Origin of the sequence: Hydrosulfovibrio ferrireducens, assembly GCF_046883345.1 — a bacterium.
Classification (GTDB): domain Bacteria; phylum Desulfobacterota; class Desulfobulbia; order Desulfobulbales; family Desulfurivibrionaceae; genus Thiovibrio; species Thiovibrio ferrireducens.
Map to the genome: position 1 here is coordinate 55,504 of NZ_JALKCW010000008.1, position 56,857 is coordinate 112,360.

51 protein-coding genes, 1 other RNA gene and 2 pseudogenes (2 of these 54 running past the window's edge) are annotated in these 56,857 nt (G+C 57.1%); 26 read left to right on the top strand and 28 right to left on the bottom strand.

What is annotated here, in order from left to right; all coding sequences use genetic code 11:
• The 16 genes and pseudogenes from MWR57_RS02635 to MWR57_RS02705 form a co-directional block, all read left to right on the top strand.
• Positions 1-322, top strand: partial view of a DUF6339 family protein gene (locus tag MWR57_RS02635; protein ID WP_423123232.1) — the end only. 410 nt of this gene lie to the left of the window's left edge; the window shows 322 of its 732 coding nt (coding positions 411-732); its start codon lies beyond the left edge, outside the window; the stop codon is at positions 320-322.
• A 4-nt stretch (positions 323-326) separates the two neighbouring features.
• On the top strand, positions 327-461 hold the full coding sequence (locus MWR57_RS02640) for a hypothetical protein (RefSeq protein ID WP_423123233.1): 135 nt from the start codon (positions 327-329) through the stop codon (positions 459-461).
• Positions 462-471: 10 nt separating this feature from the next.
• Positions 472-627: a hypothetical protein gene (locus MWR57_RS02645; protein WP_423123234.1), complete on the top strand. Its 156-nt coding sequence runs from the start codon at positions 472-474 to the stop codon at positions 625-627.
• Positions 624-1,652: a PDDEXK nuclease domain-containing protein gene (locus MWR57_RS02650; RefSeq protein ID WP_423123235.1), complete on the top strand. Its 1,029-nt coding sequence runs from the start codon at positions 624-626 to the stop codon at positions 1,650-1,652. Before MWR57_RS02645 ends, MWR57_RS02650 begins: the two co-directional genes overlap by 4 nt.
• Positions 1,653-1,730: 78 nt before the next feature.
• A complete protein-coding gene (locus tag MWR57_RS02655) occupies positions 1,731-2,780 on the top strand; it encodes a virulence RhuM family protein (protein ID WP_423123236.1) in 1,050 nt (349 codons plus the stop codon).
• 65 nt (positions 2,781-2,845) lie between these two features.
• A pseudogene (gene rhuM, locus MWR57_RS14430) lies at positions 2,846-2,979 on the top strand (RhuM family protein); the annotation flags it as partial.
• A 124-nt stretch (positions 2,980-3,103) separates the two neighbouring features.
• Positions 3,104-4,396 (top strand): CinA family nicotinamide mononucleotide deamidase-related protein, encoded by a 1,293-nt coding sequence (locus MWR57_RS02660; RefSeq protein WP_423123237.1) that lies wholly within the window; start codon positions 3,104-3,106, stop codon positions 4,394-4,396.
• A gap of 27 nt (positions 4,397-4,423) precedes the next feature.
• Complete coding sequence (gene recA / locus MWR57_RS02665; RefSeq protein ID WP_423123238.1) at positions 4,424-5,464, top strand: recombinase RecA; 1,041 nt, start codon at positions 4,424-4,426, stop codon at positions 5,462-5,464.
• An 81-nt stretch (positions 5,465-5,545) separates the two neighbouring features.
• The gene (alaS, locus tag MWR57_RS02670) at positions 5,546-8,203 is read left to right on the top strand and encodes an alanine--tRNA ligase (protein ID WP_423123239.1); all 2,658 of its coding nucleotides are present in this window, start codon (positions 5,546-5,548) and stop codon (positions 8,201-8,203) included.
• Positions 8,204-8,412: 209 nt separating this feature from the next.
• Positions 8,413-8,838, top strand: a complete 426-nt coding sequence (locus MWR57_RS02675) for an ATP synthase F0 subunit B (protein WP_423123240.1) — start codon at positions 8,413-8,415, stop codon at positions 8,836-8,838.
• Positions 8,839-9,426, top strand: a complete 588-nt coding sequence (gene atpF, locus MWR57_RS02680; RefSeq protein WP_423123241.1) for a F0F1 ATP synthase subunit B — start codon at positions 8,839-8,841, stop codon at positions 9,424-9,426.
• A complete protein-coding gene (locus tag MWR57_RS02685) occupies positions 9,423-9,965 on the top strand; it encodes a F0F1 ATP synthase subunit delta (protein ID WP_423123242.1) in 543 nt (180 codons plus the stop codon). Before atpF ends, MWR57_RS02685 begins: the two co-directional genes overlap by 4 nt.
• Before the next feature lie 8 nt (positions 9,966-9,973).
• On the top strand, positions 9,974-11,497 hold the full coding sequence (gene atpA, locus MWR57_RS02690; protein WP_423123243.1) for a F0F1 ATP synthase subunit alpha: 1,524 nt from the start codon (positions 9,974-9,976) through the stop codon (positions 11,495-11,497).
• Between the two features lie 15 nt (positions 11,498-11,512).
• Positions 11,513-12,385, top strand: coding sequence for an ATP synthase F1 subunit gamma (gene atpG / locus MWR57_RS02695; RefSeq protein ID WP_423123244.1), 873 nt, complete (start codon positions 11,513-11,515; stop codon positions 12,383-12,385).
• 73 nt (positions 12,386-12,458) lie between these two features.
• Positions 12,459-13,880 carry a F0F1 ATP synthase subunit beta gene (gene atpD / locus MWR57_RS02700; RefSeq protein WP_423123245.1) on the top strand — a complete coding sequence of 474 codons (1,422 nt, stop codon included), beginning with the start codon at positions 12,459-12,461 and terminating at the stop codon, positions 13,878-13,880.
• A gap of 67 nt (positions 13,881-13,947) precedes the next feature.
• Complete coding sequence (locus tag MWR57_RS02705) at positions 13,948-14,370, top strand: F0F1 ATP synthase subunit epsilon (protein ID WP_423123246.1); 423 nt, start codon at positions 13,948-13,950, stop codon at positions 14,368-14,370.
• Positions 14,371-14,449: 79 nt separating this feature from the next.
• On the opposite strand, the gene MWR57_RS02710 is transcribed toward MWR57_RS02705, so the two are convergent.
• Positions 14,450-14,923: a chemotaxis protein CheX gene (locus MWR57_RS02710; RefSeq protein ID WP_423123247.1), complete on the bottom strand. Its 474-nt coding sequence runs from the start codon at positions 14,921-14,923 to the stop codon at positions 14,450-14,452.
• 299 nt (positions 14,924-15,222) lie between these two features.
• On the opposite strand from MWR57_RS02710, the gene MWR57_RS02715 reads away from it, so the two are divergent.
• Positions 15,223-16,629 (top strand): NAD(P)-dependent oxidoreductase, encoded by a 1,407-nt coding sequence (locus tag MWR57_RS02715; protein WP_423123248.1) that lies wholly within the window; start codon positions 15,223-15,225, stop codon positions 16,627-16,629.
• Between the two features lie 174 nt (positions 16,630-16,803).
• Entirely contained in the window at positions 16,804-17,880 is a 1,077-nt protein-coding gene (locus tag MWR57_RS02720; protein ID WP_423123249.1) for an HD-GYP domain-containing protein, read from the top strand.
• Positions 17,881-17,902: 22 nt separating this feature from the next.
• Here the strand turns inward: MWR57_RS02720 and MWR57_RS02725 are convergent, their stop codons facing one another.
• Both MWR57_RS02725 and mutS read right to left on the bottom strand, forming a co-directional pair.
• Positions 17,903-19,717, bottom strand: coding sequence for an N-acetylmuramoyl-L-alanine amidase (locus tag MWR57_RS02725; RefSeq protein WP_423123250.1), 1,815 nt, complete (start codon positions 19,715-19,717; stop codon positions 17,903-17,905).
• A complete protein-coding gene (gene mutS, locus MWR57_RS02730; RefSeq protein ID WP_423123251.1) occupies positions 19,707-22,346 on the bottom strand; it encodes a DNA mismatch repair protein MutS in 2,640 nt (879 codons plus the stop codon). The genes MWR57_RS02725 and mutS overlap by 11 nt, the downstream gene beginning before the upstream one ends.
• Positions 22,347-22,891: 545 nt before the next feature.
• Between mutS and MWR57_RS02735 the strand changes: the two genes are divergently transcribed.
• Positions 22,892-23,371 carry a hypothetical protein gene (locus MWR57_RS02735; protein ID WP_423123252.1) on the top strand — a complete coding sequence of 160 codons (480 nt, stop codon included), beginning with the start codon at positions 22,892-22,894 and terminating at the stop codon, positions 23,369-23,371.
• 35 nt (positions 23,372-23,406) lie between these two features.
• On the opposite strand, the gene MWR57_RS02740 is transcribed toward MWR57_RS02735, so the two are convergent.
• From MWR57_RS02740 to holB, 10 genes are all read right to left on the bottom strand, one after another.
• Complete coding sequence (locus MWR57_RS02740) at positions 23,407-23,895, bottom strand: HIT family protein (protein WP_423123253.1); 489 nt, start codon at positions 23,893-23,895, stop codon at positions 23,407-23,409.
• Positions 23,892-24,392: a metallophosphoesterase family protein gene (locus MWR57_RS02745; protein ID WP_423123254.1), complete on the bottom strand. Its 501-nt coding sequence runs from the start codon at positions 24,390-24,392 to the stop codon at positions 23,892-23,894. Before MWR57_RS02745 ends, MWR57_RS02740 begins: the two co-directional genes overlap by 4 nt.
• 14 nt (positions 24,393-24,406) lie before the next feature.
• Complete coding sequence (locus MWR57_RS02750) at positions 24,407-24,712, bottom strand: DUF167 domain-containing protein (protein ID WP_423123255.1); 306 nt, start codon at positions 24,710-24,712, stop codon at positions 24,407-24,409.
• Positions 24,709-25,611, bottom strand: coding sequence for a DivIVA domain-containing protein (locus MWR57_RS02755; protein ID WP_423123256.1), 903 nt, complete (start codon positions 25,609-25,611; stop codon positions 24,709-24,711). The genes MWR57_RS02750 and MWR57_RS02755 overlap by 4 nt, the downstream gene beginning before the upstream one ends.
• Before the next feature lie 37 nt (positions 25,612-25,648).
• Positions 25,649-25,948: a YggT family protein gene (locus MWR57_RS02760; RefSeq protein ID WP_423123257.1), complete on the bottom strand. Its 300-nt coding sequence runs from the start codon at positions 25,946-25,948 to the stop codon at positions 25,649-25,651.
• 66 nt (positions 25,949-26,014) lie between these two features.
• Positions 26,015-26,773, bottom strand: a complete 759-nt coding sequence (locus MWR57_RS02765; RefSeq protein ID WP_423123258.1) for a MinD/ParA family protein — start codon at positions 26,771-26,773, stop codon at positions 26,015-26,017.
• 196 nt (positions 26,774-26,969) lie between these two features.
• A complete protein-coding gene (locus tag MWR57_RS02770; RefSeq protein ID WP_423123259.1) occupies positions 26,970-27,716 on the bottom strand; it encodes a hypothetical protein in 747 nt (248 codons plus the stop codon).
• Entirely contained in the window at positions 27,713-29,650 is a 1,938-nt protein-coding gene (metG, locus tag MWR57_RS02775) for a methionine--tRNA ligase (protein ID WP_423123260.1), read from the bottom strand. The genes MWR57_RS02770 and metG overlap by 4 nt, the downstream gene beginning before the upstream one ends.
• Positions 29,647-30,636, bottom strand: a complete 990-nt coding sequence (locus tag MWR57_RS02780) for a PSP1 domain-containing protein (RefSeq protein ID WP_423123261.1) — start codon at positions 30,634-30,636, stop codon at positions 29,647-29,649. The genes metG and MWR57_RS02780 overlap by 4 nt, the downstream gene beginning before the upstream one ends.
• A 222-nt stretch (positions 30,637-30,858) precedes the next feature.
• Positions 30,859-31,866: a DNA polymerase III subunit delta' gene (gene holB / locus MWR57_RS02785; protein WP_423123262.1), complete on the bottom strand. Its 1,008-nt coding sequence runs from the start codon at positions 31,864-31,866 to the stop codon at positions 30,859-30,861.
• Positions 31,867-32,083: 217 nt separating this feature from the next.
• Between holB and purL the strand changes: the two genes are divergently transcribed.
• Complete coding sequence (purL, locus tag MWR57_RS02790; RefSeq protein ID WP_423123263.1) at positions 32,084-35,884, top strand: phosphoribosylformylglycinamidine synthase; 3,801 nt, start codon at positions 32,084-32,086, stop codon at positions 35,882-35,884.
• Positions 35,885-35,895: 11 nt separating this feature from the next.
• Here purL and MWR57_RS02795 read toward each other — a convergent pair whose 3' ends face one another.
• The 9 genes and pseudogenes from MWR57_RS02795 to MWR57_RS02835 form a co-directional block, all read right to left on the bottom strand.
• On the bottom strand, positions 35,896-36,942 hold the full coding sequence (locus MWR57_RS02795; RefSeq protein ID WP_423123264.1) for a 3'-5' exoribonuclease YhaM family protein: 1,047 nt from the start codon (positions 36,940-36,942) through the stop codon (positions 35,896-35,898).
• 58 nt (positions 36,943-37,000) lie between these two features.
• On the bottom strand, positions 37,001-37,402 hold the full coding sequence (gene vapC, locus MWR57_RS02800) for a type II toxin-antitoxin system tRNA(fMet)-specific endonuclease VapC (protein ID WP_423123265.1): 402 nt from the start codon (positions 37,400-37,402) through the stop codon (positions 37,001-37,003).
• A complete protein-coding gene (gene vapB / locus MWR57_RS02805) occupies positions 37,402-37,632 on the bottom strand; it encodes a type II toxin-antitoxin system antitoxin VapB (RefSeq protein WP_423123266.1) in 231 nt (76 codons plus the stop codon). Before vapB ends, vapC begins: the two co-directional genes overlap by 1 nt.
• Before the next feature lie 245 nt (positions 37,633-37,877).
• Complete coding sequence (locus MWR57_RS02810; protein WP_423123267.1) at positions 37,878-38,168, bottom strand: Txe/YoeB family addiction module toxin; 291 nt, start codon at positions 38,166-38,168, stop codon at positions 37,878-37,880.
• A complete protein-coding gene (locus MWR57_RS02815) occupies positions 38,165-38,443 on the bottom strand; it encodes a type II toxin-antitoxin system Phd/YefM family antitoxin (protein ID WP_423123268.1) in 279 nt (92 codons plus the stop codon). The genes MWR57_RS02810 and MWR57_RS02815 overlap by 4 nt, the downstream gene beginning before the upstream one ends.
• 112 nt (positions 38,444-38,555) lie before the next feature.
• Complete coding sequence (locus MWR57_RS02820; protein WP_423123269.1) at positions 38,556-39,224, bottom strand: hypothetical protein; 669 nt, start codon at positions 39,222-39,224, stop codon at positions 38,556-38,558.
• Between the two features lie 161 nt (positions 39,225-39,385).
• Entirely contained in the window at positions 39,386-40,213 is an 828-nt protein-coding gene (locus tag MWR57_RS02825) for a hypothetical protein (RefSeq protein ID WP_423123270.1), read from the bottom strand.
• Complete coding sequence (locus MWR57_RS02830) at positions 40,206-40,949, bottom strand: ABC transporter ATP-binding protein (RefSeq protein WP_423123271.1); 744 nt, start codon at positions 40,947-40,949, stop codon at positions 40,206-40,208. Before MWR57_RS02830 ends, MWR57_RS02825 begins: the two co-directional genes overlap by 8 nt.
• A 1,006-nt stretch (positions 40,950-41,955) precedes the next feature.
• Positions 41,956-42,049, bottom strand: a pseudogene (locus MWR57_RS02835) (prepilin-type N-terminal cleavage/methylation domain-containing protein); the annotation flags it as partial.
• A 346-nt stretch (positions 42,050-42,395) separates the two neighbouring features.
• Between MWR57_RS02835 and MWR57_RS02840 the strand changes: the two are divergent.
• Together MWR57_RS02840 and MWR57_RS02845 are read left to right on the top strand one after the other, a co-directional pair.
• Positions 42,396-43,949: a sensor histidine kinase gene (locus MWR57_RS02840; RefSeq protein WP_423123272.1), complete on the top strand. Its 1,554-nt coding sequence runs from the start codon at positions 42,396-42,398 to the stop codon at positions 43,947-43,949.
• A 12-nt stretch (positions 43,950-43,961) separates the two neighbouring features.
• Positions 43,962-45,347 carry a sigma-54-dependent transcriptional regulator gene (locus MWR57_RS02845; RefSeq protein ID WP_423123273.1) on the top strand — a complete coding sequence of 462 codons (1,386 nt, stop codon included), beginning with the start codon at positions 43,962-43,964 and terminating at the stop codon, positions 45,345-45,347.
• 60 nt (positions 45,348-45,407) lie between these two features.
• Here MWR57_RS02845 and MWR57_RS02850 read toward each other — a convergent pair whose 3' ends face one another.
• From MWR57_RS02850 to MWR57_RS02870, 5 genes are all read right to left on the bottom strand, one after another.
• Positions 45,408-46,112: a hypothetical protein gene (locus MWR57_RS02850; protein WP_423123274.1), complete on the bottom strand. Its 705-nt coding sequence runs from the start codon at positions 46,110-46,112 to the stop codon at positions 45,408-45,410.
• The gene (locus tag MWR57_RS02855) at positions 46,109-47,284 is read right to left on the bottom strand and encodes a prepilin-type N-terminal cleavage/methylation domain-containing protein (protein WP_423123275.1); all 1,176 of its coding nucleotides are present in this window, start codon (positions 47,282-47,284) and stop codon (positions 46,109-46,111) included. Before MWR57_RS02855 ends, MWR57_RS02850 begins: the two co-directional genes overlap by 4 nt.
• Positions 47,285-47,378: 94 nt before the next feature.
• Complete coding sequence (locus MWR57_RS02860; RefSeq protein WP_423123276.1) at positions 47,379-47,849, bottom strand: type IV pilus modification PilV family protein; 471 nt, start codon at positions 47,847-47,849, stop codon at positions 47,379-47,381.
• The gene (locus MWR57_RS02865) at positions 47,836-48,351 is read right to left on the bottom strand and encodes a pilus assembly FimT family protein (RefSeq protein ID WP_423123277.1); all 516 of its coding nucleotides are present in this window, start codon (positions 48,349-48,351) and stop codon (positions 47,836-47,838) included. The genes MWR57_RS02860 and MWR57_RS02865 overlap by 14 nt, the downstream gene beginning before the upstream one ends.
• 80 nt (positions 48,352-48,431) lie before the next feature.
• Positions 48,432-52,577 carry a pilus assembly protein gene (locus MWR57_RS02870; protein ID WP_423123278.1) on the bottom strand — a complete coding sequence of 1,382 codons (4,146 nt, stop codon included), beginning with the start codon at positions 52,575-52,577 and terminating at the stop codon, positions 48,432-48,434.
• On the opposite strand from MWR57_RS02870, the gene MWR57_RS02875 reads away from it, so the two are divergent.
• From MWR57_RS02875 to ssrA, 4 genes are all read left to right on the top strand, one after another.
• A complete protein-coding gene (locus MWR57_RS02875; protein ID WP_423123279.1) occupies positions 52,576-52,863 on the top strand; it encodes a hypothetical protein in 288 nt (95 codons plus the stop codon). The two genes, MWR57_RS02870 and MWR57_RS02875, sit on opposite strands and share 2 nt — an antisense overlap.
• 378 nt (positions 52,864-53,241) lie before the next feature.
• Complete coding sequence (locus MWR57_RS02880; RefSeq protein WP_423123280.1) at positions 53,242-55,047, top strand: GspE/PulE family protein; 1,806 nt, start codon at positions 53,242-53,244, stop codon at positions 55,045-55,047.
• Positions 55,048-55,171: 124 nt separating this feature from the next.
• On the top strand, positions 55,172-55,627 hold the full coding sequence (gene smpB, locus MWR57_RS02885; RefSeq protein ID WP_423123281.1) for an SsrA-binding protein SmpB: 456 nt from the start codon (positions 55,172-55,174) through the stop codon (positions 55,625-55,627).
• Positions 55,628-55,679: 52 nt separating this feature from the next.
• Positions 55,680-56,034, top strand: a transfer-messenger RNA (tmRNA) gene (gene ssrA, locus MWR57_RS02890).
• Positions 56,035-56,132: 98 nt separating this feature from the next.
• Here ssrA and MWR57_RS02895 read toward each other — a convergent pair.
• On the bottom strand, positions 56,133-56,857 hold the 3' portion of the coding sequence (locus tag MWR57_RS02895) for a transporter (RefSeq protein ID WP_423123282.1). 61 nt of this gene lie beyond the right edge of the window; 725 of the gene's 786 nt are visible here — the last part of the coding sequence; its start codon lies beyond the right edge, outside the window — the gene reads right to left on this strand; the stop codon is at positions 56,133-56,135.

Sequence of the window (56,857 nt, forward strand, 5' to 3'; positions counted from 1 at the left end):
CCGTTTATGGTGGATGGCCTCACTGTGCAACCGGACGACAGACATGACACTCGAAGATGCATTGACCTGCTTTCTACATCAGTCCGATGTTCGTGCGAATATTGTTGAACGTCCGACAACATCACAAAATGTGCGTGTATTTTCGGCGGTATTGAGCAAACTCAACGAATCATACAAGTCGGACAAAACCTTATTCAATCGGGAGAGGTTTCGCTCGGTTATGAAAGGGCTTAATCTCAGGGGGGGAGTTAAACTCCTGGGAGCCCTTTCCGAAAAAAGAATCATGCACATTCTGGAGGAATGTATAGCACAGGCGAGCTGAAGTTGTGGGACGACTCACAAACACGGTCGATTCCATTTTCAAACGCCAGAATGTGCTGGAGCAGAAAAACCAACAACTCGTCCATCTCCGCGACTGGCTCCTGCCTATGCTGATGAACGGCCAGGTCACGGTGGCGTAAGGGGGATTCGATGAAATTCGAAGAATTTGTCTCCGGCAGCTACAAACAACAGTATCAGTACAAGAGCTTCCAGCCCGCTCCCATCTCAGCCGCCGTCACCGGCAAGATAGCCGTCCGCAACTGGCAACCCACCCAAGCCGAAATCCCCAGGGAGGCCAGCGCATGAGTGCCAAGATTCCGAAACCTCTCCCCTTGTTCCATGAGATCAAAACCCTCATCGACTCCGCCCGCCAGAGGGCGGCGGTAGCGGTCAATGCCGAATTGACCCTGCTTTACTGGCAGGTGGGGCAACGCATACATGCCGAGGTTCTCAAGGGTGAACGCGCCGAGTACGGCAAAGAGATCATCCCTCACCTGGCCAGACAGCTCACCACCTTGTATGGCAAAGGTTGGACGGAGCGGAACTTGGCGAACATGGTGCTTTTCTCCGAGTCTTTCAGCGACCTTAACATTTTGCACGCACTGAGTGCAAAATTGAGCTGGACTCATTTTCGCACCCTGATCGCCATCGACGATCCCCTCAAACGTGAGTTCTATACCCAGATGGCACAGCTCGAAGGTTGGTCCACCCGCGTCTTGGGTGAGCGTATCGACGCCATGCTGTTCGAGCGCACCGCTCTGTCGAAAAAGCCGGAAGAGACCATCCGCCTGGAACTGCAAGCCCTGGCCGCCAAGGGCGATCTGACTCCGGCCATGGTGCTGAAAGATCCCTATGTGCTCGATTTCCTGGAGCTGAACGACCACTATGTGGAAAAGGATCTGGAAGACGCTATCCTGCGGGAGTTGGAGCAGTTCTTGCTGGAGTTGGGCGCGGGTTTCACCTTTGTTGCCCGGCAAAAGCGGCTGCAGATCGACAACGATGATTTCTATATCGACCTGCTGTTATACAACCGGCGCCTGCGACGACTGGTGGCCATCGACTTGAAGCTGGGCAACTTCAAGGCCGAATACAAGGGGCAGATGGAACTGTATCTGCGCTGGCTGGCCAAGTACGAGCAGGAACCGGGCGAGAAGCCGCCCTTGGGCATCATCCTCTGTGCCGGGAAAAAGGCCGAACAGATCAAGCTGCTGGAGCTGGATCAAGCCTCCATCCATGTGGCCGATTACCTCACCGAACTGCCGCCGAAAGAGGTGTTTGAGGCGAAACTGCACAGCGCCATCGCCTCGGCGCGCAAACGCTTGGGATCGTGATGCGATGCGGTTCGTTCCTCACCGGGCATTTTACAAATATCATTTCCAGCGGTGAATTGGAAAAGCAGGTGTACTAGGATGAGCGAGAAAAAAAACCCTCAAGTTCCCATGAGAAGAGAGACCTCCATGGTCCGCTCATCGGCGGCGGAATACCTGACCTTTGTCGCCGCCAGTGGCAAGGGAGGCGTCGAAGCGGTGTATGCCGATGAAAACATCTGGCTGACCCAGAAAATGCTGGGCACTCTCTATGATGTTGATGTGAGAACCATCAACTATCACCTGAAAAAAATCTTTAGTGACAGTGAGTTGCAAGAAAATTCAGTTATCCGAAATTTTCGGATAACTGCCGCTGACGGTAAAAGTTACAACACCAAGCACTACAACCTCGCCGCCATCATCGCCGTCGGCTATAAGGTCAACTCCGAACGCGCCGTGCAGTTCCGCAAATGGGCGACCGCCATTATCCGGGAGTTCACCATCAAGGGCTATGCGATGGATGACGAGCGTCTGAAGAATGACGGCTCCATCCTCACCGCGAAGTATTTTGAAGAACAGTTGCAGCGCATTCGGGAGATCCGCCTCTCAGAGCGCAAGTTCTATCAGAAAATCACTGACATCTACTCGACCGCCGTCGACTATGACGTGACGGCCCAAGCCACCAAGCGTTTTTTCTCTACCGTGCAAAACAAACTCCACTGGGCCATCCACGGCCAGACGGCGGCGGAAGTCATATACCACCGTGCCGATGCCGAAAAGGACAACATGGGGCTGACCACCTGGAAGGACGCACCGAGAGGAAAAATTCAGAAATTCGACGTCACTGTCGCTAAGAACTACCTGACCGAAAACGAAATGGCGCAATTGCAGCGGCTGGTTTCGGCCTATCTGGATCTAGCGGAAGACATGGCGCTGCGCCAGATCCCACTGACCATGCAGGATTGGGAAACACGCCTGAACCGCTTCATCGAAGCTACCGACCGGGAAATTCTGCAGGATGCGGGCAAAGTAACAGCGGAAATCGCCAAAGCCCATGCCGAAACCGAGTTCGAAAAATATCGCATAGTCCAGGACCGTCTGTTTGAGAGCGATTTTGACCATATCATTAAACGGATCAAAGACGAAAAATGATCTGATTGTCTCCGCGTTGCGGAGACAATAGAGTTTGCTAGGATTGAGGAAAACAAATGGGGACGGAAGATGCAGTTATTCGGAATTTCCGAACAACTGCCGCCGACGAGAAAAGTTACGATGTGCGCTATTACAACCTGGACGTCATCATCTCCGTCGGCTACCCCGGGTCAAATCCCACCAGGGCACTCAGTTTCGCGCTAATGGTGGCCATGGTTTGCTTGGCCGGCAGTTAGCTCCTCCGCATACCCTTGTAGCAAGCTCTCGCGCGAAGCGTTCATTCCGTGTTATATTGGGCAAAAATCTTTTCTTATGAGGCGGGGATGCTTGGAGAAATAATTGCCATCGGCGATGAGCTCACCTCCGGGAGGGTGCTGAACACCACCAGCTACTTCGCGGCAAGCCATCTTTTTGCCGCAGGGCACGAGATTCTGGCCATGACCACCATCGGGGATGAACCGGAACTCATCGGCCGCACCCTGCAACGGGCTTTGCAGCGGGCGGATTTTATTATTGTCACCGGGGGGTTGGGTCCGACCACCGATGATCTGACCAATGCCGCGGTTTCCTCGGCCCTTGACCGTCCCGCCACCTTGTATCCGGAAATACTGAAAAAGATCCAGGCCTACGGTAAAAGTCTGCCGGCCGGTCAGCGGGTTTCCCTGGAAAAACTCGCCTGGTTGCCGGCGGGCGCCCACGCCCTGCACACCGAAGCAAAGACGGCCGGATATTTTCTGGTCCAGGACGGCAAGCCCATCTTTTTTCTGCCGGGGGTGCCGCAGGAGATGGAGGATCTGCTCCTGGAAACGGTTATCACCCGGCTTGCTGTCTGGGAAGGCGAGGAGGTCCGGCAGGTGCGCCAGAAGGTATATAAGGTGGTGGGCTTGGCCGAGTCCGAGATCAACCGGCGGCTTGCCCATCTGGAAGGCCGCGATCCCAGAGTCCGGATCGGCTATTATCCCGTGTTTCCCGAGGTGCATGTCAGCCTCACCGTTACCGGCGCGACAGGCAACGAGGCCGAGGCGGCGATGCAAAAATACGATGGCAAGATGGTCGAGTCGCTTGGCGACTGTTGTTACGGCTCCGGTGGCGACACCCTGGAGTCCGTGGTGGGGAGGTTGCTTGGAGACCGCGGTCAAAGCGTGGCCGTGGCGGAATCCTGCACCGGCGGGCTCATCGGCCATGCCTTGACCAGTATCGCCGGGAGTTCCGGGTATTTCGTCGGCGGGGTGGTGGCTTACAGCGATGCCCTGAAGGAGCGGTTGCTCGGGGTCAACCGGGAGATCCTCCTGCGTTCCGGCGCGGTCAGCGCCGAGTGTGCCCGGGCCATGGCCGAGGGGATGCGGCGGGTGACCCCCGTTGACCATGCCCTTTCCGTAACGGGTATTGCCGGACCGGGCGGCGGCAGCGAAGACAAGCCGGTGGGCACGGTCTATTTCGGCCTGGCCAGTCCGGAAAAAACCCAGACCTTTCTTTTTCGTTTTTCCGGGGACCGCGGCCAGGTGCAGGCCCAGGCCAGCCAGACGGCGCTTGACCTTTTGCGCCGGCATCTGCTTGGGCTGAATAGCTTGGTCTTGATAATGGATGCAGGACAGAGTAAAAAGAACCGACGATAATTCATCCTACAGAGGGAGACATACACCATGGCAGTTGCCGACGAAAAGAACAAAACCCTTGATACCGCGATTTTCCAGATCCAGAAGCAGTTCGGCAAGGGCTCGATCATGCGGCTCGGCACGGACGAGCGGGAGGCGGTATCGGTCATCTCCACCGGCACCCTGAGTATCGATATCGCCACCGGGGTCGGCGGCGTGGCCCGAGGGAGGATCACGGAGATCTACGGGCCGGAATCTTCCGGCAAGACCACCTTGGCCCTGCATATCATCGCCGAGGCCCAGAAGGCCGGGGGCAGCGCCGCCTTCATCGATGCCGAGCATGCCCTGGACATCGGCTATGCCGAGCGTCTCGGGGTCAAGGTGGACGATCTTTTGGTCTCCCAGCCGGATTACGGCGAGCAGGCCCTGGAGATCGTCGAGATCCTTATCCGCAGCGGGGCGGTGGATGTCATTGTCGTGGACTCGGTGGCAGCCCTGGTGCCCAAGGCGGAGATCGACGGCAACGCCGGGGACTCCCATGTCGGCCTTCAGGCTCGGCTCATGTCCCAGGCCATGCGCAAGCTCACCGGGGTGCTCAAGCGCACCAACACCGCGATCATCTTCATCAACCAGATCCGGATGAAGATCGGGGTCATGTTCGGCAACCCGGAAACCACCACCGGCGGCAACGCCCTCAAGTTTTACAGCTCGCTCAGGCTCGATATCCGGCGCCAGGCTGCGATTAAAGACGGAGTGGAGGTGATCGGCAACCGGACCAAGGTCAAGGTGGTGAAAAACAAGATGGCGCCGCCTTTCAAGGAAGCGGAGTTCGATATCATCTATGGCGAAGGCGCCTCCAAGGTTGGGGATCTGCTCGACCTGGCCACGGCCCAGGATATTGTCGAGAAAAGCGGAGCCTGGTACTCCTACAACGGCGAACGCATCGGCCAGGGCAGGGAGAACTCCAAGCTCTTTTTGAAGGAGCATCCGGAGATGTGCGATGACCTTGAAAGAAAGGTGCGCCTCGGGTATGGTTTGCCCGCAGTCGGAGAAAAAGCACCGGTTGCAAAGGCTGCGGTCGCCGACTGATCCGTTTTACCCAGGAAAAGATTGTTATCAAGAAGCGGGATGCGAAGGCGTCCCGCTTCTGTACTTTGAAGGAATGTCCCAATGACCGGAAACGACATACGCAAGCGATTTTTGACCTACTTTGCCGCCAAGGGCCATACCGTGGTGGAAAGCTCGCCCCTGGTGCCCCACGACGACCCGACCCTGCTGTTCGTCAATGCCGGGATGGTTCAGTTCAAGCGGGTGTTCATGGGCGAGGACAAGCGGGATTACGTAAGGGCGGCCACCAGCCAGCGCTGCGTGCGGGCCGGGGGCAAGCACAACGACTTGGAAAACGTGGGCTACACCGCGCGGCATCATACCTTTTTCGAGATGCTCGGCAATTTTTCCTTTGGCGATTATTTCAAAAAAGACGCCATCCACTATGCCTGGGATTTTCTCACCAAGGAGATCGGCCTGGACCCCCAGAAGCTCTGGGTTTCGGTGTTTGAAGACGACGACGAGGCCTTCGGCCTCTGGGAAAAGGTCAAGGAGCTGCCCCAGGGCCGCATTGTCCGGATGGGGGAAAAGGACAACTTCTGGGCCATGGGCGATACCGGCCCCTGCGGCCCTTGCTCCGAGATCCATATCGACCAGGGGGTGGAGGCGGGCTGCGGCAGGCCCGATTGCAAGCTCGGCTGCGACTGCGACCGCTTTCTGGAGATCTGGAACCTGGTGTTCATGCAGTTTAACCGGAGCGAGGACGGCACTATGACCCCGCTGCCCAAGCCGAGCATCGACACCGGCATGGGCTTGGAGCGCATTGCCGCCGTTACCCAGGGGAAATTCACCAACTACGACTCCGATCTGTTTGCCGGGATCATCGCGGCCATTGCCAAAGCCGCCGGAGTGCAATACGGCGAGGATGCTGCGGTCAATACGGCTCTGCGGGTTATTGCCGACCACAGCCGGGCCACCACCTTTCTGGTGGCCGACGGGGTGCTGCCCTCCAATGAGGGCAGGGGCTATGTGCTTCGCCGCATCATGCGGCGGGCCATCCGCTTTGGCCGCTCGCTGGGTCTGAAAAAGCCTTTTTTGACCGGGGTGACCGAGGCGGTCATCGGAGAGATGGGCGAGGCCTATCCCCATCTCCACGGGGCGCGGGAACTCCTGGCCAAGGTGGTGCACAACGAGGAGGTGCGCTTTCTGGAAACCCTGGACAACGGCCTGGCCATGCTCCACCAGGAGATGAAGCGGCTGCAGGAGGTGGGGGAAAAGGCGGTGGCCGGGGAGTTCATCTTCAAGCTCTACGATACCTTTGGTTTCCCCGTGGATATCGTCAAGGATATCGCCATTGAAAAGGGCATGCTGGCCGATGAAGCCGGATTCAACGCGGCCATGGAGGTGCAGCGCAACCAGTCCAAGAAATCCTGGAAAGCCACCTCGCTGGCCGAAATGGGGTCAGGAGTGCGCGCCCTGCTCGACGCGGGGTTGCGGACCCATTTTGTCGGGTATGAAACGCGCCATCACCGTGGAGTAATAAGCGGGTTGTTGAGCGCTGGCGGTGACAGTCTTGAGCAGGCCGGCACCGGCGAGCAGATCTCCGTCGTTTGCCCGGAAACCCCGTTTTATGCCGAATCCGGCGGGCAGAGCGGCGACCGGGGCATGATCATCGGACCGCAGGGCAAGGCCAGGGTGGAAAATACCGTGGCCGCGGGGGAGGGGCTTGTCCTCCATCGGGCCGAAGTTGTCGAGGGCAGCCTATCCCTCGGCGAGGGTGTCGAGCTCAAGGTGGCGGAAGGCAAGCGCCAGCGCACGGCCAACAACCACACCGCCACCCATCTTTTGCAGGCCGCCCTGCGCGAGGTGCTGGGCGAGCATGTCAAGCAGTCCGGCTCCCTGGTCAACCCGGACCGGCTGCGCTTCGATTTCACCCATTTTTCCCCCCTCAGCCGCGAAGAGCTTGGCCGGGTGGAAAAGATCGTTAATGAGGGAATCCGGGGGAATGGACAGGTGTCCACCGCGGTGCTTGACCGGGAAGAGGCGATTAAGGACGGGGCCACGGCCCTGTTCGGCGAGAAATACGAAGCAAAAGTCCGGGTTGTTTCCGTGGGGCAGATCAGCAAGGAGCTGTGCGGCGGCACCCATGTGTCCGCGACCGGAGAGATCGGGCTGTTCAAGATTCTGAGTGAAACCGGCATCGCCGCCGGGGTGCGCCGTATCGAGGCGGTCACCGGCCCAGGGGCCATGGAACGGTTCCAGCAGGTCGAGGCGCAGTTGGGAGTGCTGGCGGCCAAACTCAAGACCACGCCTGAGGAACTACCCGGAAAGATAGAAAAAATGCTGGGCCGGCAAAAGGAGCTGGAACGGGAAGTCAGCCGGCTCACCGCGGATCTTTCCGTCAATGATCTGGACTCCATGCTCGGCAACGCCCAGGAGATCGGAGGGGTGAAGGTGGTTGTCGCCCAGATCGCCATGGATTCGCCGAAAACCATGCGCGAGGTCGGCGACAGGGTGCGGGACGGGCTGGGCAGCGGCATCGCTGTTTTGGGCGGCGTTTTTGAGGGAAAAGTCAGTCTGCTGGCCATGGTGACCAAGGATCTGTCCAGCCGCTTTCATGCCGGGCAGATTGTCAAAGAGGTGGCCACCATGGTGGGCGGCAGCGGGGGCGGGCGCCCGGATATGGCTCAGGCCGGGGGGACCATGGCGGATAAATTGCCCGAGGCGCTCGCGGCAGTGCCAGGCATCATCACCGCCCAGGGTGCGAAAGCTTCTTCTTAAGAACCGGGACCGTTGAAAAAATAACCGGTTGGGGTGTGAATCTGTAGAAATACCCAGGGGAAAACGGGAAAAAAAGCAACGGGAAAATGTATTGACAGGCAAAATAAATTCGATTAGAACCGTTCAATTGTTAATGAACAGGCATTCATTTCAAGTGCACATACCAAGATTTTTTCACATATAAATTGTAAAGAAAACGGGGGCCAGTAATGATTACTATCGACCTGACCATGCTCATTCAGATCGCCAATATGCTCTTGCTTATTGTCGTCCTGAATGCAGTCTTGTACAAACCGATCCGCGCGATTCTCGAAGAGCGGCAGAAAAAGATCACCGGCCTTGATGAGGGCATTGACCAATTCAAGAAGAATGCCGTGCTGCGTCTCGATGAGTTCGGTCAGAAGATGAAGGAGGCCAGGATCAGGGCCAAGAAAGAGTACGAAACTGCCCGCAATGCCGCCCTTGCCGAAAGCACCGAGAAACTGGCCGGGATCCGCAAGGAGGTTGACGCGCAGAAAACCGGTCAGCTTGCCGAAATAGAAAAAGAGTTTGCCGCAGCCCAGGCAGAGTTGCAGGGGCAGATCTCCGGGTTTGCCAATGAAATGGCTGGCAAGGTTTTGGGGAGGGCTCTGTAAATGAAAAACGCATCCTGGAAAAAAATCAGCTCTGCAGCCTTGTCGGTGCTCATGGTGCTGGCGGTTGCCGCCACCGCCTATGCCGCTGGCGATGGCGCCATCCCCAAGGAGAAGTGGTTGGATCTCCTGTGGCGGACCACGAACTTTGCCGGTCTGGTCTTCATTCTGGTCTTCTTTTTGAGAAAACCCTTTGCCGACGGCTTAAGCGGCCGGAGGGACGGGATCAAGGATCAGCTTGAGGCCCTGGAATCCCGCAAGGCCGAAGCAGAGCAACTGTACAAGGAGGCCGAGGCCAAGCTTGCCAGGCTCGATGACGAGGTGAACGGTATCATCACCGAGGCGGTTAAGCAGGGTGAGGCCGAGAAGGAGAAGATCATCGCCGATGCCGAGCGCAATGCGGGCGACATCAAGCGTCAGGCCGAGATGGCCGTGGCCCATGAGATTGCCGAGGCCAAGACCCGGTTGAAGGGCGAGATTGCCGAGCAAGCCGTGCTGCTGGCGGAAGAACTGGTGAAAAAGAATATTCAGCCTGCGGATCAGAGCAGGATGGTTGAGCTGTCTCTTGAAAAGGTGGGAGGTATTCAGTGAAGAACACAGTAATAGCCAAACGGTACGCCAAGGCGTTGTTTGCGGTTGGCAAGGAAGGCAATGCCTTCGCGGATTTCACCAAGACCCTCAACGCCATGTCCGAGCTTTTCGTCGGAATGCCCGAGGTGGCCGATGCCCTGACCAACCCGCTGTATCCGGTTGAGGCGCGGGAAAAGGTCATGGAGCATCTCCTTGCCTCCATGCAGGTTTCCCAGGTTTTGGGCAACTTTTTCAAGCTGCTGGTGCAGAAAAAACGTGCGAACATCCTGCCTGACATCGCCGCGGTATTTCAGGCGATGGTCGATGCGGATAACAATATGTGTCAGGGGACGGTGGTTTCGGCCATGGAGCTGACCCCCGAACTCAGTGCAAAGGTTAAGGCAACATTGGAAAAAATAACCGGCAAGCAGGTCGTCCTTACGGCCCAGGTCGATCCGTCCATTATCGGTGGGATCGTGGCCAAGGTCGGTGATCTGGTGCTCGATGGAAGCATCAAGTCACAGCTTGCTGGTTTAAAAGAATCCATTAAGGGGAGTTAATACGACAAATGCAGATCAAAGCCGAAGAGATCAGTCAAATCATCAAGGGGCAGATCAAGGATTACGAAAGTAAAGTTGATCTGAGTGAAACCGGCACCGTAATCTCCGTTGGTGACGGTATCGCTCGTGTGTACGGGGTTGAGAAGTGCATGGCCATGGAGCTGCTGGAGTTCCCCAGCGGCATCCTCGGCATCGCCTTGAACCTGGAAGCGGACAACGTCGGCTGCGCGATTCTTGGCGACGTACGGAAGATCAAGGAAGGCGACACCGTCAAACGTACCGGCCGTATTGCCGAGGTTCCCGTTGGCCCTGAGATGGAAGGCCGCGTCGTTGACGGCGTGGGCACCCCCATTGACGGCCAGGGTCCCCTGAACGCCAAGCACAGCTCCAAGATCGAGGTCTTGGCTCCCGGCGTTATCGCTCGTAAGTCCGTACACGAGCCCTGCTACACCGGCGCCAAGGCGGTTGACGCCATGACCCCGGTTGGCCGCGGTCAGCGCGAACTGGTCATCGGCGATCGTCAGATCGGCAAGACCGCCCTCTGTGTTGACGCGATCATCGCTCAGAAATACACCGATGTGCATTGCGTCTATGTGGCCATCGGCCAGAAGAAATCAACGGTGGCCCTGGTTGTTGAAGCGCTCCGTAAGCACGGCGCCATGGAATACACCACCGTGGTAGCAGCCTGCGCCTCCGATCCGGCGCCCATGCAGTATGTTGCCGCTTTTGCCGGTTGCGCCATGGGCGAGTACTTCCGTGACAACGGCCAGCATGCCCTGATCATCTATGACGATCTTTCCAAGCAGGCGGTTTCCTACCGTGAGCTCTCCCTGCTCCTTCGTCGTCCGCCGGGACGTGAAGCATACCCCGGTGACATCTTCTTCAACCACTCCCGTCTGCTGGAGCGTTCCTGCAAGGTAAACGATGCCCTGGGCGCCGGTTCTCTTACCGCCCTGCCCATCATCGAGACCCAGGCCGGTGACGTTTCCGCCTTCATCCCGACCAACGTTATCTCCATCACCGACGGTCAGGTATACCTGGAGCCCAACCTCTTCTTCGCCGGTGTTCGTCCCGCGATCAACGTCGGTCTTTCCGTATCCCGCGTAGGTGGTGCAGCCCAGGTTAAGGCCATGAAGCAGGTTGCCGGTTCTCTTCGTCTGGATCTGGCCCAGTACCGTGAACTCGCCGCCTTTGCCGGTTTCGGTTCCGATCTGGATGCCGCCACCCAGGCCCAGTTGACCCGTGGCGCTCGTCTGGTTGAGATTCTGAAGCAGCCCCAGTATCAGCCGCTGCCCATGGAAAAACAGATCTGTATCCTCTTTGCCGGTACCCGCGGCTATCTCGACACCCTGCCCGTTGACAGCCTGGCTGAGTATGAGCAGCAGCTCTATGCCCATATCGAGAAAAACCAGCCGAGCATCTACGATGACCTGAAAGAGAAGCAAGCCATTGATGCAGCTCTGGAAGAGAAGATCAGGACCACTCTGCAGGCTTTCGGGGAATCTTTCAAGGCTGCCAAGGGCCTTAAATAAGGGGGGTAAGGTCTCATGCCGAGCCTAAAAGATGTAAAAACAAAGATTGGTGGGGTGAAGAAAACTGCCCAGATCACCAAGGCCATGAACATGGTTGCTGCGGCCAAGCTTCGCGGGGCGCAGCAAAAGATGGAAGATTTCCGTTCCTACGCCGAAAAGTTCAACGCGGCCATGGGCAATCTCTCTTCGGCCATGGATTCCGGCGCTTTTCCGCTCATGGAGAAGCGCGAGGTCAAGACCGTGGAGATCCTGGTGGTTACCTCGGATCGCGGCCTGTGCGGAAGTTTTAACGCCCATATCCTGAAAATGACCGACAAGCTCATTGCCAAACTTGAGGGTGAGGGCAAGAAGGTTTCTCTCGTCTGCGTTGGCAAGAAGGGCATCAGCTATTTCCGGAAAACCGGCAAGGTCCGGCAGCGGTACGCCGACCTGATGGGCACCTTTCAGATGTTCAATGCCCGGACCATTGCCCAGGATATCGCCGGAAATTTTCTTTCCGGCGAGAGCGACGAAGTGCGCATCGTCTACGGGAAATTCAAGAGTGTCGCCGTGCAGCGTCCTGCGGAGCAGATGTTTTTGCCCATCCAGCCGGATGCCGTAGCGGCAACGGGGGCAACCTCTTCGGCGGCCGGGGCATACCTCTATGAGCCGAGCACCGAGGAAATCATGGAAGTGCTGCTGCCGCTGTACATGAATGTCATGGTCTACCATGCCATGCTGGAAGTCAGCGCCAGTGAGCATGCCGCCCGGATGAGCGCCATGGACAACGCCACCAACGCTTGTAAGGATATCATCCACAGCCTGACCCTGATTTACAACAAGGCCCGGCAGGCTGGCATCACCGCTGAATTGATGGACATTGTCGGCGGCGCGGAAGCGTTGAAGTAACCAGTTGAAATCAGGCTGAATCATTCAGCAATCATAGATTGTCAATGTACGTACTAGCTGAGGAGGCTTTTCAATGAGTGAAGCAAGAGTTGGTAAAATTGTTCAGGTCATCGGACCTGTTGTAGACGTGGAGTTTGAGCCCGATAACCTGCCGGAGATCATGAACGCCCTGCAGGTCAGCAATAAGGGTATCAGTGACGAGCCCGGCAACCTGATCATCGAGGTTGCCCTGCATCTTGGCGACAACGTGGTTCGCTGCGTTGCCATGGATCAGACCGACGGTCTGGTTCGCGGCCAGGAGTGCACGGATACCGGCAAACCCATCGAGATCCCCTGCGGCGCTCCTGCCCTGGGCCGGATCATGAACGTAGTCGGTCGGCCGGTTGATGGCCTTGGCCCCATTGCTTCCGACAAGATGCGCGCCATTCATCGTCCCGCCCCTGCATTCACCGATCAGTCCACCGAGGTCCATGTTCTGGAAACCGGCATCAAGGTTATTGACCTGCTCGTTCCCTTCCCACGCGGCGGCAAGATGGGCCTGTTCGGCGGCGCTGGCTGCGGCAAGACCGTTATCATGATGGAGATGGTAAACAACATCGCCATGCATCATGGCGGTATCTCCGTATTCTGCGGGGTTGGTGAGCGTACCCGTGAGGGTAACGATCTGTACCACGAGATGAAGGAGTCCGGCGTTCTGCCGAAAGCCGCCCTGGTTTACGGCCAGATGACCGAGCCGCCGGGAGCCCGCTCCCGTGTTGCTCTGACCGGCTTGTCCGCGGCAGAGTATTTCCGTGACGAAGAAGGCCAGGACGTGCTCTTCTTCGTTGATAACATCTTCCGTTTCACCCAGGCCGGCGCCGAGGTTTCCGCGCTTCTTGGCCGTATTCCTTCGGCGGTTGGTTATCAGCCCACCCTGGCCACCGACCTTGGTGCCCTCCAGGAGCGGATTACCTCCACCAACAAGGGTTCCATCACCGCGGTAGAGTGCGTTTACGTACCTGCGGATGACTTGACCGACCCGGCACCGGCCACCACCTTTGCCCATCTGGACGGAACCGTTGTTCTTTCCCGTCAAATTGCAGAGCTTGGTATCTACCCGGCTGTTGATCCCCTGGACTCCACCTCTCGGATTCTTGATCCCAATGTTTTGGGTGAAGAGCATTATTTGGTTGCCCGTGGCGTGCAGACCAGTCTTCAGAAATATAAAGACCTGCAGGATATTATCGCGATTCTTGGTATGGACGAGCTTTCCGAAGAGGACCAGACCCTTGTTACCCGTGCTCGGAAGATCCAGCGTTTCTTGTCCCAGCCCTTCACCGTTGCCGAGACCTTTACCGGTATGGCCGGTAAGTACGTCAAGGTTGCTGACACTGTCCGCGGCTTTAAAGAGATATTGGAAGGCAAGCATGACGAGCTGCCCGAGATCGCTTTCTACATGGTAGGCAGCATTGAAGAAGCGGTTGAGAAGGCCACTAAAGAGAAGGCTGCTGCTTAAGGAAAAGACTGACTTGCCGGACCCAATCCCACGTGGGGCTGGGTCGGCAAGGACTTGAGGATTACCCATGGCTGAAAAATTAAAGTTGGAAGTGGTAACTCCCAAAGGGGCCGTAGTGAGCAAGGAGGTTGACATTGTCACCGCTCCCGGCTACGGCGGTGAATTTGGTGTTCTTGCCAACCATGCCCCTTTCTTGAGTACGATCAAAACAGGTCTTCTGACCTACAAGACCGGTGCCCAGGAAGAAACCCTGATGGTGAGTGGCGGGTTTTGTGAAGTATCCAATAATAAGCTGACTTTTCTCGTTGAATCGGCGGAGCGTGGCGCGGATATTGATGTCGAGCGCGCAATGCGGGCCAAGGAGCGGGCGGAAAAACGTCTGGCCGAAGCACAGGCCCAGAAAGAAAAGTTTGACCGCACCAGGGCCGAAGCCGCCTTGCAGCGGGCCTTGAGCCGGCTGAAGGTTGCCGAAAGGCGCAAGCCTTCCTGAGAAGAAGAAAAAAATGGAATAAAAAAAAGCCGCTCGGAAACGAGCGGCTTTTTTTTATAGGGAAAGAGTGCGGAAAGTCCTATGCTTTTTCGCTGAGATTCGCCTCAACAACAAAAGAACCCGCTGCGGTTTCAAAGGGAATGACAATGGTTGGCGCCTTGGAGTAATAGGAGATCTCCACCCCCTTGCCAACAACCATGTTGGGGGTGGCCAGGGCGAATTTATGGTCAAGCTTGGCCAACTGGGCCTTGGCCCCGCCACAGATCATATTGGTCAGTTCGCCGACCGCATCAACGACCTCATCGTCAATTTTATCCTTGGGGTCTTCCATCAGCATGTTGGCGACAATTTTCAGGATGCACTTTTCCGTGAAACTCACGATCATGGACCCGGTGATTTCTTCGGAGGTCATGCCGATGATGCCGGTAACCTCGCCATAGGAGGTGTTGCCCTCTTTCAGGCGGGGTTTTTGGGGCGTTACCTGGGTTTGCGCCATTGTTTCAAGAACATTCTTGGCGGCGGTTAAAAATGGGTTGATAAACTCTGCTTTCATAAAGTATGTCGCTCATATGTATTCTGCTGAATTGATGAGATATATTGTATAACTTGCGGGTTATCCAAGGAATTGTCAAGCGCCATTTACCTGATTACGGAGAAGGAAGCGCTTTTTTCCGCGCAAAAGCATCCGGTGGCGAGGCGAATTTTTCCGTCTGCGGAGACGGGAACGAAAATTTATACATGAAATGCGCAGTGAAACAGTTTACCATGTGGAAATTATGGTCTAACTTGTCGTTATTATGATAAATATCGGTACTAGTACCGATGCTTCAATCTTCCGGGTAGGAGGCAGTGATGGAGACAAAAGAGAGAATGGAAATTCCCCGTCAATTTTCTCGGGAATTGCCCGTTGCCGAACGGATCAAGAGCTTTGCCGAGGTGGCTTCCGGCTATGAGGCCAAGAGTGCGCAATTGGAGGCGGAGCGGTGCCTGCAATGCAAAAAACCCAAATGCCGGGAGGGTTGTCCGGTGCATAATGATATCCCCGGCTTTATCAAGCTGTTGCGCGAGGGCAAGATCGAGGAAGCGTACTGGCTGGACCGCGAGACCAACTCGCTTCCCGCCATCTGTTCGCGGGTTTGCCCCCATGAATTCCAGTGCGAGGGGCACTGCATCCGGGGGAAAAAAGGCGAGCCCGTGGCCATCGGCATGCTCGAGCGCTACATTGTCGATTGGATGGTGGCCAACAACAAGAATCTGCTCAAGGCCTGCGCCCTGCCCAAGGACAAAAAAGTAGCCATTATCGGTTCCGGCCCGGCCGGGATGTCCGTGGCCTATTATCTGGCTCATTTGGGGTATCCCTGCACCATCTTCGAAAGTCTGCCGGTTTCCGGCGGCATGCTGGCGGTGGGCATCCCTGCCTACCGTCTGCCCAGGCCGATCATCGAGGCGGAATTCGATGCCCTGCGCAACTGTGGGGTCACCGTGGTCAACAACATCACCATCGGCAAGGATAAAAGCCTGCAGGATTTAAAAAACGAGGGGTTTGGCGCGGTTTTTCTTGGCCCAGGCGCCCATTCCAGCCGCAAGCTCGGGGTTGAGGGCGAGGAGCTTGCCGGTGTGCTGCACGGAGTCGATTATCTCCGGAGGGTCAATGTCGGCGAACAGCTCAACCTTGGCCGCAACGTGGTGGTGGTGGGGGGCGGCAACGTGGCCATCGACTGCGCCCGCACCGCGCTGCGCACCGGTTCGGATCAGGTCTTCATCCTCTACCGCCGCACCAAGGCGGAGATGCCTGCGGCTCAGGCCGAGATCCACCATCTGGAAGAGGAAGGGGTGCGTATCGAGATGCTGGCCGCCCCGGTGAAGATCCACGGCGAGAATGGGCGGTTGACCAAGATCGAATGTTTGCGGATGAAGCTGGGTGCATGTGATGCTTCGGGCCGCTGCCGGCCGGAGGTTGTCGAGGGCTCCAACTTTATGATCGAGGCGGACGCCATCATCCCGGCCATCAGCCAGGATGTGGACCCCACCGCAGGTTCAGGCCTCGATTTCACCATGACCCGCTGGGGAACTTATGTGGTGGACGAGGTGACCATGCAGACCTCGGTGGATTGGGTCTTTGCCGCGGGCGATGCGGTGCTTGGCCCGCAGACCGTGGCCAAGGCCGTATTCCAGGCCAAGGAGGCGGCGGAGTCCATCCACCGGTTCCTGGAGGGCAAGAGCCTCAAGGAGGGCCGTCAAAGCTTTTCCCCTGAGTAAGGATCTGTCTGTTCGTAATGTCTGAAAATCCCCGCCGGTTGTTGCCGGCGGGGATTTTTTTTTGTCCGCGCGGAGAGGGGGATGTGTCATGGCCAATCAATCATTGCATTTATGAAATGAGATATCATAGAATAATGAACCGTATGATTTTTTAAGGAATCCATGGGGAGCGCCATGACCGAAAACTTGGGATGCAACGTTTTCTGGAACAACCACAAAAAAATCCTGATCGTCGAAGACGAAGCGTTGCAGCGTCATTTACTGCGGGAGTATCTCTGCGAGGCTGGATATGAGGTGGTTGAAGCGGTGGATGGCCAAGAGGCCATGGAAAAATTAGCCGTTGATCCTGAAATCCGCTTCGTCATTACCGACCTGAAGATGCCCAGGATGGACGGGTTTGAGCTCATCAGTGCGATCAGGAAAAAGCAACTCCACTATGTCTATATTCTGGTCCAAACATACTGTGATGACGAGGAGACCCTGATCCGCGCCCTTTCCCTGGGGGCGGACGATTTCCTGAGAAAGCCCGTGCGGCCGGTCGAGCTGTGTCTCCGGGTCGCCGGAGGATTCAGGGTGCTCAAGATAGAAAAATTCGAGGAGCTGATCTTTTTCCTTACCAAGCTTGCAGCCCTGCAGAGCAAGGAAACCGGGAGCCATTTGGACCGCATGTACCATTTCACCCGGGCGCTGGCCAGGGATCTCGCCACCAATGTCCCGGAACTCGGCCTCACTCTAGCCGTGGCGGAAGAAATCGCCAAGGTCAGCCCGATGCATGACCTTGGCAAGGTTGGCATCTCGGTGGAGCTCCTGCACAAGGTGGAGAAATTGAATAATGAGGAGGTGCGTTCCCTGCAGGATCATGCCCGAGTGGGCGGCAGTCTCATTGAGGACGTGTACGCCCAGACCGAATCGGAATATCTCTTTCTTGCCCAAGAGATAGCCCAACTACATCACGAACGCTGGGACGGCAAGGGGTATCCCCACGGTCTGGCCGGCGACAGGATTCCCCTCTGCGCCCGCATTGTTGCCCTGGCCGATGCCTATGACGCCATGACCAGCAAACGCAGCTACAGTATCGCCCTGGGTCATGAGGAGGCGAAACAGGAGCTCCTGCGCAATACCGGCAAGCAGTTCGATCCCAAGGTTGTTGCGGCTTTTCTTCGCCAGGAATCGGAGTTTGTCAGAATAAAAGAAGAGTTCCGGGATACGGATTCTCCCCTGTACAGGGAGGAGAAAAGCCGTAAACAATAGGGTTGCGCACCCTGTGCCCGGATCAGTGCGCGAGGTTGGTGGCCAGGCTCATGCTTTCCGCATATTGGGCCACCCCGCTGGAGAGGTGATTGGCAATCCCGGCAAGATAGGCGTCGTCCTTAAGCCGTTTTTCCTCCTCCGGATTGCTCAGAAAGGCGATTTCCGTGAGGATGGCAGGCATCTGGGCGCCGATGAGCACCACAAAAGGCGCCTTTTTGACCCCAAGATTGGAGACCCCGCTGAATTTTTTGTTCAGCCCGGTCACCATTCCTTCCTGGACCAGTCCGGCCAGCTTCAACGATTCATTTATTTTTGAATTCTGCATCAGATCCAGCAGGATGGATTGCAGGTCGCTGATCTGCTTGGCCGAGGTGGCGTTTTCCATGGCCGCCAGCCGCATGGCATCCTTGTTGCTGGCCAGGTCGAGGACATAGGTTTCTATCCCCCGGGCTTCATGGTTCGGTGCGGCATTGACGTGGATGGAAAGGAACAGGTCCGCTTCCTTGGCATTGGCCATGGCGGTTCGTTCTTCCAGGGGAATGAAGACATCGCGGTCCCGGGTGAGGATAACCTCGTAGCCGGGTTTTTCCCTGAGGGCTTTGGCTACCCTGAGGGCCACATCCAGGACGATGTCTTTTTCCTTGAGGCCGCTGGGGCTGCAGGTGCCCGGGTCTTTGCCGCCGTGGCCCGGATCGATGATGATTTTTTTAATCCCCATCCCCGCCTGCATCGCTTGGTTTGGGGGTGGAGCCTTGCTCCCGGAACCTTCTTTTTTCGTCCTGCCCGCACTCTTCTTCCCGCCGGTCTTTGCAGCCTTGTCAGGGGCGGTGCTGCTCATCACATCGATCACCACCCGGAAGGGATCGGCCAGGGTGAATACCTTGTAGTCTGAGATCGTGGTTTGGGTGTCAAGGACAACGCGCACGGTTTGCGGATCAAACTGGGCATTTCTGACCCGGCGCAAGAGGCCGTCTTCAATGGGGATGGTTTTGACGTTTTCCGGACCGAGACGGGTGTTGTGCAGGTCGATGTAAATCCTTCGCTGGGAAGCCTCGTCTCCGGAGAGTGCCTGGTGTTTGAAGGTGACCGGCCCGGTGGTTTCAACGATGAGACGGGTGTAGCGGTTGTTGGACCAGTGACGGATGGGCAGCACCGTGGCCAGCCCGGGTTTTTTCCCGGCAGGTTCAGGGGCTGGCGGTTCTTCGGCGATCTGGGGGGTGATGCATTTTTCTCCAGGCTCTTCTTTTGCCGGGGTTGAGGCCGGGTCCGGTGCGGTTGCGCCATGCTTGATCTGCAACAGCTTTTCTTCCGCCGCCGCCGCCATGTCGCCTTCCGGATAGATGGCGATGATCTTGGCAAAGGCCCGCGCGGCCTTGCTTTGGTCCTTTTTCTCGGTCAGGTAGATGGTGCCCAGGATAAAAAAGGCGTCATCGGCCAGGAAATTTCCCGCATACTTGGCGCTCAGCTCTTCGTAGGAGGCAATGGCCTGGTCAAGATCCTTGGCCTTGCCGGACTGCTGGAACATGGTGTGGTGGATCTGCCCCAGCATGAACAGGGATTTGGGGGCAACCTGATGGTCGGGTGCTGCCTTATAGATGCTGCGGAAGGCGGTGACGGAGGTGAGCCAGCTTTTGCGATTCGTGCCCTTGCCGCTGTTGAGCAACCCCTGGTAGTAGGCCTTAGCCTGCCCGTATTGCCGGGCGATGTCGTCCGGTTGCTCTTCCAGCCCGGCCCAGGCCGGGGGGGTGAGCAGGAGCAGTACGGCAAGCACAAGCGGCCAGCAAGGAAAAACCCCTTTCCCCTGTTTTCCTGCGCCTGTCGTTACCCTACTCCGCATCGTTCAACCTCTTGAGTTCATAGAGCAGATCCAGGGCTTCCCGGGGCGACAGGGCGTCGGGATTGATCTCCCGCAGCCTGCGCACAGCCTGTGACTCCCCGAGGCCGAAGAGGGAGAGCTGGCCGGGTTGCTGCTTTTTTTTCCGGGGCGAGGTGGCGATGCGCGGTTCGCCCTGCCGGTTGAATTCTCCCTGCTCGATATTATGCAATAATTCCTTGGCTCTGGCAACCACCTTGGCCGGAACCCCCGCCAGGGCGGCAACCTGAATGCCATAGCTGCGGTTGGTGCCGCCGGGCAGCAGCTTGTGCAGAAAGATAATGGTGTCGTTCCACTCCCGCACCGCGATGTTGTAGTTCTTGACCCGTGGGTTGGTGGCGGCCAGCTCGGTCAGCTCGTGGTAGTGGGTGGCGAAGATGGTCTTGACCCCCTTGCCGTTTTTGTTGACCAAGTCTTCAGCCACGGCCCAGGCGATGGAAAGGCCGTCAAAGGTGGAGGTGCCCCGGCCGATCTCGTCGAGGATCACCAGGCTCCGCTCGGTGGCGTTGTTGAGGATATTGGCGGTTTCGTTCATCTCCACCATGAAGGTGGACTGGCCGCGGCGCAGGTTGTCCGAGGCCCCGACCCGGGTGAAGATGCGGTCCACCACCCCGATCTCCGCCGCGGCGGCAGGGACGAAGCCGCCCATCTGGGCCATGAGGGTGATGAGCGCGGTCTGCCGCAGCACCGTGGATTTGCCGGCCATGTTGGGGCCGGTGATGATCAAAACCTCTTCGCTCTCCTGATCGAGACGGATATCGTTGGGCACAAAACGGCCCGGCGGCAGAGCGCGTTCGATTACGGGGTGGCGGCCCTCCGTGATGATGATCGCTTCGCCGCCGGTGATCAGAGGTTTGGTGTAGCGGTATCTCTGGGCCACCTCGGCCAGGCAGCAAAAAAAATCGATCCGGGCCAAGCGCCCGGCTGCTTGGAGAATCCGGGAGGAGGCCGCCGCCGCCGCGGCGCGGATCGCGCAGAAGAGCCGGTATTCCAGCTCCAGCCGTTTCTCCTGGGCGCCGGAGACTTTTTCCTCAAACTCCTTGAGTTCCGGGGTGATGAAGCGTTCGGCGTTGACCAGGGTCTGCTTGCGGATGAAGTTGTCCGGCACATGCCCAAGTTGGCCGCGGCTGATCTCGATATAGTAGCCAAAGATCTTGTTGAAGCCAACCTTGAGGTTGCCAATGCCGGTGCGCGTCCGCTCGCGAGCCTCCAACCCCAGAATCAGCGCCTTGCCGTCGCGCAGCAGGCTTATCAGTTCGTCAAGCTCCGCGTTGTAGCCGGGCCGGATCAGGTTGCCTTCCCGCAGGGTTATCGGGGCGTCCTCGCGGATGGCAACCTCCAGCAGGCCGTGGAGTTCCCGCAGTTCGTCCATCGTGCCGAGGTCGGCCAGCAGGGTGTCGGCCCCGGAAAGCTTTTCCGTGATTTTCGGCAGTTGGGCCAGGGAGCATTTGAGGGCCGTGAGATCGCGGCCATTGGCCGTGCCCAGCACCACCCGGCCGTTGAGACGCTCCAGATCATAAACCTTGCCCAGCAGTTCCCGGAGCTCCTCCCGCAACCGGGGGGCGAGGCAGAGCTGTTCCACCGTGTCCAACCGTTGCCGGATATCCTCGACCTCCCGCAGGGGAAACAAGAGATTCTTCTTGAGCAGCCTGGCGCCCATGGGGGTTTCGCAGAGATCGAGGGTGTCCAGTAGCGAACCCTCCCGGACGGAGCCGGTGATGGTCTGGGTCAGTTCCAGGTTGCGGCGGGAGGATTCGTCCATGAGCAGGACGTGGTCGAATTCGATGGGGGTGAGCCGTTCGATATGATCCAGCGCGGTTTTCTGGGTTTCCTGCAGGTAGAGGAGCAGGCCCCCTGCCGCGCCGATGCCGGCCTTCAACTCCTCGCAGCCGAACCCGGCCAGGTTGGCCACCCGGAAATGCTCCAGCAGCCTCTGCCGAGCCGTCTCCGGATGAAAACCGGCAGGCGGCCGCCCGGTCAGGCAGCTTTGCGGCAGATAGGCCTGCAGCTCGGCGGCCAGGGACGAATCCTCCCCCAATTCTTCCGGGAGCAGGATTTCGGAAGGGGCCAGCCGACCGAGTTCATCCAGCAGGGAAGGGAGATCTTCCCGCTCGCTCACCAGGAATTCGCCGGTGGAGAGATCGAGCAGGCTCAAGCCCCACTCCTTGCCCTTCTGGCAGATGGCGGCCAGATACCGGTTGTCCTTGCCGTCGAGGAGCTGATCGTCGGTGACCAGTCCCGGGGTGACCACCCGCACCACCTCACGGCGGACCACGCCCTTGGCCTCTTTCGGATCCTCCACCTGCTCGCAGATGGCGACCTTGAAGCCGGCCTTGATCATCTTGGCCAGATAGGAGGAAACCGCGTGGTACGGAATCCCGCAGAGCGGCACCCGGTTTTCGTCATCCTTGCTATTTCTGGAGGTGAGGGTGATGCCCAGCACGCGCGAGGCGGTTACGGCATCGTCAAAGAACATCTCGTAGAAGTCGCCGAGCCGATAGAAAAGGATGGCGTCCTGATGCTGCGCCTTGATCTCAAGGTACTGCTGCATCATGGGGGTGATCTTGACGGAGGCGGATGTGGTCTTGGTCATAAATAAGTGGTCGAGAAGGGGATTGTCCCTTATGCTGTGGTGTTTCGCAGCGTCCCTGTAGGCTCCTGTAGCGATTGATAGGAGGTTTTTGGGGAAAAGTCAAGCACAGGCCGCATATGCAGGGGCAGCGCGGCGGTATTTGGCGCGTCGATCCGCACGCAGGGGGGGGCCGGACACCGGAATCTGTTTTTCTTGCCCGAGAAATGGAACCAATCCGCGCCCGAGGTGTCACTTATAATTATACCTGATTAGCGCTAATTTTCTGCAAATTCCCTCGCCCTTGAGGGAGAGGGCCAGGGAGAGGGCCAGGGAGAGGGTGAACAGCCTCCACTTACCCCCTCTCCCCAGCCCTCTCCCCCACCAAAGCGGGGGAGAGGGGGAATTTCGTATGGATTCTCCTATGTACAAATAACGTCTTGCGGAAGATGAGCGCTTATCAGGTAATTATATGCTCCATGATCGATGATGCGGGCTGTACTCTCATAATCGGAGGCAACTCCTGGAACAGGCCCGCCCCAACCACCACATTCCCACAGGAGGGAAAAATGAAAAAAAGAATTCTGTTGGCATCCGTATTGGCTTCTTTTCTTGCCGCCTCCGCTGTTTCCGCCCAAACCGGGCATGAGGGCGCGCATGGCCAGGCGCCGGCGGCGGAGCACGATGCAGCTCCCGCCGCGGCGGCAGCCCCCATGGCTTCGGGCATGATGGGCGGCACAATGGGCCAGGGCATGATGCATGGCAAGATGGGCGGCCAGGGCGGGATGATGGGCAACAAGGGCATGTGCGGGATGATGGGTGGCGGGATGATGGCCCCAGGCATGGGCAGTCTGAGTCCGGAGGCGCAGCAGAAGTTCCTGGACGCGACCAATGAGCTGCGGAAGAAGCTCCACGACAAGCAGTTTGAGTATGGCGAGGCGGCTCGCAATGCCAAAGCGGACAAAAAAGATCTCTTGAAAAAACGAAAGGATATCTGGGAGTTGCAGCAGAAGATCCACGGCAAGGCGTGGGATTTCATGACCGAGTAAGTACGGCTCAGGGTAAGGCGGGGTGTTTGCCCGCCTTACCTGTTTTCGAACTCCGGCAGCAGCCGCGCGAAGGTCTTCTCGATATGTTCCGGAATGGTGCGGACCTCGGCCAGCACGGTCATGTAGTTGTGGTCCCCATGCCAGCGGGGGACGATGTGCCAGTGCAGGTGGCTGGCGATCCCCGCCCCCGCCACCTCGCCCAGGTTCAGGCCGATATTGAAGCCGTCCGGCTGGAGATGGCGGCGCAGGATGGCGGTGCAGCGGGTCAGCATGGCTCCGATGGCCCCATTTTCCTCTTCGCTGAGATCGCCGAGATCCGCGAGATGCCGGGCCGGCGCCACCAGCAGATGGCCGTTGGCATAGGGAAAACGGTTCATCAGCACCACCAGGGCTCCGTTGCGGTGCAGGATCAGGTCCTGGGCCGAATGGGTCTGTTCCGGCGCCGCACAGAAGATGCAGCCCGAATCCCTGCCTCTCTTGCCTTCGATGTATTCCATCCGCCAGGGCGTCCAGAGGGTTTTCATAGCTTTGCCTGAATCTGATAGATTTGCGCCTGCAGTGTTTCCCCGACTTCAAGGATGGCAAAGGTGCCGCCTGCCCCGGAATATCCCGTGCCGGTGAAACTGCCGGGGTTGATGTAGAGAACCCCGCCGAGACGATGGCAGACCGGCCGGTGGGTGTGGCCGTAAACAATGCAGTCCGCCTCCGGAAAGATCTCGCTGAGGCGGGACTCAAAATCATAGGTGTTGCCAAACCGGTGGATCAGGCCGATGGTGAAGCCGCCCACCCTGATCTCCTTGTGGGTGGGCAGATGTTGGCAGGAGAGGGCGGAGCACATATTGCCGTGCACGGCATGCACCTCCTTGCCGGAAAATACCGTGAGGATCGCCGGATCGGTGAGGTCTCCGGCATGGAGAATCATGTCCGCGTCGTGGAAGCAGGCGTCCGCGATTTTTTTGAAGGTCTCGGTGGGTTGGGAAAGATGCGTGTCGGAAAGGATGCCGATTGTTACAGGAGTCATTATTCAGCCCGCCATTATGGATTCAGGAGGGGGTGCAACACGGCCTCGGCCTGGTCGGCCGAGATTCCGGCGAGGATAATCCGTTTGTCGCGGCTGGTCTCGCCGCTGGCAATGGTGACGGCTGCCTTGGGGATCTTGAAAAGTTTGGCAAAAAACCCGATGACCGCCGCGTTTGCCTTGCCATCCACCGGCGGGGAGGTGATGCAGAGCTTGAGCGCATCGCCGTGGAGCCCGGCGACGCGGGTGCGGGAGGCCTTGGGCTGCACATGGATGGAGAGGCTGACCGAGGCGCTGTCAGCCTGTTCCCGCAGGTAGGTCATAGGGGCGATTCATCGGGGTTGAAGTCATTCGCTTTTTTCTTGGCCTCCGCCAGGTTTCCGGCGAAGGATACGGCAGGCTCATTGCTCTCCAGGGGATCTTCAAGGCTGAAGGACATGTCGCCGTCAAGGTCCGGGAGAATGGAATCCGGAACCTCGTCGTCCTCATCCATGACCAGGATATCTTTGTGCGCCGAGAATGACGAGGCCAGGGCAATGTCCTGGGGGGAATAGTCGTCTTCGCTGCTTACGGCCATGGCGCCCATGCCGTTCTCGGGGATGTCGATCTTGACGTAGAGGTCGCTGAGATCTGCCTCCTCGGAGGCGCCAAGGCCGCTGCCCTGGCGCCGGCTCTCGGTCTGCATCCCGGCTGCGGCGCGACCGCCATAGCTGGCGGTGCGCTGGGGCTCCGGCCTGCGGGACGGGGAGCTGAAATGTTCCATCGCCCGCCCGCTGTCGACGGGTTCTGTCTCCAGCATGTGCAGGTAGGATTGCAACTGCTGGCGGAGCTCCTCTCTGGCCTGTTCCCTCAGCGATTTCAGATCCTCGATTTTTCTTTTCAGTTCGCCAATCTCGAGATTGGCGTCTTCCCTGCGCAGCCGCGCTTCTTCCTGGGCTTCGGCCACGATGGCCTCCGCCTCTTCCCTGCTTTTTTCCTTCATGCCGTCGGCGACATTCTGGGCGGCGATGATGGCGGACTGGAAGGATTTCTGCTGATTCTGGTAGGTGGCCAGATCCTTTTCCATGGTTTCCAGCCGACCCTTGAGCTTCTGGTTCTCTTCGGAAACCGCCTGGAAAGCCGCGGCTATTTTTTCCAGAAAATCGTCCACCTCTTCCACATCAAAACCGCGAAAGCGAACATGGAACTGCTGGGATTGGATGTCTTGCGCTGTGAGTATCATGCCTCGGCTCCTTGTGTGTGCCTCAAAACTTCATGGTTTATCCCATGCTCCTCGCCAGGTGCTGCAAGGTGGGGACCAGAAAGCTCCGCAAAAAAATCAGGGCAAGAATAAGCAGCATGGGGGAAAGATCCAGGCCGCCGCCGAAAATCGGCACTATCCTTCGGATGCGGGAGAGGGCCGGTTCGGTGATCTCATGCAGAAAACGGACGATGGGGTTGTAAGGATCGGCGTTCACCCAGGAAATGATGGCCCGGCCGATGATGACCCACATGTAGGCGCTCAGGGCAAAGTCCACCAGGGTGGCCAGGGCGCTTAAAAAATTGCCGACGACAAACATAACAAACCTCTATTGGTGAAAAAAAATATGCAACCGGGTTGCGCTGTCGCGCAAAAACCGGCCAGGTTACAGATTGATAATGCGCTCCGCCACGGCGACGATCTCCAGGCTGGCCTTGCTGTCCGGCGCCCCCAGCAAAAAAGGCTTCTGCTGGCGGATGGCCATGGAGACGCTTTTATCTTGCGGCATGGAGCCAAGGGCCAGGGGGGTGATCTTCAGGAAGCGTTCAAGAACCATGCGCATGTTGGCGAAGACATCCTGGCCTTCTTTTTTGGATTGTACACTGTTTATCAGCAGGTGAAAGCGCTTTCTGTCGTGGCGGGAATGGAGCACCTTGATCAGGGCGTAGGCATCGGTGAGCGAGGTCGGGTCCGGGGTGAGGATAACGATATTCTCCTGGCTCCAGGTGTTGAACCAGAGCACCGAGTCGCCGATTCCGGCGGCGGTGTCGATCAAGACATAATCGAAGCGGTCGATGATCTCTTCCAGGCTGGAGGTGAGGAAGGCCTGTTCTTCGTAGGAGAGGTTGGCCATCTCCGGCACGCCCGAACTGGCGGGCAAGACCTGAAACTTCGGGTTGATCTCCACCAGGGAGCTTGCCAGGTCGCGCCCCTCTTCAATGGTTTCCCGGATGGTGTGCCGGACGTTGAGCCCCAGCACCACATCGACGTTGGCCAGCCCCAGGTCGCCGTCGATGAGCAGGACGGATTTGCCTTGCTGGGAAAGAGCGGTGGCCACATTCACCGAAAAGGAGGTCTTGCCGACCCCGCCTTTGCCGCTGCTGATACAGATGATTTTCGGAGAGCGCTTGGTTTTCGCGGTCATGGACGATTTTCCTCTGCAAAAAGCTGTAAAAGTGACGGATATCTCAATGGGACATCCGTTAAAGAGTATTTTTCAACATTTTGGAAACACCCTTCGACAGGCTCAGGGCGAACGGTAGTCATCGTAAGTCCATTTCTTTTTTCCGTTCTTGGTGAGCCTGTCGAACCACAAACAAGATTATCGCAAGCGCCTAAAATTATGCCGCCATCCCCGCTGCCCGTGAACTCATGCGCGGTTGCATCCACAACTGGGCGCGTTCCTCCACGGTCACTTGGCAGGAATCCTCGGCCCGGGCAGCAGCACTTTGGCAGATGGCGTCGTTGCCCATCTTGGCGGCCCGGGCCAGCTCGGCTTCGGCCAGAGCCAAAAATTGATCCGGGGGGATGGTCTCATAGGCATGGCACACGGCAATGCCCAAGGCCAGGCTCGTGCCTTTACTGGAAGCAGCAGTGCGCAGAATAGTTCGAATCTCTTCCGCCCGTTTTCTTGCCTTGCCCACCGAGGCGCCGGGCATGATCAGAGCCAGGCCGGTTTTTTGAAAGCCGGAGAGCAGATCCCCCGGATGCAGGCAGGGAGCCAGCGCTGCCGCAGCCTGGCCGACCAGGCTGGCACCCCCGGAAGGGGCGATCAGGAGGAGGGCGCAGGGCAATCTGGTCTGCTGGACCTGGGCCAGTTCCATGGCCAGTTGCCGGCGGAGCCAGGCAAGGTCCGGAAGTTTTCCCTCGGGTTGACCGAGCGAAGCCGCCCGGGGCTGGTCCGGAAAACGGAGTCCGGCCAACAGGGAAGCCACCTCGGGAGCGGGAATGATGTCGTCGATGAGCAGCAACCCCAGGGGGGCAGCCCCTGTGCCGGTAAGCTTGATGGCGCGGACCGGGTGGTGGCGGGCCTGTTCCTCCAGGCTGCGGTACAGTTGCGCGGTATCCGATGGCGTTTTCCGGCTCATGCCACCCTGCTGCCCGGAGCGACCGGGCCGGAAAGGGCGGACAGCACCAACTGATCGCCTTCCTTGGCGGCCAGGACCATGCCGTGGGAGGCCACGCCCATCAATTTGGCGGGTTTGAGGTTGGCGACAATGATAACCTGCCTGCCCACCAGCTCTTCCGGCTGGTAATGCTGGGCAATGCCCGCCACAATGGTGCGCTCCTCCGGCGCCTTGACCGTCAGCTTGAGGAGACGGTCGGATTTGGGAATTTTTTCGGCTGCGATGATCTCCGCCACCCGCAGTTCCAGCTTCTGGAAGGCGTCGAAGGTGACAAGCCCCTCGGCTTCGGGCGCGATTTCGGGAGCGGATGCTTTGGCTACGGCTGGTTCTTTCATGGCTTTTGCCTTCGGCGGTTGAGATTTTTCTTTTTCTTCCCGTTGCAGCCGGGGGAAAAGCTGCGGACCAGGGGTGATGGGTGCGCCCGGCACGAGCCTCCCCCAGACCCCACAGTCGGCGAGATTGTTTTCGCCTGCCACGCCCAGGGCTTCGGCCATCTTGGCCGCGGTTTCCGGCATGATGGGGTGCAGGGTCAGGGTGATGAGCCTCAGGGTCTCCAGCAGGGTGTAGAGCACCGTGCCCAACCGGTCAGCCTGTTGCGGCTCCTTGGCCAGCTCCCAGGGCTGGGTGGTGACGATGTATTTGTTGGCCCGGCTGATCACCTCCCACACCGCAGCCAAGGCCCGGTGGAAGGCGAAATGGTCCAGGTGTTCGCGGTAGTGGGTCAGCATGGCCAGGGTGGCCTCGGCCAGCTCTTGGTCCTGGTCCGAGGGGGTGCCCGGTTGCGGCACCGTGCTGGCCGCGAAATTTTTCACCATGGTCAGCGAACGGGAAAAGAGGTTGCCCAGGTCGTTGGTCAGGTCGGAGTTGTGCCGCGCCACCATGGCTTCGTGCGAAAAGCCGGCGTCCAGGCCGAAGGACATCTCGCGGAGCAGGAAATAGCGCACCGAATCCGCGCCGAACTCCGCCACCAGCTCGCCGGGCCGCACCACATTGCCCAGGCTCTTGGACATCTTGGTCTCGTTCATGTTCCAGTAGCCGTGGACATGCAGTTTTTTGTACGGCTCAAGCCCCATGGCTTTCAGCATGGTGGGCCAGTAGATGGCGTGTGGCTTGAGGATATCCTTGGCGATGACATGCTCGGCCGCGGGCCAGTAGCGGGCAAAATTCTCGCCCGCAGGGTAGCCCAGGCCGGAGAGGTAGTTGATCAGGGCGTCGAACCAGACATAGGTGACAAAGCGGCTGTCAAAGGGCAGCGGGATGCCCCAGGTGAGCCGGGTGGTGGGCCGGGAGATGCAGAGATCCTCCAGGGGCTCCTTAAGGAATGAGAGCACCTCGTTGCGGTAGCGCTCCGGGGTGATGAATTCCGGGTTTTTGCTGATATGGTCGATGAGCCACTCCTGGTACTTGCTCATCCGGAAAAAATAATTCTGCTCGCTGATCCGCTCCGGTTCGGTGAGATGGTCCGGGCACTTGCCGTTTACCAGCTCCTTTTCGGTGAGGAACTGCTCGCACCCCTTGCAGTAGAGGCCGGTGTACTCGCTGAAATAGATGTCGCCCCGGTCGTAGACCTGCTGGAGAATATCCTGCACCACCGCCATGTGCGCCGGGTCGGTGGTGCGGACAAAGGTGTCCGGCACGATGGCAAGCCCCGGCCAGGCAGCCTTGAACATGGCGCTGATCTTGTCCACGTATTCCTTCACGGAAACCTCGGCGTCCGCCGCGGCATGGACGATCTTGTCGCCGTGCTCGTCGGTGCCGGTCTGGAAGCGGACATCCTTGCCCAGCAGCCGCTGATACCGGCAGACGGCATCAGCCACCACGGTGGAATAGGCATGGCCCAAGTGGGGCTGGGCATTGACGTAAAAGATCGGGGTGGTGAGGTAATAGGCGTTCATTGCTCTGGCGTTTCCGGGGCTTTGTGCTGTTTGGGTTTTTTTCTTCTGGGCGGGGCTTCCGCTTCCGGGGTTTGGGCACGGGGCTGGGGCTGGTTCAAGGCCGGTTGCGCCGTTTTGGCCTGGCTCCATTCCTCCTTGGTGAGCAGGATATTTCTCTCCTGACCCTCCAGCCAGGAGACCTCCAGGGTCTCCTCCAGAGCGTTGACCTTGATGATTTTGTAATTTTTCTCGCCGATGGTGATGATTTTGCCCGGTTTGGGCATTTTTTTCCGCATGGCGTGGTAGGTTTCGTACTCGTAGGTGAGGCAGCAGAGCAGCCGGTTGCAGATGCCGGAGATCTTGGCCGGATTGAGCGGCAGCCCCTGTTCCTTGGCCATCTTGATGGAAACCGGGGCAAAGTTCTTGAGGTAGGAGGAGCAGCAGAGCTCCCTGCCGCAGCAGCCCAACCCCCCGATCATCTTGGTTTCGTGGCGGACTCCGACCTGGCGGATCTCCACCCGGGTGCGAAACTCCTGGACCAGATCCTTGACCAGCTCGCGAAAGTCAACCCTGGTGTCGGCGGTGAAGAAGAAGATGATCTTGCTGCCGTTTAAAAAACGCTCCACCTTGATGAGCTTCATGGGCAAGCCATGGGTCCCGATGAAGCGGGTGCAGACCTCAAAGGCCTCCCGTTCGCGCTCAAGGAGGCGGGCGAATTTTTCGGTTTCGTCCCTGGTTCCCCGTCGGACGATCAGGTGGCTGCCCAACTCTTCCGGCGCGGTTCGACCGGGGCAGGGCAAGGTCCGGGCCCGGACCGTGGCCGGCTCCAGGCCGTGTTCGGTCTGGACCATGATCAGCTCACCCACCTTGAGGTTTTGGATGCGGGAGACGGCTGAGAAAAATTGGTCCCCTGGCCGAAAATGAATGGTGTAGCAGGTTTCCGGCGCATTGTGCTGGTCTTCATGCACCAGCTCTTCAGCAGGAGGTGTTTCCGGTGTTTCGTTCATGTATCGCGCTCAAACAGCCAGTTGGCTGAAAAATTGAGTAACTGCCCAGCAGCACCGCATCTGCTTTGTCATCGGTCGATTCGCATACTGGAGTATAGCGAATCAACCTCTTTCGCGCATCTGCGGCACTGCTGAACAGTTACTGGATAGTTCCCAAAATTGGTAGGGCTCATGGCCTGCAATCGTGGTTGGTCGACCATGTTAAGAAGGAGGATCATACCATTAAAGCAGGCCAAAGAAAAGTACTTCGCATACCGCGGTGGGGTTGCAGTTGCGGGCCAGTTGTTTTCGGGCCGTTTCCACGAGCCGCAGCCGGTCGGCGAGCTGGGTGCCGGACCAGCGGCGGCAGGCAGCGGGAAAAGACGGGCTTAGATCGCGGTTGATGATCGACCCCGGCGCGCCGCGGCTCAAGAGGAGAAGATCATGGAGCCAGGTGGTGAGCAATTCCAGAAGTTCGCCCAGATCCTCCTTGAGCTTGGCCGCTGATTCGGCCAGTTTGGTCAGGGCTTGGACCGCGGCCGGGGTGTCCGGCTCAAGCTGCATCAGGGTGTCGACAATCTCGCGGCGCAACCCCAGCAGATCCTTGGCCAACAGGAGTCTGGCCCGGCCCAGGCTGCCTTCGGCCATGGCCGCCAAGGCGGCGCCGCTTTCCGGCTCGAGGTCCGCCTCCTGGCACAAGATTTTGGCCACTTCCTCCTGGGGGAGCGGGAAAAAAGGCACGGTTTGGCAGCGGGAGAGGATGGTGGGCAGAATACCCCCCGCTTCGTCACCGGTGAGGATCAGCATGGTCTGATCGGGCGGTTCTTCCAGGGTCTTGAGCAGGCTGTTGGCCGCCTCTCGCCGCATGGTGTGGATCTCGCAGAGCAGCGCCACCCGGATTTTCGCCTCCAGGGGAGGAAAGGCCAAGGTTTTTTTCAGTTCGCGCACCTGATTGATCTTGATGGCAGCCCCATCCGGCTCGAGCACCAGGAAGTCCGGGTGGCTGCCGGCGTGAAATTTGAGGCAGGAGGAACACCGGCCGCAGGGCTCGTGGCCTGCCGGGTTTTGGCAGTTGAGGGCGGCGGCAAAGATCCGGGCAAAGGTTTTTTTGCCAACCCCCATGGCCCCCTTGAAGAGAAAGGCGTGCCCCAGCCTCCCTTGTTCCACGGCGCGGCGCAGCATTTTTTTAGCCTTGTCCTGGCCGATGATTTCGGCGAAAGAAAGGGCGGTGTTCTCCTGGCTCGGTTTCATGTCCGTATCATAAAGGGGCACGGGGAAAGGCGCAAGATGAAAGGCTGCAAGAGAGCAAGGCGAGCCTCCGCAGGGCTTGAGGGGAGGCGGGTGGAGGAAAAAAGTCTTTTTGCCGGGGGAGCGCAATTTCCTGCGGAAAAAAGTGTGGTTTAATGATAGGTTGGGTGCTTGCTTATTTTCGCCGCTACGTGTGCATATATACTTTTAGGATACGACCATGGGAACGACAGTCAGTCAGTTATACCGCGCCATTGACGGCAATTGTGAATACTGTTTCAACATCGAAAGCACCTCCCCCCTTGCCGCAGCCGAGCTGGACCGGCTCCGGCTGGTGTTGGCGGACGGCTTTTTGGCCGAAACCGTTACCGACACCCCCAATCTCGCAGGCGATCGGGTGGTGGAGCTGGGGCCGCGGCTTAATTTTGCCACGGCCTGGTCGTCGAACCTGGTCTCCATCTGCCGGGCCATCGGCCTTGATGCGGTGACCCGGGTGGAACGCTCCCGCCGTTTTCTGGTGGCTCAAGGCGAGGATATCCCCACCTTTGTCGCGGCCAACCACGACCGGATGACCGAGTGCCTCTACCCTGCGCCGCTCACCACCTTTGAAACCGGGGTCACTCCCGAGCCGGTGTATACAATCGACCTGATGAGCCAAGGGCCGGACGGGCTGCTGACCATCCCCGGCATCTCCATGGACGAGTGGGACCGGAATTTCTACTACGACTACTTTGTCACCAAGCACAAGCGCAACCCCACCATTGTCGAGATCATGGATCTCAACAACGCCAACTCCGAGCATTCGCGGCACGGCTTTTTCAGGGGCAAGCAGATCATCGACGGCAAGGAGCAGGAAAAGAACCTTTTTCAACTGGTCACCGACACCCTCACCGCCCATCCCAAGGGCAGCGTCATCGCCTTCAAGGACAACTCCAGCGCCGTAACCGGCCACAAGATCACCACCCTCCTCCCCAATGAGCCGGGCGCGCCGTCTCCCCTCTCCGCCCAGGAGGTGGTCTACCATGTGCTGCTCACCGCCGAGACCCATAACTTCCCCACCGGGGTCGCCCCCTTTCCCGGCGCCGAAACCGGCACCGGTGGCCGAATCCGCGACGTGCAGGGTACCGGCAAAGGCGGCTTTGTCATGGCCGGGACCGCGGGTTACTGCGTGGCCAATCTCCACATCCCCGGCTACGACCTGCCCTGGGAGAACCGCTACGACTGCCCGGACAACCTCGCCTCGGCCCTGACCATCGAGATCGAGGCAAGTAACGGCGCCTCGGATTACGGCAACAAATTCGGCGAGCCCCTGGTCCTGGGCTTTACCCGCTCCTTTGATCTGCGGTTGGACGATGGCGAGCGCTGGGGCTTTTTAAAGCCCATCATGTTCACCGCGGGCGTCGGCCAGATCGATGCCCGGCACACCGCCAAGGCCAAGGAGGAAAAGGGTATGCTCATCGTCCAGGTGGGCGGCCCGGCCTACCGGGTGGGTTTTGGCGGCGGCGCCGCCTCCAGCATGCTCCAGGGCGAGAATGTTTCCGAGCTTGATTTCGACGCAGTGCAGCGCGGCGACGCCGAGATGGAGCAGAAGATGAACCGGGTGATCCGGGCCTGCAACGAGATGGGCGACAAGACCCTGATCGACGTGATCCACGACCAGGGCGCGGGCGGCCCGGCCAATGTCTTAAAGGAGCTGGTGGAGAAATCCGGCGGCCGCATCGAGATCCGCAACATCCGGGTGGGCGACCCCACCATGAGCGTGCTGGAGATTTACGTGGCCGAGTACCAGGAGCGCAACGGTTTCCTGATCCGGCCCGAGAATATCGAAAAGTTCCAGGGCATCTGCGCGAGGGAAAAGGTGGCCTGCGAGGTGCTGGGCGAGGTGACCGGCGATCTGCGCTTTGTGGTGCATGACGCACAGGATGGCTCCACCCCGGTGGATATCGAACTCAACGAGTTGCTGGGCAATGTGCCGGTCAAGACCTTCAGCGATAATCGTCGCCAGCCGGGCTTCAAGCCCCTGGTGGTGCAGGATCTCAGCGTCAAGGATGCCCTGCACAATGTTCTGCGTCTGGTTTCCGTGGGCTCCAAGCGTTTTCTCACCAACAAGGTGGACCGGGCTGTGACCGGGCTGATCGTGCGGCAGCAATGCTGCGGCCCCTTGCAGTTGCCGGTGAGCGATGTGGCCGTCCTGGCGCAGAGCCATTTTGCCAAGTCCGGCGTGGCCACGGCCATTGGCGAGCAGCCCATCAAGATGCTGGTCAACCCGGCGGCCGGGGCGCGGATGGCGGTGGGCGAGGCGTTGACCAATCTGGTTTGGGCCAAGGTGGTTGATTTGGAGCAGGTCAAATGCTCGGCCAACTGGATGTGGGCCCCCAAGCTCCAAGGCGAGGGCGCGGCCATGTACGACGCGGCCCTGGCCATGCGCGAGGCCATGATCGGCGTGGGCATCGCCGTGGACGGCGGCAAGGACAGCCTCTCCATGGCCACCAAGGTGGGCAAGGAAACGGTCAAATCGCCCCGGGAGCTGGTGATCTCGGTGTACGGCGCGGTGGCGGATATCGGTAAGGTGGTGAGCCCGGACATCAAGCAGCCCGGCTCCACCCTGCTGTTCGTGGATCTGGGCAATGGCAAGAACCGGCTCGGCGGCACGGCCCTGGCCCAGACCCTGGGCCAGCTCGGCAACGAGTCGCCGGACATGGACAACCCGGCCCAGGTCAAGCAGGCTTTTTGCGCGGTGCAGGAGCTGATCGAAAAAGGAATGATTGCTGCAGGCCACGACCGCAGCGACGGCGGGCTGATCACCACGGTGCTGGAGATGGCATTTTCCGGCAACTGCGGTCTGGACCTGGCCATGACCGGCACGGCTTCTGCCATCGAAGCGCTGTTCAGCGAAGAGCTGGGAATGGTGCTGGAATGCGTGGCCGGCCAGGAACAGGCAGTGCGGGAAATCCTTGCCAAATATGGGGTGCCTGTTGTCCTGCTCGGCACAACCACCCCGGCCAAGGAGATCCGCATCAGCTATAACGGCACGATGGTGCTGGGCGAGGACATGCGGGTTCTCCGCCAGTGGTGGGAGGAGACCAGCTACCAGTTGGAGCGGCTCCAGATCAAGCCCTCCTGTGCCGACGAAGAGAAGCAGAATATCTATGACCGCAAGGGGCCGACCTACCAGTTGCGCTTCGCCCCGGCCAAGACCGGACCCGAACTGCTGGCAAAAACGAACAAACCCAAGGTCGCCATCCTGCGCGACGAGGGGTCCAATTCCGACCGGGAGATGAGCTCGGCCTTTTATGCCGCTGGCTTTGAGCCCTGGGACGTGACCATGACCGACCTGCTGGACGGCCGCATCACCCTGGACGGCTTCCGGGGGTTGGCCGCGGTGGGAGGCTTTTCCTACGCCGACGTGCCTGAATCCGCCAAGGGCTGGGCTGCGACGATCCTTTTTAACGACCGGCTCAAGGCGATGTTCCAGGCCTTTTACGACCGGCCCGACACCTTTACCCTGGGCATCTGCAACGGCTGCCAGCTCTTCGGTCTGCTGGGGCTGGTGCCCTGGCAGGGGAGGCTCCCGGCTGCGCAGCAGCCCCGCTTTATCCACAATCTTTCGGGAAGGTTCGAATCGCGCTGGGTCACGGTCAAGGTGCTCAAAAGCCCGGCCATGATGCTTGCGGGAATGGAGGATCTGACCTTCGGTATCCACGTGGATCATGGCGAAGGGTTCCTGCATTTCCCAGACCCGGCCATCAAGGCGCAGGTGCTGGCCGGTAACCTTGCCACCCTGGCCTATGTGGACGACGCGGGCCAGCCCACCGAGGCGTATCCCTTCAACCCCAACGGCTCGCCCGGCGGCCTCACCGGCCTCTGCTCGCCCGATGGCCGTCATCTCGCCATGATGCCGCATCCGGAACGCGCCTTTTTGCCCTGGCAATGCCACTGGTTGCCCGAGGAGATGAAGCAGTTGGAAGTTTCGCCCTGGTTGCGGATGTTCCAGAATGCCTATGAGTGGTGCGTGAAGTAGGGGGCAGGGGGCTACAGGCCAAACAACGTGCGCTGACGCGGGTCAACCCCGTTGTCCTGCCCCTGATCCCGGGGGGATGAGCCGTCATCCGCTTGATGGCCCTTAACAAAGAGGAACCGTTCCAGGTTGCGCTGGAACTCCGTCCACTGATACCCTTCGCCTTTCACCTGTCCGGCTAGCCGATCCAGGTAGTTGATCTTGGCGTCCAAGTCGTCCAAAAAGTTGAGGGCAAACGCCTCCTGCATCATGGGCAGGGAGGGGGAGCCGAACTCATGCCGGCCGTGATGACTTAATATAAGATGTTTGAGCCGGTCCCCCAGCTCTTCCGGAAACCCGGATATCCCTTTGATTTTTTCCTGAATCATCTCGATCCCCAGAACCATGTGGCCCACCAACCTCCCCCGATCCGAGTATTCGAAGGGAAAGGAGTCGAAGCTGAATTCCTTGAGCTTGCCGATGTCGTGGAGAAGCGCCCCGGTTATGAGCAGGGAGCGGTCCAGGGTTGGATAGAGGGTGCAGATGCTCTCCGCCAGCCGGGCCACAGCGAGGGTATGTTCCAGCAACCCGCCCACATAGGCATGGTGCATCGCCTTGGCGGCGGGCGCTTTTTTCATGTCGGCCATGAGCTTGCGTTCGCCGAACAGGGTAAGGAGCAGCTCTTTCAAAAAAGGGTTTTCCACGCTGCCGACCAGCTTGACCAGCTCCTTGGCCATCTGGCTGACATTGCCCTTGGTGGAAGGGACGAACAGGGCCAGGTCAACCTCGCTTTCCGCAACCCGGGTGAGGGAGTCGATCCGGAGTTGGAGGATGCCCTTGTAGGCCTGGGCTTGACCGGCAACGGCAACAATGGCACCGCTCGGGCATTCGCCCATGAGCTGTTCGGCATTCTCCCAGACCCGCCCGGAGATCTCGCCGCTGGCGTCCATGAGGACCAAGCTCAGATAAGGTTTGCCAGCCTTGGTCTCGCCCCGGTTTATCTCCCGGACAAGGAAAAGGTCGTGGATTGCCTGGCCGTCGGCGATCTCTTTTATTTGAATGTTTTTGGTGGCAGTTGTCATGGGACTCGTGGATGAGGGTGGAGGGGATTTTGCGGGAGACTCCAGAATATTCTGGCAGCTATTGCACCCAGTTTTCCAGGCGCAGGCCGTCAACCCTTTCGAATTCCTTGGTGTTGTTGGTCACCAAGGTTAGGTTTTGAGATCGAGCCAATCCAGCGATAAGTAGGTCGTAGGGGCCGATGGGCATGCCTTTTTTTTCAAGTTCTGCCCGGATGATTGCTGCGTCGGCAGCGGCAGAACGGTCCAGGTCAATGAGATTGAGAGGAAGAAGAAATTTGGCCAGGGCCTCCTGAGAGCGTTGGCGGTATTGGCTTTTTTCAACCCCATACTCAAGCTCGAAGAGCGTGATCGTGGAGATTGCAACATCCTGCGGTGAATGCTGCCTGAATTGCGCAAGCGCTTCCGGGGGGCGTTTTTTGATAAGATAAATGCAGATGTTGGTATCGAGCAAATAGTGCATCAGAAAGATTCTCTTTTCTGCATATCTGGTTGATTCCGCCCACCTGCCATGAAGTCTTCGGGGAATTCGTTAAGAGAGTCGAACAACGAATCCCAGGTCGTTTCCAGCGGTTCCAAAATGACCTGGTTGCCTTTTTGGGATATTTTAACCATATCGCCAGGCATTCTAAATTCCTTTGGGAGCCGGACGGCCTGTGAACTTCCATTTTGAAAAAGTTTAGCGGTTTCCATGTCAGCACCCCTTGTCGTATATATATTATATATATACTTTTCGGCTCTCAAGAGCAATCTTCTTTTTGAGTTGTTTTTTCAACCGACCCTCTGCAACATGTCGTCAACCCGGCGGAAGCCGGGGTCCAGAACTCATCAACGGTGTGGAAACACAGGATTGTGGTCTCGTTCCGTTCGCGTACCTCCGGTTTTTCCGGAATAACGGAATTTGCGTATGGCGTTATTTTGCACAAGGCTCAATTATTTCAATAATGATACCGTGCCTGGAGAAAATCTACCCGATCATCGGTCACCAGATAGACAATTCGGTGTTCCTGCGTTAACCGACGGGACCACATGCCCGGTGCGAGGTATTTTAATGGTTCGGGTTTACCGATACCAAAGAAAGGGGCGCGCATGATCGCCTCAATAAGGGTGAAGGCGCGCAAGGCAACCTTTCGCTCTGTTTCCACCCAATGACGGAGGTCCTCCCGGAATTCAGGATGAAACACGGCGGCCCTGGAGTTTTTGTCGTTGGCCGGGGTGGACTTTTTCACTCAAGCCCCAGTTCATTTTTGAGGGTTTGCGGTGATTCGGCTCGTCCCTCCCGATTCAATGCCCGTTCCAAAGCGGAAAGAAGCCGCCGGGCATTCTCTGGGGAGCGCAAGAGGTGGGCGGTTTCCTGGAGGCTTGCAAGCTCATCGGCGGCAATAAGGGCCACGTCTTCGGCTCCACGCCGCTGGATGATGATGGTTTCCCGATTTGTTGTCGCGGCATCGCAAAGGCCAGCGAATCTGGCGCGTGCATCGGTGTAGGTAGTTTGGATTGGCATGGCATTCTCCCTTATTATATTACGTACAGGAATACTGTACAACATGGGAGGGGTTCCGTCAAGCCGGACCGGATATGGATTCTACTCGATGGGTCTAGTGTTGGGCACCGGACTATCGACGGGGGCTCGTCTTTTTCGCAACCCGCACAACGCCAAGATGAGGCGGCTTCCATTCGAGTGTGAAAATCGGACCGATATCAGGGATCGCGGGAAGATACTCCGGGACGAGATCGCTTAAGGCTGCAGGAGGCGTCCCGTTCATTTTTTCGTGACGCTGTATAGCGTTAAGCACCGTAACCGCCTTTTCAAAGGCGGCGATTTCCTCTGCATACCGCATTTTGATCTGCTCATCTTTTTCAGAGGCGTACATGCCTCGCAACCCTATCAACGCGGCATAAATATTTCCGCCTTCGGCGGAGAGGAGGTTGGCAAGGTGCTCCAACATGGGGGGGCCGTTGGGCTTTGCCGCGGCAAGATGAAAGAGCCGCGCCGCTTGCAAGGGTTCGTCAAGGTGGTACAGATGATTGAACCCGGCAAAAAATGGCAATACAAAGTTGTCTGGTAGTGCGGCCATCCCCTGGGCAAAAACACTGTTTGCGCGCCGGGCGTAGTCGTTGTTGATATAGGGCAAAATTGCCTGGCAGAGAAAATAGGTGTCGATGAACTGCGGATGCAAAGTGGCGGCAGTGGTAAAGTGCTGGGCAAGGGGATCTGCATATTCCAACGGATCACGACCTGGCTTGACTCCGCCATAAAAAACGCTGGCCTTGATGAACTGCATTTCCCCGCCCAGTTGCCGGAGGTAGCCGAGGGAGATTTTCTGGATTGCGGGGGGTAGGGGGTGGGAGAGCTGCTGGCTGCTTTCGGAAAACCGGGCTTCCTGGAGATAGAAGAGCGCCCCATAGGAGAAAAGAAGGAGAAAAAACAGGGGCAGCCTGGCGCTCATTGTAGGTCCCTACGTTGGTAGACCACGCAGGCAAGCCAGAGAAAAAGGCCAATGTAGGAGATGGTCAGTCCGAAGTTGATCAGCATAAGTGAGAGATCCGGTAACGGGTCTGACGAGGCAATCATATTCTTGAAGTCCAGCCGGTCGAAATCCGGGAAAACCGCAGTCATCCAGAGAAGCATGGTCTTCAGGCCGGTTAATCCTTCGCTCCTTGCCGCCTGCGGAATTACGCTCTCCCGCACTACCGGCAAGCCGGAGCAGATGGCGTAAAAGGAAAGAGAGATGAGCAGCACCGCAAAACTGCCGCGCACCAGGCCGGAGAAAAAGAGGATAACGGAAAGCAGCATCATCTCCATGGCCACCAGGCCGAACCAAGCTAGCAGGAACGACAGCATATTGAACTGGCTGAAGTAGACCGGCGCCACCATTTGTTTGATAACCAGCAGGGCGCCGAAGCCCAGACCGCCCAGGAGCAGGTTCAGCAGCAGGAGGAGTCCTGCAAGCCCGGCGAAGATGCCGAGCACATATTCTCCCCGTGAAATCGGCCTGGCCAGCAGGGAATAGATGACTTTTCTTTCCTCATCCAGGGCGATGACCTGCACCCCGTGGAAAAAAAGAAAGATAAAGCCGGAAAGCCAGGCCAGGGAGAGGATGAAATCACTGGAGGCCCTGCCAATATCCCTGGGGATAAAGTCAAAGAACAAGAGCGCCCCGGCCTGGGCCGCCACTGAAAGGGCGATGAGTCCGAGGAGCGCATGGCGGCGGAGGCCGTCGAGCAGGACCAGACGGGCAAGGGCAGTGATGCGTCTCAGGCCGTTAAGCATTATTGCTTACCTCATTAACAAGGCTGAGGTAGCCATCAACAAAGGTGGGGCAGCCCTGCTGCTCCGCCAAGGAGTGGGGTTGGCCCTCAAAGATTTTCTGCCCTTGGTGCAGCACCAAAACCCGGTCCACCAGCCGGTCCACATCTTCCAGAATATGCGAACAGAAGAGGATAGTCCTGCCCTGGCATTTCAGTTCGGTAATGAGCGCAAGAATATCGGCCCGACCGATGGGGTCCAGGCCGCTCATGGGTTCGTCGAGGATCAACAACTCCGGCTCATTGAGCAGGGCGATGGCAAAGTTGGCCCGCTGTTGCATGCCTTTGGAATAATTGCGGAGAGGTCTTTTTCGTGCTTCCCAGAGGCCAAGGCGGCGGAGCCATTTTTCCGAGGCGGTGCAAACCTCCTGTTGCCCCATGTCGCAGGCGCGGCCGGTGAAGCGCAGCATATCAAGGACGGTAAGGTTCGAGGGAAAATTGGCGGTTTCCGGCAGGTAGCCGATCCGGCGGCGGATTTCTGGGTTTTTCGGAGATGATCCTAGTATCGAGATGGAACCGGCATCAGGCCGGATAAAGTCCATGAGCAGCTTGATAGCCGTACTTTTGCCCGCGCCGTTGGCGCCGATAAGGCCAAGAGTTTCTCCTCGGGAGAGAGAAAAAGAGATGGCCGTAAGTGCGGTATGAGCTGCGGATGTAAGCTCTTTCGCATAGGTCTTTGAAACAGTATCAAATATAATCATGCGGAAATGGTACAAGGCCTGCAAAAGAAGTCAAATGAAAAAAGGCTGTTGGCTGAGGGCGGACGATAGAAAGATAGCAAGCAGCGTCCCCCGCTGGCTCCCCGGGAAAGATGAAAGAATTCTCTCGCATTCCAGGTTTGGTCGTCGAAAACTGGATCAGATAAAGGCGAATTGGGCTTGATTTTGTGGTCTGACCCCGATTTTTGTTTGCTGATGGTGGGCATGACCCACCTCACGGGGATATTTTGTAACTAGCCTGTTGGGCAAATGATTGAAAAAGGCGACTGCTGTTGAGCGGGAAAAGACGATATGGCAGAGTAGCAGGGGGAGAAAAACAAGTCAACCCTTTAGGCGGGTCTTGTTGCAAGGGCGAAAAGCATTGTGGGGATTCGGTGAAATTGGAATATAAATAAATCCGGCCCATTTTTTTTCTGATAAAGCAAGTAAGGCCGGGTGTAACCCGGCCTTACTTTGACTACAGTATGATATTTTGCTGAAACTTCAATTGACTACATTGATGCCCAGTTTTTCGCAGCACCTGTGGTTCCTGTTAATTCTAGGGTGCCGAGAGCTGCCGCAGGAACATCGGCTACCAATAATGCAGTACCCGCAACATGAGTCGCACGGAACATAGAACTACTGTCGGAGTCACGTCCATATGCGCTATCACCCTGGGTATGCTTAGCCAGCAGCACGTAAGAAGTGCCTATTACTGGAGCAGCAGCTGTTACTACAGTTGAATAGCCTGTAACAACACCATTACTGACGGCAAACCCAACAGTGCCCAAAGCGTTATGAAGAAAAGCCCCAGCTACAGTCGCAGTCGCGGCTTGCAGAGGCCCAACAGTAATCACTGCAGGAGCAGCAACTGCGGCCGCTGGCGCCAACACAGCTGCCGCTGTAGCGGAGCCATAGCCTTGTGTATCTGCAAATAAAGCCTCTTGAGCTGTACCGAGATTTCTCAAATCAGACATTGCTCCCGCATTGAATCCCCGTATCCGATACGCTGCGAACTGCGGGATGGCGATGGCCGCCAGGATGCCGATGATCGCGACAACGATCATCAACTCTACGAGGGTGAAACCTTTTTGGTTCTTCATGATACGCTCCTTTGTGTGTGGTGGTGTCCGGTAAATATGCAACTGAATACGTTATATGGTCTAGCCACGGCTTGGGTCAAATCCAATTTTCATGCCAGCGCGGTTATTATTTTGAAAATCAGGATTTGTGCTTTGATTTTAGGGTGTTGTCTCGAGGGGTAAAAAAGGAAACGAGGCTGGAGTGGGTGTCGTGACATATTTTGTCATCTTTTACTGACGTTCTGTGTCAGTGCGGTCATGCCCGATGTATTTTTATTCTAGGAAAAGAGTATGGCGTGTATGCTGGATAGGTGGCGATACTGTTTTTTCATGGTTGTAAAACCCTACAGAATCTTGGAGGAAAGGCATGCGGATCTGGAATTTGAAGGTGCAGACTATTCTCGCCTTTTTTCTGGTTCTCGGGGTTGGCATGCTGCTGGTAAACGTTGTGTCCATGCAACTCTGGAAACGGCAGGCTGTGGGCGCCGAACTGGATCATGCCCGGCGCCTGCTGGCGGTCATGGCCAGGCTTGGGCCTGCGGTTGGCGGAGAAGAAGGGTTTCGGGTTGAAATCGAGCAGATGGTGCGGTCGGAGGAAGCCATTGTCTGCGCCGGCGCGGTAATTGGACGGAGCAAAACCATCACCCTCTCGGCGGGATGTGCTGATTATGCCACCGCTCTTGAGAGCGCCTTGACGAACGCCGCCCACTCCGGGGTTGCGAGCAGCCGCCGGCTTTCTCCTCCCCCCGGCGTGGCGTCAGGCCCGCGAAGCAATTTGTTGCTTGTCGCGCAGCCTTTTTCATCCCCGGATGGATCAAGGGGCGCCATGGCCATGGTCCGTTCCACCGGTCCGATTGATGCCCAATTGTGGGAGAATGAAAAAATCATCCTTGCCTATATGCTTGCCAATGCGGTGGTGCTGGCGGTTGTCGGCCTTTTTCGCATGGTCAAGCTCGTTGTCCGCCCTTTGGAGCGCCTTGCCGAACAGGCGGATACCTATTCCCTGCGGCATGATTTTTTGCCTTTTCCAGGGCGGCCCGGAAATGAGTTTGGCCGTCTCTCTTCCAGCTTGAACCGTATGATCGCGCAACTTGAAGAGGATCGGGGAGCGCTGCTGGACAAGGTGGCCTCGCTGAAATGCGCAAACGAGGAGTTGGAACGGAACCGGCGGGAGATGGTGCGGGCGGAAAAGATGGCCTCCATAGGCAGGCTGGCAGCAGGTCTTGCCCATGAGATCGGCAATCCGCTGGGTGTTGTGCAGGGATATCTGGATCTTCTCGGGCAAGGGGCAGTCTCTTCCGAGGAAAGAAAGGAGTTCGCGCGGCGCGCCGAACAGGAGGTGGCGCGGGTGGGCAGACTGATCCGGCAGTTGCTTGACTATGCCCGGCCGATCGAAGGCGCCCCCGCGCCGGTGCGGGTAAGGGAGCTTTTGGCGGATTGCCTGGAGCTGTTTCGCCATGGCAACCATGCCCACATCGGCTTTTTCCTTGAATCGGAGGCGGAAGACGATCTGGTTCTGGCCGACGCCGACGGTTTGCGGCAGGTCTTTGTGAATTGCATCATGAATGCGGTTGATGCCCTTGGCACGCTTCCGGAAGGGAGAGTCGTTGCCCGGTGCCTTAATGGGCAGGAGGGGGATCGGCGATATATCCGGGTGGTTATCAAGGATAACGGTCCGGGAATTGCACAAGAACATCTGGAGAGCGTGTTCGAGCCTTTTTTCACCACCAAGGAGCCGGGCAGAGGGACAGGGTTGGGACTGGCGGTGTCCTGTGCGCTTGTCGAGAATTGGGGCGGGAGGATCTGGGCTGAAAACGTCCGGGCTGAAGATGGCGCGGGTGCGGCGATCTGGATTTCGCTGCCCTTGGCCGCATCCTTAGATAAGGAAAAAGGCCTTGCCGACACGGGCAAGGTGGCATGACAGGAGATGGGCATGGCGGGTGATGGAGGGCGGTTGCTGATAATCGATGATGAGGAAAGCATGTTGGAGATGCTTTCCATTGTCACCTCCAAGGGGGGATACCAGGTAACCCTGGCCAGAAACGGCGAGGAAGGCCTCGGTGCCCTGGGAAAAGGGAGTTTTTCCCTGGTGTTGTGCGATCTGAAGATGCCCCGCCTTGATGGGATGGGATTTTTGGAAAAAGCCAAGGAACAGGGCATTGAGGCGCCTATTATAATGATGTCCGCCTATGCGGCCATTGAGGATGCCGTGGCAGCGATAAAGGCCGGGGCCTATGATTTTATCACCAAGCCGTTTAAGGCGGATGAGGTGCTCCTGACTCTGGGCAGGGCCGCGGAGCATATGCGGTTACGGCGGGAAAATCTTCTGCTGCGCAGGCAGATCGATGATTTGCAGCGGGAGCAGGGGCTTGCCGACATGGTCGGCAAGAGCGGCGTCATGGTCTCCTTTCTGCAAACAGTGGTCAAGGTGGCCCAATACGACACCACGGTGCTCATCACCGGCGAATCCGGCACCGGCAAGGAGCTGGTGGCGCGGGGGATTCACCACAAAAGCGGTCGGGCCGACAAGCCGTTTCTGGCTGTCAATTGCGGCGGGATGCCGTCGAGCCTGCTCGAAAGCGAGTTGTTCGGGTATGTGAAAGGCGCTTTCACTGGCGCGGAAAAAGATCGCAAGGGCATATTCCAGGAGGCGCATGGCGGCACCCTCTTTTTGGATGAGATCGGCGAACTCCCGCCCGATGCCCAGGTGAAGTTGCTGCGGGTGTTGCAGGAGCGGGAGGTGCGGCCAGTGGGCGGGGCGCGGGCAGTGCCGGTCGATGTGCGGGTGCTGGCGGCGACAGCCCGGGATTTGGAAGAGGAGGTGGCGGTGGGCCGGTTTCGGGAGGATCTGTTTTACCGGCTTAATGTAATCCGGCTGCATGTGCCGCCGTTGCGCGAACGCATGGAAGATATCCCCCTACTCTGCGCCCGTTTGCTCGACCGGATCGCGGCCAAACTCGACAGACAGCCCCCGGAACTGCGCTCGGCTACCCTGGCGGCGCTGCTTCGCCATCGTTGGCCCGGCAACGTCCGGGAGTTGGAAAACGCTTTGGAGCGGGCGATGGTGCTGGCCGAGGGAAGCGTCATCATGCCGGAGCATCTGCCGGAAAATCTTGCGGGGATGGCAGATGCATGCAGCACTGGCATAGAAAAGGTGCTGGGCACCTCCTACTCCATGAAAAGGGAGCAGCGGGAAATGGAGCGTGCTTTGATCGCCAAGGCCCTGGCAGCCACCGGTGGCAACAAGAGCAAGGCGGGCCTGCTGCTTGAGATCAGCTATCCTTCTCTGCTGAGCAAAATGAAGGAATACGGGCTGTGATAGAGATTAATGAATGGGAGAAGCGGGGGGCTTGCTTGACTTCTAAAACAGGCAGCAGCCTTAATATGCGTATGTTCCTGACAATCTAGCCCTTTCCCTTGAATTTCCCGCGCTTTGGCCTTGGATTTCAGTCTGAAACAGATACGGGATATGTTGCGGGATAACCGTGCCACTGCTGTTGTTGACCACCCCCCCGCCCACCAGAACGTTTGAAGATGTGCCGCTGTTGCCGAGGCTTGTCCTCAATATGGCGGTATTTACTGTCATATTGGGGGTTGACGCTGTAAACACCATCGTCAAGGTCGCATCTGGGTTATCGTCAGGATAAACTCCGTCATTAATATCACCAGTCGTCGTGAGTTTTGTGGTGAAATCCGCGTCAGCAATCAGAGGGGTCAACATACCACCGTAGTTTCCCATGGTGCTCAGGGGAGCGCCTCCCACCCCTCTTTGGATGATTTCTTTTGCAAAAAAATTCATGCCGCCATGAGAAGCTTCCAGCGCCGTCTGGTATCGTTTTTTTGAGCCGCTCGTCCAAGTGCCAGTCCCCGCCATATAAAGGAGAGACGCTATCATGAGCATGCCAATAAGGCCCAAAATCAAAGCCATGACCAGCGCAACGCCTCTCTCGTTACCAAGGATTGCTGGCGGCGCAGAAAGCCGTATCCCTGTCGTGGGCCTTGGTGTGCTTTTCTCTTTTGCAGGGGAGACGGATATTTTTCGGATAATCAGCCGCCGCATATGGCTTTCCTCCATAGTGTTCATTGTAAATTCCTGGGTGTTACTGCCAGGCTGTATACCTTCCAGCGGTAGTTGGCCCAGGTTGCGCCGATGCTTGCGTTCAGGTCAAACGTCCGGCCCGCGCCAGCCAGCAGGGTAACTCCGTCCGTATCCACTTGACCGACATTAATATTGGCGTTTGGATGCGTGTAGGTGGCATCCACGCCGCCTTCATGGGTGAGCACATAACATCGGATGGACTTCACCCGTTCCCGGATCTGCTGGGCTGTCAGGCCATTAAGTCCACTGGCGTCGACTCTCGTATCCCATCCCCCATCGCCATTGGTGTCAAGATAATAGACCACCTGGAAATCGGCCACGCAATCCACGATGGGCAAGATGAAAAAGTTGTCGTCGCCATGGTTCAGCGTAGCCTTGACCAGAGTGCCCGTGCCTGGTGCACATTGGGCCGGTACGCCTGCGTTGTTGATATAGTAATCGGTGCGGTTGAATGGCCTTCTCGGATCGCTGTCATCAAGCCCGTAAAGGAGATAGCGTTCGCCGTTGGGGTCTCTGGGCGTCTCGGGTGGGGCAAAGGGCGCCAAAGCAGCGGCTGTCGGTTTAGCAAAATAGTTCGTGCCATCCAGGACAAGTCGGCGGTTTTCGCCGGGGCTGACCTGGGGGCGGATGACAATTACCCTGTCCGCGTCAGCGCCCGAGTCATCGAAAGCATCGTCGCTCAAAGATTGAATGGAGACTGCGTGCGCGATATCCCGCCCCAGCCAACCCCATTTTTGGCTGGAATTGCTCCGTACTACGTTCAAACCCTTGATTGCCAGATAATCGGAACCATTCAGGCTCAAGGCGGAGGCATCTTCACTGGTCACTGCCCTTGGCACATTGGGGAAATCATTCATCGCTGCAGGCGCTGTAGGCGCAGCAGGTTCAGAATAAGGACTTGGCGTTACCCCGACCGGGAATTCCCAAGGTAGGCCAAAGCCGGCGTGTTCAAGATCGGACCGCAGTAAATCCAGGCCGACCCCTGTTTCAACCTTTGTTTCCGCAATGCGCCACTGGCGGGAGCTTGTTCGCATAACCGGCGTGAAGCTGCTAAACACCATGGCCATCAGGATTCCCAAAAGAGTCATATAGATTAGCAGCTCTATGAGGGAGAAGCCGAGTTCTTCCTGTAACAAGGTTTTACCGTGCTGTTTCATGTCCGCCCTTTAATAATGATGGCATCGGCCCCAAAAAAGCCGCGCTGGCATCAGTTCCCGTCGTGTACCCGTCCCTTTTTTTGCAAGGACAAAGTTAATCACTGCGCACGATTATTGTACTTAAGGACACCTGACGATTCATGCCTGTGGCCGGCAGGGCAGCCCCTCCTGCGGGATCGTCCCAGCCCACGGCCACATCGATGCGCTTGAGTTCGATGGCGGCAGTCGCCAGGTCGTCGATTTGTGTTGATCTGACAAAGGAGAATGCCCCCCCGCGTATATTGCTCAACACGTTGGCTGGGGCGGTCCATGTCGGCGGATCTGTTGCAGCCAGGGCACCTGAAGTACCAAAGACGGAAAACTGTTCTCCTTTAAGTCGATTCAACTCATCTTCCGCCAGCCTAAGCGCCTCGTCACGCACGACGTTTCCTTTGTTGGTCCGGAGGACGGTTAGAAGCCCTCCGGCCACCCCCAGCATGATCACCATAAAGACAAGCAGGGCAATCATAATTTCCACCAGGGTAAAACCCTGTTGCCTGTGTAATTTTTGTTTATTGTTGTTCACAGGTCGCTACTCCTCCAATGATTCGCATTAAGCCCATATTGATCCGGGTTGGTGCTACCGTGATACAATCCACGCCAGGGGAGGCATTCGGGGAATAACCAGTAATGCTTATGGTCTGAATGTTGTTGGTCATGCCTCTTCTGTTAAAAACAATCGGAGAAATTGCGAACTGAATAGCAAATTGTTGATAGGGCTTTGTTGTTGTGGGTTCGCCTGCGTCAACAACGCCATTCCCGTCAGTCGCTTCAACAATACCATCCCCGTCATCGTCCTGGGTAACTTGCACTTGGTTAGCCGTCAATGTGACCAGATTTTGGGTGTTGGTGTTCGCCGCATCGTTTCTGGCTTTCATCAAAATGGAGTGAATCTCCTTGGTGTAGGATTCTACGGTATATTTATCATTCCATTGTCTAATATTCATGGTTGCAATTGTCAGAACGATTCCGATTATGGCAACAACCACCATGAGTTCGACCAATGTGAAGCCAGATTTGGCCGTCATTGTGCATCGCCTAGAATGGAAATGTGTTTTTTCGCCTGCCTGCATTGTTGCTCCTTGGCATGTTCATGCAACCGCCTTTTTTATTGTTCCTGCACATGCATGAATTTTTTTATGGGGGTTGGAGGGATCTGCACGCTCTGTCCTCCTGTTGGCGGAATACCCTTAAACCCGAGAGATTTACGGTCTTCATTCTCGGTGAACGCCTCGGACAGGTTGAGTTCTTTGATCTCACCGGTGGATACTTGCACCAGAGCTTTGCCCTGCATGACAAACGTCACTTTGCCCCCGGTCTTGTAGTCCAATGCCCAGAGATATGTGGTGCCGCCAAAGTCACAAATTTCAGCAGTCGGGGCAAAAGACAGGAAGTAAATGGCGCCAAGGGGGTCAGGCGTGGGGTTTGAAATAACGCGCTCCGCACTTATTGATGCTCCCGCTGCGTTCATGCTGATATACCAGCCTTTTTGCGCGACCGTTAATGTGGTGCTTGGCGAAGTTGTCTGGTCTATCAGGTCGGTGGCCAATACCAACGTGCTCGTGCAGGAGGGAGAGATGCTGTTGCTCGCCGGATCAAAGCAGGGTTCTTGAATACCGAACAGCTTGCGTTGTGTGGTTGGGTCATCCGTTTTATAGAAAAATCGGCCTTCTGCAAAGTAGAGCCAGAGTTTTTGGTTTCTCCGGTCAAGAAGATTGGCCACGGAGGTAGTGACCGGCCCGATATTTTCAATTACCTTGCTGACCGTCCAATTGGCGGGATTGATGTCGTCATTGATGACGAGTCGCAGCACCCCGCCGTTGGTGGTGTCCTTAACGTAGCCGATATACACGGCATCATCTTGGTAGTTGCCGCTATTGCTGGCCCTATCCTTTTCTAGATCGATCGCGCTTGTGGAGATGGAGCCTGCAAAGGTATTGGTGATACCGGTGTCTATGGTGCGCAGCAATGCACCCGTCTTAAGGTCAAGCACGAAAAGTCTCAGATTCTTGTCCGAGGTGCCCTTAAATTCCTTGGTAGTGATGGGGCCGGTTGATCCTGAAGCCAAGATGGCGAACCACCTGCCGTTTGTGTTGACGCACTGGATGCCTGTGTCGCAATCAACGTCGGCTGAGCAGGTGGCGTTGTTGTTGGTGCATCGTTTTTCATTGCCACCAACCTTGACAATCGCCGGGCCGATGTTGGTAACACCCAGATCAGCATTGCTGAACTCCCACAAGAGTTGTGGGGTCGCCTGGTCAGTCACGTCAAGGGCAAAGTATGATGACCACCCAACCGGATTCCCCGATACCGAAAGCGGCGTACTGATTCGATCAGCATCGGCGGCAGCTCCATCGCAGGTGGCGCCGCCGATGCCCATGCTGCCTATTAAGGTGGTGCGCCAGCTTGTTTTCGCGAAATCCACATCGCCGCTGTTAACACATGTTTCGTCTGTGGGGCAATCTGTGTTGACAGTGCATGCTGTTGTTGTGCTTGTGGAGCACACTTTTTGCATCGTGGTGAGCTTTGGACAGTTCCAGTAATCAGTGAGTGTGCAAGTCGATGGCTTGTTTATAGAGGCCTCTGTTATCGCTATCGGGCCATCCACCATATAGATGTGACAGTAATCTTCATCATGAAGGTATTGCAGATACGGAAGGGCATTTTTAGGGATAAAGGCATAGCTTTCAGAGCCAATCCCTCCTGCGCCGGTATCGCCTTCCTGCTTGGCGGCTTCATACCAGTGCTTCCCGGTCCAGTTCTGCAGCAGCTTGCCGAGCTTGAAAGCATGCAACATGCCATCGTTGGAGCCTACAAAAACGAGCTGTCTGTCTTTGTAATCGTTACTTGTGATGAAATCTTTATAGGTTTGGTCGTTGTAGCCAAAGGGGGCGGGGAGATTGAAGTTGTTTAAATACGCTGGCCCCATGATGCGTGGGGTGGATGAGATGATGTCGCCCAACTTCCAGACATGTGTTTCCTGGGCGCAGGTTTCTCCGTTCGGGCAATCGGTCGAATTAATTAAGTCGTTGCACGGACTTCTCCGTGAAGAACAAACTCCGTTCGTCACAGTTCGGTCTCTGCCAATTTTGTTGCAATTGGCTGTTCCGCATACGCAGGCTGCGCCTGCGGCATCCACGCAATCATAGCCGCGCACATAATTGATGGTTGCCTTGGCGTCTGCGGCGACTGCGGTCTGCCCCATATAATCATCGAGGGTGGCGTAATTTGTCGTGTCGAACGACATCAGATTTGCGCCATCCACCGTGGTTTTAATGGTCCTGTCGGCGGGGGCTGTCCACCAGAGGTTAAAACCAGCGCGCCAGATGGGAATAGTGCTTTCTATTGGTACAGTCCCCATGTCTGTAACAACGGTGCTTGTGCCTGTTGTATCCCACCAGCGATGCGCCAAGGTCTTATTCTGGCCCGGATCGAACGCGAAGTTAGTGATGTAGTCCTGTGTAAGGTCGAGCAATGTGTAGTTCGCCCCTTCCCTGATCGTATCTTCTCGAATCTGCGATGATTTAAAGAATGGATCCATGTAGTACCAGTAGCTCATCAGGTCGCTTGTCCAGGAGACCTCCGTGTTGTTGGCGAATGACCGTTGGGGATAAAACAGGGCCTGCATGAGATTGGCGCCGCTGCCCTCGCTGGAACTCAATACCGATACAGCCGTGCCGGAGGAAGCCTTCCGCATTATTTCGTCGATAATAGCCTTTATTTTTTCTTTTATTTCTAAGGCATCGGATGCACCGAAGAAGGTATCGGGAATGTTATTGCCATTTTTGTCCCAATCCGAGGAGGAAGGCGGCAAGGCGGTGCAGGGGCTGCCCTTGCCGCTACCGCAATCATCCACCGTACAAGTGGATTGGGGATATCCCGTCGTATTGCCTGGCCAGGTCTTGCTCGTGTCGAAGCTGCCGTACATGGCCACATTTTTCAGTGAGGTCGCGCCGGTGCCTCCCAACCACAGACCGACGCCGTACAGGGCTTCCACATTGGATGCGATTTGGGGGTCGGTTGCCTGATTGGTGAATCCCTTTTTGTGCAGCCAATAGGCAGGGACCACGGGGTCGGCGGATGCACTCTCATATCCTGTGTTGATGGTGCAGGTGCTGGTCACAGAACCGTCGACCCCTCCCCTGTTCCACTGGCCATCGGTAAGCAGGATCATGAAATTTTTGGCGCAGGGAATCAGGGCGAACTCATTGCCCTGGCAAAGGCCATTGTTGTCGAAATCAAAGCATTGATACATGGGGTTCTTGTATGGATTTCCGTGCGCGCTGGTGTCTGGCGTTGGGCTGCCAAAAACGGAAGGGTTCTGGGCAAAATAGGCATAGGCGGCCCACAAAGCCGGACCTATGGGGGTGCTGCCGCTTGGCGATTCATTATTGAGTGCGGTAATGGTACCCTTGTAAGGGTTGACGCCATCGATACTGTTTCCACTGGTAAAATCACCAATAAGAACAGTGTTGTTTACCCCGTCACCACCAAAATACATGCTCCCTATGCGTGGCTGTACAGGCAGGTTTTTGAGCTGATAGAGCAAGCCCCCTTCTTCGCCCGTGATGCGGGCCCATGGCATCCTTATTTTCAGGCCGCCGGCAGTCACCATGGTGCACCCATTGCTATCGCAAGGCACGCTGGAGCTGGGATCTTGCCAAAGAGATGCCTCGCAAGTTTGAATAGAATTATTGCAACCGTCCGGCTTCCCGCCTGTCAGCGCCCATCTGAGCAGATCGACCCTTGCCATGTTCTTGTAATTAAGGTAGTTGCCGGTATCGGTGGCGCCGCAGTCGACGGCTATCAAGTTTGACGATGAACAGCAGGCATATCTGTTACTATTGCAGCCATGTGTTCCTTTGGCTTCGAAATAATAACAACTAGAGGTGTTGCTCGCGCAGGTCCAACTATTATTAGCCGCGCCGCATTTTTTGGTACATGTGCTTCCAGCAGTTTCTTGGTAGACGCCATTGATGTCTAGAGTATAATTTTTCACTGGATCGAAATAGCCTTCATAAACCTTGGTGGCATCATAGTGATCCAGTTTCCCATCATTGGGGGTGGTGTCAACATCTCCATAGGAATAGGCCTTCCACCCCATGCTGCCGCTGGTATCGATCATCAGTAGGACATTTGGGGCAGCCGCAGTACTGATAAAAGGCGGGGATTGGCAATACGACTCCATGGCGGCGTACCCTTGATCCGCCATCAGGCAAATTGCCATCGCGGTAAACACTATAAATTTTCGCATGGCCTTACTCCGGGACGATTTTGGTTATGGTATAGATGTAGCCCGCTTTGCAATTGTTGCTGTTTATGAGGAAACATTTCCGCCCAACCATATTAAAAGTGGTTGTGTCCTTGGTCGCGGGGAGTTTGAACGTTCTCATCCCACGGCAACTGTCGGAGACGACATCCACAGTGACCTGTGCGGTCTGGAGATTGATTTCCTGAACAACTCCGCAGAGATACAACTCGTCCACCGCGAAGGCCTGCGAGTAAAACAAAATGCCAGGAAACATAAAGGCACAGGTTAGCATCCCTTTCAATTTCATTGGCTACCCCCATCTATTAAAATTTTTTATACAAAAATATTGTATGCTTGATATGTGAAGAACCGCCGGGGAAAAATTATCTTGTTGAGTTTGTGTTATTGTTTCTTGTGTTCCCCCTGTTTTTGTGCGGGCAAGGAAACAATTTTTTGGCTACGTTTAAAATTAATGCATATTCAGTGCCAATGATGTGCATGTATCATACACAATTTGGGCTGTCCTAGATAAAGAAAATGATCTAGGATGGCCGTGTGAGGAAAAATTCTTTGAGCAAAGCCCAAAGCGGGTCATTAGGCTTTCCGTTTTCTGGCATACAAAGGCAGGCTGCAACAAAGAAACGACAACCAAGGGAAATCCATCACCATGCCGCTTCTCAGCGATGAAAAATACATCCTCGACCTATTGGTCCGCAACCGGCTGATTACTTCGGTGCAACGGAAATTCATCTCCGACCATAAGGCGCAGCAGCGGCAACTCTTACTCAAACAACATGCTGAACACCACAAGAATAAGGCCGGGCGTGCAAGTGACACAGCCTTGACTCTGGTGGACATCATCGTCTCCATGAATTTGGAGCTCGGTGACAAAAAAGGGCAACTGCTTACGGAGGAATTGATCTTCCAGGCCATTGCCGAGGATCGCGGTCTGCCTTTTGTCAAACTTGATCCGTTGCAACTCGATCTCAAGGTGGTCACCAAGACCATCCCCCGCACCTTTGCCTTTCGCCACCTGTTGCTGCCCTTTGGTTTTGCCAATGGTATTCTGGAAGTGGCGGTCTGCGATCCGGAAAACAGTGCAGTCTTAGCCGAGATCGAGCGGGCCAATCAGCTTACCGTAAAGCGCTACCTCACCACCAAGAGCGACATCCGCAAAACCCTGGCCGAGTTTTTCGGTTTTCAGTCCTCCATCACTGCAGCGGAAAGCCATTTGGCCAGGCCTCTGGTGGATTTGGGCAATCTTGAGCAGTATGTGCGCATCTCCTCCACCGAGGAGGCGGCCTCTTCGGATCAGCATGTGACCTCGGCGGTGGACCATATGTTCAACTATGCCTTTGAGCAGCGGGCCAGCGATATCCACATCGAGCCCAAGCGGGAGCAGGCCCTGGTCCGTTTGCGCATCGACGGGGTGCTGCATACCATCTACAAGCTGCCCAAGGTGGTCCATGCCGCGGTGGTTTCCCGGATCAAGTCCCTGGCCCGTCTGGATATCGCCGAAAAAAGGCGGCCCCAGGACGGCAGGATCAAGGTGGATCGTTCCGGCCAGGAGGCGGAGATCCGGGTTTCCACCGTGCCGGTGGCCTTTGGCGAAAAGGCGGTGCTGCGAATCCTGGACCCGGATATCCTGTTTCAGGATGTGGAGACGATCGGCTTTTCAGCGCGCGATCTTGCGGTGTACAAGAGTTTCATGTCCGCGCCCCATGGCATTTTCCTCGTGACCGGGCCAACGGGCAGCGGCAAGTCCACCACCCTCTATTCGACCCTCAAGCAGATCGCCACTCCGGAGAAGAACGTGGTCACCGTGGAGGACCCGGTGGAGATGGTGCATGAGGAATTCAACCAGATTCCGGTGCAGCCGCTGCTGGATGTGACCTTTTCCACCATCCTGCGCAACATCCTGCGCCAGGACCCGGACATCATCATGATCGGCGAGATCCGCGATCTGGACACCGCCGTAAATGCCGTGCAGGCGGCGCTCACCGGGCATCTGGTTTTTTCCACCCTGCACACCAACGATGCCGTTGCCTCCATCAGCCGGTTGTTGGACCTGGGGGTGCAATCGTTCATGATCGGTTCGACCTTGCTGGGGGCCATGGCCCAGCGCTTGGTGCGGCGAATCTGCCCCCATTGCAGCGAAACCTACCGCATGTCCGCGGACGAGCTGCGCGGCTTCGGGTTGCCCGTGACCGAGGACGGGGAGATCGAACTGCGGCGGGGCAAGGGGTGTCAGCAATGCCGGGGGACCGGCTACCTTGGCCGGAGCGGCATCTTTGAAATCTTCGAGATGAGCGACAGGATCCGCAAGCAGATCAGCGGGGGAAGTTCGGAAACGGAGATCCGGCAAACCGCCATGGAGGAAGGCATGACCACGCTCAAGGAGGATGCCTGGCAAAAGGTGAAAAGCGGGATCACCACCCCGGAGGAGGCCTTGCGCGTAACCGGCGGAGATTAGCCGCGCCCGCGCCCCTCGCTTTTTAGGGCAGGATGTATTATAGTGTAAACACAATCCCCTTGTTCCTCCGGAGCAAGGGTTTTTTTCTTGAAGTTTTTGCGGGTACGGGCCTGCGGGTGAACATGTGGCTGCCAAGGTTGTCTGCACCAATAAAAAAGCCTACCACGATTTTACCATTGAAGCGGAAATCGAGGCAGGTCTCCAATTATTGGGCTCGGAGGTAAAGTCGCTCCGGGCCGGCAAGGCCAATCTGCGCGACGGGTATGCCAGGATCAAAAACGAAGAGGTTTTTCTTCTGCACGTGCATATCTCGCCCTACAGCCACGCAACCTACGATGCGCCGGACCCTGTGCGGGAGCGCAAGCTGCTGCTCAAGAAGCGCGAGATCCTCAAGCTCGTTGGCAAAACCCAGGAAAGAGGGTATTCTCTGATTCCCCTCAAGATGTATTTCAACGAGCGGGGCAAGGCCAAGGTTGTTCTTGGGCTGGCCAAGGGCAAGAAACTGTACGACAAGCGGGAATCGCTGAAGAAAAAAGACACGGACCGCGAGATTGATCGGGCCATGTTGAAATACAAGTAAAACCAGTGCTGAGTACACAGTTCCGAGTACTCAGCGCTCAACACTAAAATAAGGGGGCGAAACGGGTTCGACGGGGATATGTAAGCTCAGGTTGCATGCCGAGGTTTCTACCAACCTCGTAAAATAGGTAGAGCAAAATATAGTCGCAGACGACTATTCTTACGCTGTAGCAGCTTAAATGCTACCGGTCTTTCGGCTTACTCCTGCGCGGCCGAAAAGAACGTCGACTAGCGGGATAGCCCTTCGCGCGCGCCTGCCGCACGAATGGCGAAATTCAGTAGGATAGTGCCGAAAGCCTCTTGTTCTGGAGGGGCCAAGGCACGATAAGCAGCCAAACAGAACTAAGCATGTAGATATCGGGAGGGGAGTATTTTCGGACGCGGGTTCAACTCCCGCCGCCTCCACCATTTGTAACTTGTTGATTTTATTGCACTTGTTTTAAATGTTTCAAAAAAAAGAGGTAGCCCGGAACTCCGGGCTGCCTCTTTTTTTGGGTCAAAAACGCCTAAAACTTCCAGGTCACCCCGGCCAGCACGGTCCGGTCGGTTTCAGGATCGTTGAGCCCGTATTTGATCCCGAAATCAAGATCAAACTCCTCGGAGAGGGCATAGACCAACCCGGCCAGGACAAAGGCGGGATCGGTGCCAGCGAGTTTGTCGGTGTTGCTTTCAACGCCGAGGTTGGCGACGGCGGTGAGCTGTTCGGTCAAGGCAACGGTGGAGGCGATGGATGCATGCCAGAGATTCTGTTCTTCATCCAGGGTGTTTTCGTTTCGGAGATAGCCGAGGTTCAGGTGGAAGGCCCACGGGTCCATTTCCTGTGAGGCGATGAAAAAAAGGCTGTAGGTTGCCTTGCCTGCGCCCAAGCCTTTTTCATCGTCGCCGGTGGGCAGGGTGAGTCCTGGTTTGATGGCAAGGCTTGCGTCCCCTTGTTCGTAAAATCGCCATTTCACCTCGATGGCCGTGTCGGAGAAGCCGTTTTCGCTCACCGTGGCTTCCTCGCTTTTTTCCCGGGAATGGATATAGGGGAGATCGATAACGAAATCCACCGATTCGCTGAGCCCATAGGAGAAACAGGCGTCTCCCTGGGTTGTGGTGGTGGTAACGCCCTCTTCCTTGTCACGGCCGTATTCGCCGTTCATTTCCAGTTGGGCCTTGCCCGTGCCCATGGTGCCCGTGTCGTCCGTGATCAGCGGATGGGCGGCAAAGGCGGCGGTGGAGCAGGAGAGGA

Excerpts from the sequence above, each read along its gene's own strand:
- MWR57_RS02870 (WP_423123278.1), bottom strand. The coding sequence starts at position 52,577 with ATGCGAAAATTTATAGTGTTTACCGCGATGGCAATTTGCCTGATGGCG.
- MWR57_RS02880 (WP_423123280.1), top strand. The coding sequence starts at position 53,242 with ATGCCGCTTCTCAGCGATGAAAAATACATCCTCGACCTATTGGTCCGC.
- MWR57_RS02735 (WP_423123252.1), top strand. The coding sequence starts at position 22,892 with ATGAAAAAAAGAATTCTGTTGGCATCCGTATTGGCTTCTTTTCTTGCC.
- MWR57_RS02755 (WP_423123256.1), bottom strand. The coding sequence starts at position 25,611 with ATGATACTCACAGCGCAAGACATCCAATCCCAGCAGTTCCATGTTCGC.
- MWR57_RS02715 (WP_423123248.1), top strand. The coding sequence starts at position 15,223 with ATGGAGACAAAAGAGAGAATGGAAATTCCCCGTCAATTTTCTCGGGAA.
- recA (WP_423123238.1), top strand. The coding sequence starts at position 4,424 with ATGGCAGTTGCCGACGAAAAGAACAAAACCCTTGATACCGCGATTTTC.
- MWR57_RS02830 (WP_423123271.1), bottom strand. The coding sequence starts at position 40,949 with ATGATTATATTTGATACTGTTTCAAAGACCTATGCGAAAGAGCTTACA.
- MWR57_RS02765 (WP_423123258.1), bottom strand. The coding sequence starts at position 26,773 with ATGACCGCGAAAACCAAGCGCTCTCCGAAAATCATCTGTATCAGCAGC.
- atpA (WP_423123243.1), top strand. The coding sequence starts at position 9,974 with ATGCAGATCAAAGCCGAAGAGATCAGTCAAATCATCAAGGGGCAGATC.
- MWR57_RS02750 (WP_423123255.1), bottom strand. The coding sequence starts at position 24,712 with ATGACCTACCTGCGGGAACAGGCTGACAGCGCCTCGGTCAGCCTCTCC.
- holB (WP_423123262.1), bottom strand. The coding sequence starts at position 31,866 with ATGAAACCGAGCCAGGAGAACACCGCCCTTTCTTTCGCCGAAATCATC.
- atpG (WP_423123244.1), top strand. The coding sequence starts at position 11,513 with ATGCCGAGCCTAAAAGATGTAAAAACAAAGATTGGTGGGGTGAAGAAA.
- atpF (WP_423123241.1), top strand. The coding sequence starts at position 8,839 with ATGAAAAACGCATCCTGGAAAAAAATCAGCTCTGCAGCCTTGTCGGTG.
- metG (WP_423123260.1), bottom strand. The coding sequence starts at position 29,650 with ATGAACGCCTATTACCTCACCACCCCGATCTTTTACGTCAATGCCCAG.
- MWR57_RS02710 (WP_423123247.1), bottom strand. The coding sequence starts at position 14,923 with ATGAAAGCAGAGTTTATCAACCCATTTTTAACCGCCGCCAAGAATGTT.
- MWR57_RS02815 (WP_423123268.1), bottom strand. The coding sequence starts at position 38,443 with ATGCCAATCCAAACTACCTACACCGATGCACGCGCCAGATTCGCTGGC.
- MWR57_RS02760 (WP_423123257.1), bottom strand. The coding sequence starts at position 25,948 with ATGTTTGTCGTCGGCAATTTTTTAAGCGCCCTGGCCACCCTGGTGGAC.
- MWR57_RS02770 (WP_423123259.1), bottom strand. The coding sequence starts at position 27,716 with ATGAGCCGGAAAACGCCATCGGATACCGCGCAACTGTACCGCAGCCTG.
- purL (WP_423123263.1), top strand. The coding sequence starts at position 32,084 with ATGGGAACGACAGTCAGTCAGTTATACCGCGCCATTGACGGCAATTGT.
- vapB (WP_423123266.1), bottom strand. The coding sequence starts at position 37,632 with ATGGAAACCGCTAAACTTTTTCAAAATGGAAGTTCACAGGCCGTCCGG.
- MWR57_RS02850 (WP_423123274.1), bottom strand. The coding sequence starts at position 46,112 with ATGAACACTATGGAGGAAAGCCATATGCGGCGGCTGATTATCCGAAAA.
- mutS (WP_423123251.1), bottom strand. The coding sequence starts at position 22,346 with ATGACCAAGACCACATCCGCCTCCGTCAAGATCACCCCCATGATGCAG.
- MWR57_RS02705 (WP_423123246.1), top strand. The coding sequence starts at position 13,948 with ATGGCTGAAAAATTAAAGTTGGAAGTGGTAACTCCCAAAGGGGCCGTA.
- MWR57_RS02720 (WP_423123249.1), top strand. The coding sequence starts at position 16,804 with ATGACCGAAAACTTGGGATGCAACGTTTTCTGGAACAACCACAAAAAA.
- MWR57_RS02795 (WP_423123264.1), bottom strand. The coding sequence starts at position 36,942 with ATGACAACTGCCACCAAAAACATTCAAATAAAAGAGATCGCCGACGGC.
- MWR57_RS02845 (WP_423123273.1), top strand. The coding sequence starts at position 43,962 with ATGGCGGGTGATGGAGGGCGGTTGCTGATAATCGATGATGAGGAAAGC.
- MWR57_RS02855 (WP_423123275.1), bottom strand. The coding sequence starts at position 47,284 with ATGAAACAGCACGGTAAAACCTTGTTACAGGAAGAACTCGGCTTCTCC.
- MWR57_RS02740 (WP_423123253.1), bottom strand. The coding sequence starts at position 23,895 with ATGAAAACCCTCTGGACGCCCTGGCGGATGGAATACATCGAAGGCAAG.
- vapC (WP_423123265.1), bottom strand. The coding sequence starts at position 37,402 with ATGCACTATTTGCTCGATACCAACATCTGCATTTATCTTATCAAAAAA.
- MWR57_RS02725 (WP_423123250.1), bottom strand. The coding sequence starts at position 19,717 with ATGCGGAGTAGGGTAACGACAGGCGCAGGAAAACAGGGGAAAGGGGTT.
- MWR57_RS02650 (WP_423123235.1), top strand. The coding sequence starts at position 624 with ATGAGTGCCAAGATTCCGAAACCTCTCCCCTTGTTCCATGAGATCAAA.
- MWR57_RS02780 (WP_423123261.1), bottom strand. The coding sequence starts at position 30,636 with ATGAACGAAACACCGGAAACACCTCCTGCTGAAGAGCTGGTGCATGAA.
- atpD (WP_423123245.1), top strand. The coding sequence starts at position 12,459 with ATGAGTGAAGCAAGAGTTGGTAAAATTGTTCAGGTCATCGGACCTGTT.
- MWR57_RS02660 (WP_423123237.1), top strand. The coding sequence starts at position 3,104 with ATGCTTGGAGAAATAATTGCCATCGGCGATGAGCTCACCTCCGGGAGG.
- alaS (WP_423123239.1), top strand. The coding sequence starts at position 5,546 with ATGACCGGAAACGACATACGCAAGCGATTTTTGACCTACTTTGCCGCC.
- MWR57_RS02875 (WP_423123279.1), top strand. The coding sequence starts at position 52,576 with ATGGCCTTACTCCGGGACGATTTTGGTTATGGTATAGATGTAGCCCGC.
- MWR57_RS02825 (WP_423123270.1), bottom strand. The coding sequence starts at position 40,213 with ATGCTTAACGGCCTGAGACGCATCACTGCCCTTGCCCGTCTGGTCCTG.
- MWR57_RS02675 (WP_423123240.1), top strand. The coding sequence starts at position 8,413 with ATGATTACTATCGACCTGACCATGCTCATTCAGATCGCCAATATGCTC.
- MWR57_RS02645 (WP_423123234.1), top strand. The coding sequence starts at position 472 with ATGAAATTCGAAGAATTTGTCTCCGGCAGCTACAAACAACAGTATCAG.
- MWR57_RS02745 (WP_423123254.1), bottom strand. The coding sequence starts at position 24,392 with ATGACTCCTGTAACAATCGGCATCCTTTCCGACACGCATCTTTCCCAA.
- MWR57_RS02655 (WP_423123236.1), top strand. The coding sequence starts at position 1,731 with ATGAGCGAGAAAAAAAACCCTCAAGTTCCCATGAGAAGAGAGACCTCC.
- MWR57_RS02840 (WP_423123272.1), top strand. The coding sequence starts at position 42,396 with ATGCGGATCTGGAATTTGAAGGTGCAGACTATTCTCGCCTTTTTTCTG.
- MWR57_RS02865 (WP_423123277.1), bottom strand. The coding sequence starts at position 48,351 with ATGACGGCCAAATCTGGCTTCACATTGGTCGAACTCATGGTGGTTGTT.
- MWR57_RS02820 (WP_423123269.1), bottom strand. The coding sequence starts at position 39,224 with ATGCAGTTCATCAAGGCCAGCGTTTTTTATGGCGGAGTCAAGCCAGGT.